Here is a 41,753-nt window from a genome sequence, read left to right as displayed (position 1 = left end):
TCTAGATTAAATATTATAGAACCAATAGTTAGGATCAGTAGCATTTAAATTATTGTAATTTAGTGGTTGCTCCGTTATATCGACTAATATATATCTATCATCAATCTTTAAATATGTTTGAATATATTTATCCAAGATACTTAAATCATCTTCTGTTTTAATAAGGTATACATTCTTGTTAAAGATGTTTAATACGTCATATAAATCATCCATAATGGCTTCAATGCTTGCTTTAGTAACCGCATTTTCTGTCTCGTAAGAAAAGAGATAAATTTTATTTGCCAAGAAAATGACCACCATAAATTATAAAGTTAAACAGTTTTTTCTTCTCTATTTACAGTTTCTCCTTGTATTAAATATTTCAATAATGGAGGAGCAAACAAAGTTGTTGCAATTATAACGACTACTATTGCAGTGAAGTATTCAGGTAACAAAAGGGATTCTTGCAAACCAGTAGCCGCAATGATTAGTGCTACTTCTCCTCGAGAAACCATCCCAGCTCCGATAATAAGAGAAGAACGATTTTTAAATCCAGTTAACTTTGCTCCAATAGCCCCACCTACAAGTTTTGTAAGGATAGCAACAATTACTAGGGCTACAATGAATCCAATTTGGCTTTCTATACCACTAAATGAAACATTTAAACCGATACTTACAAAGAAGACGGGGACAAATACAGCATATGCTATAGGCTCCACCTTACTCTCGACGGTGTGCTTATAGTTTGTTTGAGAAATAGCTATGCCAGCTGCGAATGCTCCAATAATTCCTGCCATTCCAAGAATATCCGCAAAATATGCAAAGGCGAAACAAATGACAAGGGCAATGGATACCACAGGTTCTGTAACTTTTAATTTAGAGAGTATTTTTAACATTTTGGGAACTAGGAAAGCTCCTGCAAGTAATACACCAATAAAAAAGATGACTTTTTTACCTATTAGAAGTCCAATCGATACTTCAACTCCAGTTCCAAGAAAACTAGTCATGACAGCTAAGAGCACGACAACCAGAACGTCGTCTACAACTGCAGCACCTAATATTGTGCTCCCCTCAGGGGAATTGAGTTTATTCATATCCTTTAACACTTGGACAGTAATACTTACAGATGTTGCACATAGTAGTATTCCGATAAACAGGGAGTATGTTGTATTTAATCTAAAGAGTTCTCCAATACCAAATCCTCCGATAAAAGGAAGGATGATGCCAATTATAGCAACCGCAAAAGCAGCTTTCCAATTTTTCTTAAGTTGGTCTAGATCTGTCTCCAAACCGGCTAAGAACATGAGCAATAAAACTCCAATTTCAGAGAAATAAAGAATAAAATCATTATTTTCTACCCACCCAAGGGCTGCAGGACCTAATATAATCCCGATTATTAGTTTTCCCAGTACAGATGGTTGTCCTAATCTGACGGAAAGATCACCTGCAATTTTTGTAGCAATTAATATTAATAACAGATATAAAATGAATTCCATTCTTAACCTCCTTTTTATATTGATTTACAGTTTAATACCCTTAAAACAGCCTGTCAATATGCTGTTTTAACAGCGATTAACACTGTTTTATTGACTGAAAAAAACGATTAATATAGCTACTCGTATTTGATGATAATCCCTTCTGAAGCTATTTATATGCCTATAAAGAGGGGGGGCGAATGAATTATCGTTGGGGAAAATTAGAAAAAATTTAGTTATAATAACTTTTTTAGTTTTAGAAGAAGGTGGTTTAGCTCCACTTTATAAGAGGGAAGAATATGCGATTCACTGTATATGATACTGCAGTTATATTTAGTCAATTCATCTCATTGTATTTTACATTCTGGATGTCACCATATGGTCTCATTATCTATATATCATCTTTTTTTATTCCTCAGAAAAAAAGATTACATTAAAATCAATATAAAAAAGCACCAAAAAGGTTTCGTTTTAGTGCTTTGGTGTTAGATTGTTTTCGAGATATTGATAATAGCTTTTTATCTAATTTATATAAAAAATTTGAATTGGAGGTTTAAATTAGTGAAAAAGATTAAAAAAGAATGGTTTTCAAATGTAAAAGGAGATATTTTAGCAGGTATTGTTGTTGCTTTAGCTTTAATTCCGGAAGCAATTGCATTTTCTATTATTGCTGGAGTAGATCCTATGGTAGGGCTATACGCTTCATTCTGTATAGCTGTCATTATTGCCTTTGTTGGAGGAAGACCAGGGATGATTTCAACCAATGGCTCTATTGATGGTTCCATTAGTAAAAAACATGGTTTAAATTATTTGCTGGCAGCTACCATCCTAACAGGTATTATACAAGTTTTATTTGGAGTATTTAAAATAGCAAAATTAATGAAGTTTATTCCAAGAGCTGTAATGATTGGATTTGTAAACTCTTTAGCAATTTTAATATTATTAGCTCAGGTGCCTCACTTTATTGGTATTTCATCAATGACCTATATTTTGTTGGTATAACTTTAGTAATTGTGTATGTATTACCTAGATTTATAAAATCTATTCCTGCACCGTTAATAGCTATTGTAGTTCTTAAATCAGTTGCTATCTATTCTAATTTTGATTTGAGGACAGTCGGAGATTTAGGGGACAATTACACAATCCCTACCAGCGTTTTTAATTCCTAATGTTCCATTTAATTTTGAAACGTTACAAATAATATTTCCTTACTTCATTGCGTTGGCAATTGAAGGTTTATTAGAACCATTGTTGATGTTATGACAGATACAGAAAGCAATAAGAACCGAGAAGCAAGAGGGCAAGGGATTGCAAATGTTGTTACTGGTTTCTTTGGTGGTATGGCTGGTTGCGCAATGATTGCTCAATCTGTTATAAACGTTAATTCAGGTGGAAAAGGACGACTATCCACATTAATAGCTAGTTTATTTTTCATGTTTTTAATTATTGTTCTTGGTGGTGTAGTTGTTCAAATTCCTATGGTTGTACTAGTGGGGATTATGATAATGGTCTCGATTGGAACTTTTGATTGGAATTCTTATTCATACTTAAAGAACGCACCTAAAACCGATGCAATTGTTATGTTAGTTACTGTTGCCATTGTTGTAGCGACACATGACCTTTCCATTGGAGTTATAGCCGGTGTAATTCTAAGTGCTATATTCTTTGTGGAAAAAATTTCAAAAATAAAGTTAACGAAACAAGAAACAATGGAAAATATTACTTTCTTTGTGGAAGGATTTTTAGATGGATTTGATGTTAGTGTTAAACATAAGAATATAATAATTGACTTCTCAAATGCACATATATGGGATGATTCAGCTGTTGGAGCTATCGATAAAGTTGTAATTAAATACCGGTAAAATAAGAATTTAAATGCTGCAAGTAAAAAATCGTGGACAAACTGGCTGTTTTTAATAACCCTAATGGTAAACTATTAGCCCATTAATATTATAATACGAGAAGTAGTATTTATCACAAAAGGAGGATACTTTTGAAAATAGTAAAATTAATTACACTGGTTTTATTGATCACAGTACTAAGTATTTATATCGTTTACTTGTTTGTTAGTGCTTATAAATATGAATTACATGATAAGAAATTTGAAGAATATACAGAGTAAATATGTTGCTGTTAGGAACAGAGTTAGGTTAATTGCTTATATGGAAGATAATTTATGATAAAGCGCTTCAAAGACTTTTTCGATAAAAACGTTTCAACAGGAGATGTAAATGAGTGTACATATATCCCACCTTTACTTGTTTTTAACATACCTATTCAATAAAGAATACGGAATACCTTTAAAATAAATCTTAATCTTATTCTAAGATGAAAAAGTTAATTTTGTGTAATGAAAAATGAATTCTTTGTGCACTACTTAAAGTGTGTAGCAAATGCGGTACTTAGTATTAATGCAAGCGCTGTTCCCTTGGCCATAAGAAAGAATATAAGAGTAATCTGTATTTATTTAAAAGGTTTTATAGGAAGAATTTAGCCCATCGTATGTCTGAGAAAATAACAATGAGAAATTGAGCTATGGGCAATTCAATTCCAAATGGGAGAAGAGATATTGGATTGATTATGGTACAAGTCTCATCAACTTTGATATATTGGTCGAAGATGGGCTAGTATCTTAATGAAAAAATTGATGGATGGAATGAACGTTGAAGGCAGATAATAGTAGTAACTTGTTTAGAATTTATGTAATAGATTAACCTGTAAATTCAAATATCCAAGTTAAATTTTTAAAGTAGTTAATTTAATAAACAGTACACCTGGAAAAAGCAGTGATTATCAAAAAGAAAAGAAGGTAGTGTTAAGTGTGTTTGATTATACAGTTCATACAAATAAAAGCGTAAATCATGCTATTAATAGGTTAGAGGCAAGCTTAAAAGAAGAAAAATTCGGTGTTTTGTGGATGTTTGATATTAAGGAAAAGCTTCAAGAGAAAGGGTTAGAATTTCAAAAAGAGTTTAAAGTTCTAGAAGTATGCAACCCAGATGAAGCACATAGGGTGCTGAACGAAAATGGAATGGCTGGATACTTTTTACCTTGTAAAATTGTTGTTTATGAAGATAATGGACAAACTAAAATAGGAATGCCTAGGCCAACAGCAATGATAAGCCTTCTAAATGATAATGACATGGAGTTATTTGCTAAAGATATAGAAGAACGCTTAATTAGATGTATTGATAAAAGTATCATGATAAATGGACTTACTTCTTAACGCCCTATATCCTTTTTACCGCTAAACTAATAGCGGTCTTTTTTATAAAATTTATTATTGACAATATACCTAATGGGGTATATTATAAAACTTGTCAGTGAAAATATTTCAACTACTGATACTTTATAAATGAAAATCCTGATATAAAATGAAAAATTAAAACACTAATTATAAGTGGCATCATTACATGATTATTTACTATAAAAAGAGGTGAACAAAAATGGATTATAATGAACAAATAAAAAATAGAGTAAAACGTATAGAAGGGCAGTTAAGAGGAATTTTGAAAATGATGGAAGAGAATAAAGATTGCAAGGAAGTAATTACACAATTATCTGCATCAAGAACTGGAATTGACCGAACAATAGGATTGATTGTTAGTTCAAATTTAATTGAATGTGTTCGGGAAGCTGATAAAAATGGTGAGAATACAGAGGAATTAGTAAAAGAAGCTGTAAACCTACTTGTAAAAAGCAGATAAGAAAGAGTTGACACCTTCTCTTTTTTTAATTATTATTATACCCATAGGGGTAATGGTATTAGGAAGGATGATTACTAGTGAAAATCGACAAATTGTTAGATGCAAAAGGATTAGCATGTCCGATGCCAATTGTAAAAACAAAGAAGGCAATGACTGAACTTGAAACTGGTCAAATATTAGAAATTCATACAACAGATAAAGGGGCAATAAATGATCTTTCAGCCTGGTCTAAAACAGTAGGTCACGAATTATTGAGTCAAAAAGAAGAAAATGGTGTATTGAAGTTTTGGATTAAAAAGGGATAATTTTTTGCCATTTATAATACCCATGCGGGTATGGGTTAAATTAATACTGGAGGTAACAATATGACTGAAAAGAAAAAAACAACCATTGTACTATTTAGTGGTGATTATGATAAAGCAATGGCTGCTTACATTATAGCTAATGGTGCTGCAGCTTATGATCATGAAGTAACTATTTTTCACACTTTTTGGGGTTTAAATGCTTTACGTAAGGACGAAGATATTGCAGTAAAAAAAGGGTTTATGGAAAGAATGTTTGGCAAGATGATGCCTAGAGGTGCTGATAAAATGGGGTTATCCAAAATGAACTTTGCTGGAATGGGTCCTAAGCTGATTAAGGATATTATGAAAAAGCATAACGCTATGCCTTTACCACAATTAATTGAAATGGCTCAAGAACAAGATGTAAAACTTGTAGCTTGTACCATGACAATGGATTTATTAGGACTAAAACAAGAAGAGTTATTAGGTAACATAGAATATGCAGGTGTTGCTGCTTATTTAGCGGATGCTGAGGATGGAAATGTTAATCTATTTATCTAACTAGATAAAAGTAAAAGTTCTCTTGATTAAAGGAGGTTTTAATATGACATATTTAAATTATCTTGTCCTTGCATTGGTACTATTTTTCATAATGAGAAGGTTTTTACCAATAAAGGGAATTAACAATATTACCACTAATCAATTAAAAAAAGAAATAAATAATAAGAACAAACAATTTGTGGATGTTCGAACAAATGGAGAGTTTAAAGGAAACCATATTAAAGGTTTTAAAAATATACCACTCCATCAACTAGCTCAACTAGCAGAAAAAGACCTTTCAAAGGAAAAAGAAGTTATCGTAATTTGTCAAAGTGGAATGAGAAGTCAACGAGCAAGTAAAGTCTTAAAAAGGTTAGGTTTTAAAAACGTAACTAACGTCAAAGGCGGCATGGGTGCTTGGTTTTAAAATAAACAGAAGGAGAAGAACTAACTAATGAAACAAATGACTGTAAAAGAAGTAGAGGCTCTAATAAACGAAGGAAAGAAATTAAATATTATTGATGTGCGAGAGGTGGATGAAGTTGCCACTGGGAAAATACCAAGTGCTATAAATATCCCATTAGGTTTAGTTGAGTTTCGCATGCATGAATTAGATAAGACTATTGATTATATCATCGTTTGCCGTTCTGGTGCAAGAAGTGGTCGTGCCACACAATTCCTTGAAGATTATGGATTTAATGTGATTAATATGACTGGTGGAATGCTTGCTTGGGAAGGAAAAGTAGAATAAATTTTTTTAAAACTAATAATACCCTAACAGGTATAAGTGATGGAGGCTGAAAAATGGAGAACTTAAAAGCAAATACAATTTTAGATGCAAAAGGTTTAGCATGTCCGATGCCAATTGTTAAAACAAAAAAAGAAATGAAAAACTTAGAGGCAGGGCAAGTATTGGAAGTTCAAGCGACGGATAAAGGCTCTAAAGCAGACATGAAAGCGTGGGCTGAAAGCACTGGACATCAATATCTAGGAACAATAGAAGAAGGGGAAGTGCTGAAGCATTATTTGCGTAAATCTTCTAATGAAGAATCGAATGAAAAAAAACACCCAAATATTATTAGCAATGAAGAACTAGAAAAGAAAATAGATGTGGATAAGAACATTGTAGTTATTGATGTTAGAGAAAATGCAGAATTTGCTTTTAACCATATTCCTAACGCTATCTCTATCCCATTGGGAGAATTGGAAAACAAAATGAATGTTTTAAACAAAAATGATGAAATTTATATAGTTTGTCGAACAGGAAATCGTAGCGATCTTGCTGCGCAAAAGTTAACTGAAAATGGATTTAATAATGTAATTAATGTTGAACAAGGTATGAGTCAATGGAGTGGGAAAACAAGTAGTATAAATGATTAAAAAATGGGGGAATTAACGATGAACAAAAAAGTAGCAATTATTGCAAGTAATGGTGGATTATTTGATGCTTATAAGGTTTTTAACATTGCAACTGCGGCAGCAGCAACTGATCAAGAAGTATCTGTTTTCTTTACTTTTGAAGGGTTGAATTTGATTCATAAGGAAGCATATAAGCACTTAATCATGCCTGAAGGTAAAGAACAGCTTGCTGAAGGATTTATTAAAGCGAATGTACCTTCCATTCCAGAATTAGTGTCTATGGCAAAAGAAATGGGAGTTAATTTTATAGGCTGTCAAATGACAATGGATGTTATGGGATTAGAAAAAGAAAATTTTGTCGATGGAATGGAAGTAGGCGGAGCAGTAACATTTTTGGAATTTGCAAAGGATGCAGATGTAACTTTAACTTTTTAAAATTATATATTTTTTTAAATAAATTAATACCATAGGGGGTATAAAGGTGGCTGTTTCTGTAATGACTTCAAAAGATGTGACGAAAAAAGTTTTTAATAAAGAAGAGTTGTTTATTCTTGATGTTCGTAATGAGAGTGATTTTAACGATTGGAAGATTGAAGGGGAAAACTTTGAATATTTAAATGTTCCTTATTTTGAATTACTTGATGGTGTGGATGAAATTATAGGTGAAATCTCCACTAAGAAAGAAGTACTAGTTGTTTGTGCAAAGGAAGGTTCATCTGTAATGGTAGCAGAAATGCTTTCTGATGTTGGATTAAATGTTTCCTATTTAAAGGGTGGAATGAAAAAGTGGAGTGAACATTTAGAACCGGTTAAAATAGGTGACTTGAATGATGGTGGCGAAATTTATCAATTTGTTCGAGTTGGTAAAGGCTGTCTATCTTACATGATGTTATCGGAAGGAGAAGCAGCAGTAATCGATTCAACGCGTATGACGGATATCTATCTTGATTTTGCAGTAAACAAAAATGTAAAAATTACACACGTATTTGATACGCACCTTCATGCTGACCATATTTCCGGAGGACGTACAATTGCAGAGAAAACTGGTGCTGACTATTGGTTACCACCTAAGGATGCAACGGAAGTGACTTTTGCTTACCAACCATTAGAAAACGGAAATGATGTAACCATTGGTAATACAACTATTAATATTACGGCTTTGTATTCACCTGGACATACGATTGGTTCTACTTCATTTATTGTGGATAATAAATACTTGCTGTCAGGTGATATTTTGTTCATTGATTCTATCGGAAGACCCGATTTGGCAGGTATGGCGGAAGACTGGGTCAGTGATTTAAGAGAGACTTTATATAAACGCTACAAAGAATTGTCAGAAGAACTAATTGTTCTACCAGCACACTTTATGATTATAGACGAGTTAAATGAGGATGGTAGTGTTGCAGAAAAACTTGGGAAATTGTTTACAAAAAATCATGGACTGAATATCGATGATGAAAATAAGTTTAGAAATTTAGTAACAGAAAACTTGCCGCCACAACCAAATGCATATCAAGAAATTCGTGAAACAAATATGGGGAAAATTAACCCGGAATTAGATAAACAACGAGAGATGGAAATTGGACCTAACCGTTGTGCCGTTCGTTAATTATAAAATAGGAGGAATAACAAATGGATTCAAATAAAGTATTAGATGCTAAAGGCTTAGCGTGCCCAATGCCGATTGTAAAGACAAAAAAAGCAATGGGAGATATTGACACAGGTGAAGTATTAGAAGTCCATACAACGGATAAAGGAGCGCTAAACGATTTAACAGCCTGGGCTAAATCGGGAGGACATGATTTATTAAAGCATGAAAACGAAAATGGAGTGTTAAAATTCTGGATTAAAAAGGGTTGAAAATAAAGGGGACCAATAAGGTTCCCTTTTTCTAAAGAGGTGTAACAAAATGGATATAACTTTTATAGCTACAATTTTTGTTATTGGATTTGTTGGTTCTTTTATTTCTGGGATGTTAGGAATTGGTGGTGCTATCATCAACTATCCCATGTTACTATATATACCAGTAATGTTAGGCGTAGGACATTTTACAGCACATGAAGTTTCAGGGATTACAGCCATTCAAGTGTTTTTTGCGACACTCGGAGGTGTTTTAGCCTATCGTAAGGATGGATTTCTAAATAAAAAATTGATTATTTACATGGGAGTAAGCATTTTAACTGGAAGCTTTATAGGGGGGCTCAGTTCTACTCATATGCCGGAGAATGGAATAAATATTGTTTATGGAATCTTAGCTCTTATTGCCGTTATTATGATGTTTATTCCTAAAAAAGGGGTTGATGATGTTCATTTTAATCAAGTAAGGTTTAACAAATGGCTTGCATCTTTGTTTGCGTTCATAGTGGGTATAGGTGCGGGTATTGTAGGTGCAGGAGGAGCATTCCTGTTAGTTCCTATTATGCTAGTAGTCCTAAAAATACCAACAAGAATGACGATTGCATCCTCCTTGGCCATTACATTGATTTCATCCATTGGAGCTGTTACTGGAAAAATCGCAACAGGAAATATACCTATACTACCTGCTTTTATTATGGTTGTGGCGAGCTTAATTGCTTCGCCTATAGGTGCCAACATGGGTAAAAAATTGAATACAAAAGTGTTACAAGGGGCAATGGGTCTATTAATTTTAGCAACAGCAGTGAAGACTTGGTTCTCTATCTTATAAACTTAATATTGCATAATATTAATGGATTCCATAAATATAATGATACCTGGAAATAGTATTTCAAAACTGCAGAAACCTGCAGTTTTTTCTATTCAATAGAGGGTACGAAGAGAAGTTAAGTTTTTAGATAGAACTTTATAAATGTACACCATACATGTGGTTTTTTAGAATTATATTTTAAAATGAAATCTTAGCTGGATTATCAACTACACAAATACCCATTCTTAAATAGACAACCTACCCTTAACGGTATCATGCATAAAATAAAAAAAATGGAGGTAAGTATATGTATCCTTCTGTAACAACTGGCCTAAATGGAGTAGTCTATCAAGGATATTCTCATGCACATCACGGTCCTTGGTGGCAACCTTTACATTGCTCTGGTCCTTCCTGTCACGTTCATTTTGGTCAAAAAATGTAAAACATATCACATCAACCCCCAGTTCAAACGTATTCTTTTCTGAAAGAAATAATAAAGAGTATCTAACAACAAACCAAAAGTTCCAATTCAACAAAAGGATGAATTGGAACGAACTCCGATTTTTTTTATTTTTTATTGGGTTAAAAATAAAATAAAAGGATATGTGATATAGGGGAATAAATGGATTATTTCTAAACCTGTAAAAATTCTCAGTTAAACTTTTCAAGATCCTAGCACTTTAAAACTTTATCAATAAGAAATAAATTATAACCATAATTATTAAAATAATCATAAAAGTGGAAACCATATTTACTTTAATATTTGAAGGATTGAACCTTTCCTCATAAATTTGAAGTTTATTTTTAGAATAATTTTTTGTTGCTAATAGAATGACTGCAATTCCAAGAATACATGCGAAAATACCTAAAATAACACTGAACATATCTATAATTAGATTTCTTCTAACACCAATTGTAAAATGCAAACTTGTTGTTAAAAAACCTATTCCAACAATTGAAACTACTGTTCTTATCCATGCCAAATATGTTCTTTCATTCGCTAAATGCTGTTGAGCATACTTTAGTTGATTATGTTTATTTATAAAGGGGTCTTGATCTTGCCTACCTTTTCGTTTGTTATTCATATAATCAACCTGAAGTTTGAATTTTTCTTCTTCGGTATAAAAATAAGATTATACTAATTCCAATTAATATTAAAGAAACCACTTGGGCAATGCGCAGGTTCGATGTCAACATTAAACTATCTGTTCGTAAACCTTCAACGTAAAATCTTCCAATTGAATACCACACAAGATAACTTAAAAATAACTCGCCATTCTTCAAATTCAACTTTCTAAGTACATAGAACAAAATAACAAATCCTAAAAGGTCCCAAGAAGATTCATATAGAAAGGTAGGTACATAATAATTTCCATCAATAAACATTTGATTAATAATAAAATTTGGAAGATAAATACTTTCTAAAAAGGCCCTTGTAGTTTCCCCACCGTGCGCCTCTTGATTCATAAAATTTCCCCATCGACCAATTGCTTGTCCAAGAATTAAACTTGGCGCAACAATATCAGTAAGTTTCCAAAAAGAAAGTTTTTTCGTTCTTGTGAATATGATTGCAGTTAAAACAGCACCAATTAACGCTCCATGTATGGCAATTCCACCTTGCCATATAGCAATAATTTGCGAAGGATTTTGAGAATAATAATCCCATTCAAATGCAATATAATAAATTCGCGCACAAATGATTGCAACTGGGGCGGCGATCATAATGAAATCAGTTATAATTTCTTTATCCCATCCTAAACGATTTGCTTCTCGTGTTGCTATCCATAAACCTAGAATAATACCACAGGCAATTATAATACCGTACCAATGAACGGAAATCGGTCCAAGTTCAAATGCAATTGGGTTTAATGTTTGTACATCGTTCATACTTAACACCTCCAAAAGTTATACTTTCCTTATCAATAATAACATAATTATTACCTATAAAAAAATGAACTTTCCCGTTCCTCAATAAATAAAGACACGTTCACTTTAAAAAATACTAGACACACAATTTCTGTAAAGAATAGACTCACATTTAGTAAAAGTTATTCCTTGTAAATCTAGAAGAAAAGTATCTAGGAGCTTCGCTTTCCCCATACACATTATTAATTTCTAAGACTCAGCAATAAAAAATCCAATTACCATTTTACAATCGATAGTCCTAGTGCATATCGACCGTATTTCCTACTTCTTGCTTAATCTATACTATAAAAGCGATTGAACACTTGTTTTTTAGTAACATGATTCAATATATAACTACAAATCTCTAAATATTAAAGAAGTACTCTTTGGTCACTTAAAAATCCCACAAAAGGTCAATAGGGAGTATCCATTAGTTGTAAATGATCTATTTGGTGGGGAGATATTAAAAACTAAAGTATTAGGATGTTGGCATTATTATAACCGCATAAATGGGTTTTGTTATGGCATTACATCGACTCAGTATAAAGCACCCTGCCATTAGTTAGTTATGCTGACTAGAAGAGAAGAAGTGTTATTCAATAAATAACTACCTAAAGAATGGAGTTCAAAAATTATTAAAAATTAGTAATTTATATTCTCTTCTCTTCAAACAAAAAAACTACCCAACTTAATATCAGGTAGCCAAATGAAATGAACAAATATACAATATATTCAATTTTGTGAATATGTGCTAGTTACTGTACAAACTTATATTTTTGAAAAATACGGGGTACGGAAGCGATTCGTAGGTTGAGGGGTCATTATGGAAATAACGGAGAATCAGATAAAACCTATTGCCAAGTATTCAGGATACTATTTATCCTCTGTTTAAAATTAATCTGACGGAGAAAGACTTGGAAGAAGTGTACACCCCAACAGTAAGTGTAATCAAATGGGCAGAGGTTAAGTCTAAAGGAACCTTATAGCAATTAGCATTACTCGTTTTAATCAAAACTGTACAGAAGCTTGGATTTTTTATCCAGATGATCAATGTTCCGGAAGCGATTGCTATGCATATTGCGAAAAAGGCACGCTTGCTTTGCCAGCCGTAGAAGAGTGGAAGACGTATATTGAAACGAGAACGGCCACGCCATTTTCTCTTTGTTCGAGATTATCTTCAGATTCGCCCGTTTGATCATCTGGCCCAACAAATGTCGGTTCATACAATGACCAATTTAACATTTAGCAAAGATGATCCGACCGACTTAATCAATGCTGCAATTGAGGAATTAATCTGTCAACGATACGAATTATCTGTCTATAATACTTAAAAAAATACAGCTAATGACGTTAGAAATAAATACTATCGTGCCATCTATCATCAGATAGACCATGCACTAAATGATGAATTAGACAGCGAAGTAGAACGATACATTATAAATGCCTTTTTTCTATGGATATAATTTAGGACCAACTCAAAAGGCCCGATTCATAGGAAGTTTAGATAGAAAACAAATAGCATGGATTAATCAGTGTCATGTAACAATTAAACTTAGACAAAGCCATTCAATATATTATCAATGCCTATAACCAATTCAATCTTCCAAAAATCGGGGGTGATGGAAGGAGAGCTTCAGCCGACAGTTGGCGGATTCAAATGGGATTTATATGAGCAAACCTTCTATCCGAAACCATATTCTTTATGGAGGATATTGTGGTATTGGCTATTATGACGTTTCCGATACCTATAGCTTTGTTCAGCAATTTTATTTCCTTGTGGAGTATGGGAAGGAATCCATATTTTAGACATTTTGATGAATGATAAAGCCGATATTCAACCCGAAATTCTCCTTCCGATACTCAGGGACATAGTACAACAGTCTTTGGGCTTTCTTCTTTACTAGGTATTCAGCTGTTGCCTAGGATTCGAAATTGGAAAGATTTAAAATTATTCCGTCCTTGTAAAGAAGAGATCTATGAGCATATTGATGAACTTTTTTAAGGAGAAATCGATTTGGATCTCATTGAGACTCATTATCCAGATATGATTAGAGTAGCTATGTCAATCCAGTCAGGTAAAATTACTCCATCTACCATTCTCAAGTAAACTAGGGACATACAGTAAAAAGAACAAGCTGTATCAGGCGTTTCATGAGCTTGGAAGAGTGATACGAACCATGTTTTTATTAAAATATATGGCTGACGATGAACTGAGAGGAACTATTCAAGCTGCTACCTATAAAAGTGAAGCCTTTAATGGGTTTAGCAAGTGGATCTTCTTTGGTGGTGAAGGGATTAATGCTGAAAATGGGCGCTAGACTACATGATTTTTTAAGGGCAATACTCGAAAATACAGGCTTATCAATACATGACCTAGTTTTGCCCTTTATTAAAAGGGAAGAATAGATTTGTATTAAAAAATCTATTCCATAATTCATTAATTGTCAAAAAAAAGAATGCTTGGGGTTTATATAGACCCCTAAGCGTTTTAACTTATAAAGATGCTTTTTTTAAGGCTAGGTTAAAGTTTTTGGTTGATTTCGTATAAAACAACAACTTTCGTCCCGTTTGTTCCAAAAGAATAGATTTCTACATTAATACGAATGCTGCCATATTAGTTACAATAAAAAAAAATGAGTTGCTAATCGCAACTCGGAATCTTCTTACGTCAGTTAAAGAAGGTATTATTTACCCACGGTAATAAAAAATTTTAGACCTGTAGGCTTTTATATGGTTCATCATACTCTTTAAAAATCAACCGAATTCGAGTCATATCATCAGGCAAAGGAGGTGATACAATATAGTCAAGTGACATATGTCCGCCAGAACCTAACCCTCCTTCATATCTGCATTCATATTCATTCTCTTTGTCCTCAACTGTATAAAACAAACAAGGAAACCTTCACGTATGCGAAGGTAAGCGGTTAATCAATCAGTTTTTCTTAGTTGCTTAGAAGCCACTACTCTAATAAGTATCATAGTAAATCGAACAAATAAAAAGGTTGCTGCAATGGAAAAGAAACTATGTAAGGAAGTCCAAGATTTTTTATATTTAATTAAATTTGTTTTCCTTTCAATCCAATGTTCAGCAACGGCAGATGGAAAACTAAATAAAAAGCATTTAATAAATATGTCTAATATATTTGAATTTTTAGTTGCTTGGTTGAAATAAATGCAGGTCACAGGAAAAAGAAGATAACTAAATAAAACACTAATATCAAAAGTTTTTAATGTTTTTACTGGGTATTTTAAATATCCCTTTTTCACTAAAAGATTATCTAAAATGGAGGCGATATAACTTTTTAATAAGAAAATAATTAGCCAATCTTTTAATGGCGGTTTTCGAAGTATGTTAAGAAAAGCCACTATAGATATAATAAAAAATGTTCGTAATAGGATTTTTTCCTGCTTCCTTTTCTTCATCCTTAATCCTCCTATATTTTTTATTAATTTAACCTAAATAGGAGAAGTTATTATGAGTTTATTTATGATTAACTAAATCAGTAATTTGTTGGTACCTTAACACTATTTAGATTCTACTTTCCAAGAGCGTAGAAAAAAATAGGCTGGAGGCAAACAATTGAAAAACCTAGTAATATAATATGCAGCATGTCCTTTTGTTGACATATCAAAAAAGATATTTACTTGAATGAAAAAAACAGGTTTATATTTAAATGAGAGTTATAAAACTTTTAAACAGCAACTTTTTCGGTTAAAAGGGGGCTTTTCTTTGAAATCCATATTTCCACCTATAATATTCAGTGTGTGAATACCTCCTTAGATTTCTATACATTAGTCTATATATAATGGGATTCTATACACTGTAAGAGATAGGACTAAATGATTTTCGCCTTATTTATGTAGCAAGGCCGTTTAATTTCATTGTAATCTTTCACAAAATATAAATAATCCTCCTTAGTAGGAAGATTATTATAAGAGTATGTAGTATGGAATTTTAACCAATCATAATTTTTTCTTCTGCGTATTTATAAGGTAATTTATTATGTTTTTTGGCTAATGCAAAGGCTATTGTCAATGGCCCAACTCGTCCAATGAACATTAGAAGGGAAATAACAATTTTGCCAACGGGACTTAAATCAGGGGTTATTCCTAATGACATGCCTACAGTTGCAAAAGCGGAAATTACTTCAAATAGGATTACATTTAATGGTGCATCTTCTGTAATGGTTAAAATAAACAAAATAAATGAAACGATACCTATAGAATATACTGTTATAGCGAAAGCCCTATATACTAAATCTTTGGGAATACGTCTTTCCATTATGTTTATATCATCATTTCCCCGAATTAAGTTCCAGACGGCAAGAAGAATGATAATAAATGTTGTCACTTTAATTCCTCCAGCAGTTCCACCTGAACCTCCACCAATAAACATTAAAATCATCGTAATAAACTGAGTGCTCAGTGTTAATTCAGGCATATTTAAACTGTTAAACCCAGCAGTTCTTGGGACTACTGCATGAAAATAAGCTCCTAAAAATTTATCTTTTAGAGATAGGGGACCCAATGTTCCAGGATTATTAAATTCTAATACAAATATAAGAATTGTAGGAAGAATGATAAGAAAGGCTGTGATCCATAAGACTAATTTTGAATGTAAGGAAAGCTTTCCTGAAAACCTTCTTTTCCAAATATCTAATATAACCGTGTAGCCCAGACCTCCAATGAGTAATAAAGAAGTTAGAATAAAAACTACAGTAAAGTCACCGGCATAGCCAGTGATACTACGATAATCTCCCATAATATCAAATCCTGCGTTATTAAAGGCCGAAATAGAGTGAAATATACCATAATAGATAGAAGTTGGGAAACCAAAATCAGCAGACCAACGAATTGCTAAGAACAAAGCACCAATTGCCTCGAATAGTAAGGTAAAAAGGAGGATGAATTTTACTAGTCGTACCATACCTTCCAGTGAAAGCTGATTTAAAGATTCTTGAATGATCAATCTTCCTTTTAATCCAATATTCTTACCAAGGAATATAGCGATGACAACTCCAATGGTCATGAATCCCAATCCACCAGTTTGGATTAAAAATAAAAGAACACATTGACCAAATACTGTAAAAGTCGTACCAGTATCAACTACAACTAATCCAGTAACACAAACGGCAGAAGTTGCTTCAAATATAGCATCAATAAAAGAAAGTTCATATCCATCATTTGTTGATATAGGCAACATGAGGAGAAATGCACCCACAAAGATAAGAGAAAGGAATCCAATGGATAATACTTGTGCAGGATTAAACTTCAAGAAACTCCCAATAATATTTATACCTTCCGGTTTAGTTATTTTCACAATTATCCTCCAATTATTAATTATCAGTATTCAAGTGAATTTTACACTTATTTTTTATTTACAACAAATAGATTTTTAATGATTTAACTAGATCTTGGAATCTTATTCTTTACTTTATGGATGTTAATATATCACAAAAAAATAATTGACTATATTATTTTTTTGCTTCTAAGTTTTAAATGAGTAGAACTGAACTGTAAATAGTCTTTTTTCTAAAAACGACTATTTACAGTATCTTTATGCAGTAGTATGATAAACAAGTTTCCTTGCAACAATACGTGTTGTTTTATTAGTTAAGGGGACTATAATAACTGAATAATAATTTAGAGGTGTAAAATGATTTCGCTAAAGAGATTATTAATTGGAAGACCATTAAAATCGAATGCATTAGGAGAGCAAAGAATCAACAAGAAAAAGGCATTGGCCATACTCTCATCCGATGCTTTATCTTCCGTGGCTTATGGACCGGAACAGATATTATTAGTATTAGTAACGTTAGGTACGGCAGCCTATTGGTATTCTTTGCCCATTGCTTTGGGCGTACTAGTTTTACTAACTGCTTTAATATTATCTTACCGTCAGATCATTTTTGCTTATCCACATGGTGGAGGCGCATACGTTGTATCAAAAAATAATCTAGGAACTAATGTCGGATTGGTTGCTGGTAGTTCTTTGTTAGTTGATTATATTTTAACTGTTGCTGTAAGTGTCTCTGCTGGAACAGATGCTATTACATCAGCTTTACTAAGTATCAGAGCAATTACATTCACCAATTGGTACTCCCATTCAAGGGGTAACTTTATTCTTGCTCCTTAGAGCATTTGCTTCTAGTAGCTCGGCATTAAACAGGTGTCGAGGCCATTTCAAATGCAATACCTAATTTTAAAGAACCGGCACCTAATAATGCTGCTAAAACGCTAATAGCGATGGGTGTGTTACTAGCCATTTTATTTACTGGAATTGTTTCTCTAGCCTATTTTTAAGGAGTTTCTCCACGTGAAGATGTAACAGTGGTCTCCCAAATTGCAGAAGAAATATTCGGTAGAAACGGAATGTATTATTTTGTTCAAGGTACAACGGCACTTATTCTTATTTTAGCAGCTAATACAGGGTATACGGCATTCCCGTTATTAGCAGTAAACTTAGCAAAAGATAAGTTTATTCCTAGAATGTTTACCATTAGAGGAGATCGTCTAGGTTATTCAAATGGTATTTTGTTTTTAGCTTTCTTTTCCATTATCCTGATTATTGTATTTGAAGGAAAAACAGAGTCACTCATTCCTTTATATGCGGTAGGAGTATTCATTCCGTTTACTTTATCCCAAACAGGGATGGTCCTTAAATGGTTGCGAGAAAAACCAGAAGGGTAGAAAGGGAAACTTATTATTAATGCATTGGGTGCTATTATTTGCTTCATAGTGACCATGATGTTCTTCCTTACAAAGTTCCCACAAGTATGGCCTGTATTGGTATTCGTTCCGGTTATTGTGTATGTGTTTTATAAGATAAAAAAACATTATGATTCTGTAGGAGAACAATTGCGAATTACTGACTTAGCTGAAGTGAAAGATATATCAGGCAATGTTATAGTTGTACCAGTTGCAGGTATTACTCGTGTTGTGAACAATTCTCTTGCCTATGCAAAATCGTTAAATCCTGATAAATTAATTGCTGTTTATGTGGCGTTTAGCCGTGAGGATGAGAAGAGATTTGAAGAGAAGTGGAATCAATGGCAACCGGATGTCCGTCTTGTTACCTTACATTCCCAATATCGAAGTATTATCCAGCCTTTAACTAAATTTATTGATACGGTGGAATATAAAGCAGGAGAGTCAGATTATCGAGTAACAGTAGTTATACCACAGTTTGTACTACGAAAAGGATGGCATAATATTTTGCATAACCAGTCTAGCTTGTTAATTAGGACCTTCCTTCTATATAAAAGAAATGTTATTGTTTCAACGGTACCTTACCATTTTAAAGAATAATCTATAAGAAAAAAGATACCTAAAAAGGGTATCTTTTTTTTAGGATAATAAATCCAATTATTCACAAACTAGTAGAAATACAACCTGAGGAGCAAAGGTATGAAATGGTTAAATTATTTATTCCTTATATTTTTAATTATTCTCTTGGCTGGATGTTGGGATAGGACAAGTTTAATATTGCCGCTGCCACTCGCCCTATCTATTCTCATATGAGATTGTTGGCCATAAGCGAAGAAGTTACGAAAAAGGGAATGTTGGGGTTTTTGGATTTTGTAGATCGAAACAGAGAAATAAGAGATGATTTTAGTATCGTTATTGTAAAAGGGAACAGTGCCGGTGATATTTTACAAGTAAATAATATGTATAAAAAAAGTGCTTCTCTGAAGCTATTTACCCAATTAACGACGATGCAAAAAGATTGGGGTGGAGCACCAGATATTAAATTAAATGATTATGTTCGGATATATAATTCTCAGGGCCAAACTCCCGTACTTGCAGCGGTTAAATTAGCTGGTGATCCGAAAAAAGGGGGAAATGTAGAAAATATGAAAAGTGAACAACCTGAGAGTCAAGTAATTGTTGACTCCTTGGCTGTTTTAAAAGCGGGGAAACTTGTTGGCTATGCCTCCTTGTATGAAATAAGGGATATGCTTTTTGTACAAAATAAAATTAAGAGTACAGTAATAACATCAATTTTTGGAAAAGGAAAGTTTGGTTATCGTATTACTGCTTCTAAAACAGAAGTTTCTGCGAAAGATTTAAATGGAGTACCTAACTTTCATATTAAAATAGAAACGGAAGGTACTTTAGAAGGTACTGATATTTATCACAATTTTAAAGACATTTTTGCGTTTGAGGGATTAGAAGATTCAATTAACAAAAAGATGGAAAAAGAAATAAAAGAATTTATTAATAAAACAAAAGAGGAATTTAATGCGGATATTTTTGGGTTAGGTGAGTTGCTTAGAGACCAGGATTATAAGCATTTTAAACAATATAAAGACAATTGGGATGATGGGTATGCTAAAGCACAAATACATATTAATTTTAATTCAGAAATCAAAAGAAGTGGATTAAGAAAAGATCCGGCAATTATGAAATGAGAGGGGAGATTTCCTTTTTTTTATAACCATCAGAGAAGCGAAAGTATATAAGTCTTCACAAAAACAATCCAGTAGTTGGACAATTCCCGTATCAATTATGGACAAAAGAAAATCTTATAATAGGTGAATTATCGCAAGCTCTTTTTAATCATAAATTTCTCTTAAGGTGTACATGACATGAACCAGTAACCTATTTTATATATTCCCATTATTAAATCATTAAAAAGTTTGAACCTTATTTATTTGGGGGATAAATTTTAAATATTTGCAACAAAATACATAAAATTCTTAGAAGCTCAGAGCTATTTTTGGCATTTATTTAGTATTAAATTGGAAGAAACAAGCTATACAGAAAGGAATGGGAAAAATGAGAAATAAAAAAGCATCCATAGGTCAATTTGTTCATTTTAAAAGGGCTAGCTATGATGTTTTAGGTTATGTAACAATTTTTTTGGAGAATAGTGTAATTGTAAAAATAGACAGTGATATTGCTGAAAAATTACATTATGAGACTAATTTAACATTGGTGAATAATAACAAATACAAGATTATAGACAAGAACGGAACAGTTGCTTAATTTATTTCTAATACATATTTTTTTATTCAAAGGTTGCAATTAGCAGCCTTTTTTATGTTATTGGAATGACAGTATTCTTGTAATAAATGAAGAAAAATAGGTTTTGGTAGAAACATGGCAGCATTCCTATAATAAGTATAGAGATCCATCTTGTGTCACAAACATGGCAGCATTCCTGTAATAACTGAAAATGCGATTTGAAAGAAAAAAGACCTCTTGATAAGATAAATGTGTCCTGAGCCAGCCAGCTAAAAAGGACAAAATATCTACTCGGAGGTCTCAGCTTCAAGCATTACCAGAAGAACTGGTGAGATATACAGAAGAGGAATTACTAGAATACCTAAGGCAAGCAGTGAAACGTAGTATAGGGATTAAGAAGATTCAAGCTTTAAAAGAAGCCGCCAATCGCTCGATTGGCATCCGTCAGGGTGCCATGATGGCTAAAATGGAATTAAGAACGTTAATCCAAAAGTATGAACTCATTCAAGCCAAGTTCGAAGAGCTTGACCAAACTCTGGATACACTACTTCAAGATATTCCAGGCGTTGATCAAATGTTAGAAATAACGGGAATTGGACGCGATACAGTGGCGGGTTTTTTCGCTGAAGTAGGTGATTTGAGTGAATACAATCATCCTCGTCAAATAACCAAACTGGCAGGGCTTAGCTTAAAAGAAAATACATCAGGAAAGCATAAAGGGAGAACCAGGATTACGAAACGTGGTCGAAAGAAATTAAGGGCACTACTGTTTCGGGCATCTATGATTCTAGTAGCCAAGAATAAAGCCTTTAAAGCCCTGCATCAATATTACACAACGAGACCTGATAATCCGTTGAAAAAGATGCAGTCTTTAATTGCTTTGTGTAATAAGCTCATCCGTATACTCTTCTCTATTGGTAAGAAACAGTTTGTGTTTAAAGAGGAGAAGATGTTGAAGGACATCCCCCATATGCATGCATTTATCCAAGAACCAATAGCAGCTTAATCACTAAAAAACTAACTATTAACAAATAGATTTGAACAGATGAACAGACAAAATCAGCATGGGATTAGTCGGCAACGGAACTAACGTAAGGACAAGATCCTGTAGGGCAGCATGACCAACATCCACCTTATGGAAAGGTTGAACGAAGGAATGTAGGAGCGTAGACTCTGTGAGACTTGGGAGGGTAGACCCCCGTAAGATATGTGGACATCCATTGGTGCGTACATACCTATTTATCCAACTTTTTGAAATGAACCGAAGGTTGGCTAGTTTCTTGCGCTCAGTTTCTTCGTAAACAGCTTGATTGTGCTCTTTTCTCTCTAACCAAATCTGTAAAGTTAAACAAGTTAGATAGCAATATGGAGAAAAGCTGCGTATTTAAGAGATAATTGTTTGTTTATTGAGGGAGTTTAGTTTAATAAGAAAAAACATTTGACATTATCAATTAATGACGTTAACATTTAATTTGAGGCGATGATATATGAAAACACAGGATAAAATTCAAATACGTGAATTGTTACAACAGTTGGTAAGGGACTTTGGACTTCTTCAAAAAGATGGTTCTGACTGTTGTGGAATTACAGTATCACAAAGTCACATTGTCTATGAGTTAAGTAAAAGTCCGAATATATCTCAACAGACATTGGCAGAAAAATTAATGATGGATACAGGACTTTTAAGTCGTCAAGTGAATAAATTGGTTGAGCTTCACTTCATCTCAAGAGTTCCAGATCCTAATGATAGAAGATATGTCCTTCTGTCACTAACAGATGAAGGGGAATCGAAGGCAGATGAAATTTCCAATCAAATGGTGGAGTATCTCGGTAATATTTTCGAACATATACAGGAAGATAAGCATCAACAGGTTTTGGAAAGTCTAAGTTTGCTATTGGTTGCAATGAATAAAAATAATGGATTAGGTAGTTGTGCCACCAAATAAGGTGGCTTTCATTAAATATTATATTTGATAAAGTCAATTAATGAACAAGTCAATTGAGGAGGTAGAAGAAGTGATTAGGAAAGTGGAGGAAAGGGACTTATTAGAAATATTAGAGATTTATAATCAAGGCATTGAAGATGGATTAGCCACATTCGAAGAAGATTTAAAAGATGAAAATTATATAAACAATTGGTTTAGTCTTCATAGTGGAAGACATTGCGCTTTTGTTGCAACAAATGAACGAGGAGAAATTATGGGTTGGGCTTCCATAAACCCATATAATACTAGGGCTGCTTATTATGGCGTAGGAGAACTATCCATATATATACATAGGGGATTTAGGGGACAAGGAATAGGACAGCAACTATTACATGTCTTAGAAGAAGAAGCAAAATCACAGGATTTCTACAAACTTGTGCTCTCTACATTTCCTATAAATACTTTAGGCCAAGGTTTATACCGAAAGCTAAACTATAGGGAGGTTGGATTATTTAAAAATCAAGGAAGATTAAGAGGCAAATTTGTAGATGTAATGATAATGGAAAAGCTGCTTTTTGATCAAAATTACTATTTGTTGAATACAAAGGAGAGTAATTAATATGTCTGAATTTAATATCTTATCATCTTGCTGTCAGCCATCTGATGAATCTCAAGTAAAAACGACTATCGATAAAGAACTACCTATTGCTATTGTTGGGGCAGGTCCCGTTGGTTTAGCTGCTGCAGCTCATTTGATTCAATATAAGCAAAAAGTTATTCTACTAGAAGCTGGAACCGAAGTGGGAGCAAACATTCTAACATGGAAACATATAAGGTTATTCTCACAGTGGAAATATAACATTGATAAAGCAGCATCTTCTTTATTAGAGAAATATAAATGGGAAAAGCCGAATTTAGAAGAAATACCTACCGGTAAAGAACTAGTAGAAAATTATTTAATCCCTTTATCAAAGATTCCAGAAATACAAGAAGTAATAGCCTTAAATACAAAAGTCATTTCTATAGCAAAAAAAAATATCGATAAATTGAAGACTGCTAACCGAGAGAATGTTCCATTTGTTATTTATACAGAGCATGAAGGCACTATCCAAGCTATTGAAGCAAGAGCTGTTATTGATGCTACTGGTACCTGGGGAAATCCTAACCCAGCAAACTCTAGTGGAGTTTGGTTAGAATCAGAAAAACACCTCAAGGAAAACATCGCTTATGGTTTACCTGATATCTTGGGAGAAAGTATAAGCCGTTACAAAAATAAGAAAGTAGCAGTTATAGGAAGTGGGCACTCTGCCATTAATGCTTTGTTAGAATTAGGGATATTAAAGGAAAAGAACCCTTCAACAGAAATTTTATGGGTTATTCGAAAAGAGCATGTAGAAGATGCATATGGTGGAGAAGAGAAGGATGCATTGAAAGCAAGAGGATTATTAGGGAGCAAAATCCATGAAATGGTCGATAAAGGGATAATACAAGTGTACACTTCCTTTAAAATAGAGCAACTAAAAAAGAATAATACCTCAACCATAACCATTATTGGCGAAATAAAAGGTGTAAAATCAGAGATTGAGCTAATTGATGAAGTAATAGTCAATACAGGGAATCGACCTAACTATTCTTTCTTGAGCGAATTACGTACAAAAGTAGATTTTGCAACGGAAAGTGTGGAGGAACTATCTCCTTTAATTGATCCTAATCTACACAGTTGTGGAACAGTTCGACCGCATGGAGAAAAGGTACTGAGACAACCGGAGAAGAACCTATATGTAGTTGGTTCTAAAAGCTATGGGAGGGCGCCAACCTTTTTAATGGCTACTGGATATGAACAGGTACGTTCGATTGCTGCATATATTGCAGGGGATATTGAAGCAGCAGAAAAAGTAGAGCTAGATTTACCTGAAACTGGGGTTTGCAGTGTGAATTTCTCAAATATTAAAAGTGATAGTAGTTGTGAAACGGATTCTTGTTGCTCATAAAATTAATAATGAGGGAGTATTATGGTTATAAATAATGGAGGTAATCTAAGTAAAGAGTACTTTAAAGCCTACTTGACACTTATAATGACCAGTATGGGAGGGTCAGTTGAAATGGCAAGAGAGAAGACCTTTACGAGGTTATTTAAGAATCAAGCAAAAACGCTTGGAAACATATCTTATAACAATTTCATCCAAGCTTATAATGAATTAGAGAAAGAATTAGCTAATTAATTAGCATTGATGCAAGGAAATAGGTGTTAAGGTAACTCCTATTTTCTTGCATACTATGGTACTCAACTATATGATAAAGTTAATTCAACGGAAATGGATGATTAATATGTCTTCAGAACAATTAGAAATTACAGCGAATATTTTAAAACTTTTAGGTGATAAGACAAGATTATCCATAATGGGAATGCTTATGATAAACGATTGCTGTGTATGTGAGTTTGTCGATGTTTTTCAAATGTCTCAACCAGCTATAAGTCAACATCTAAGAAAATTAAAGGATTCCGGTTTGGTTAAAGAACAAAGAAAAGGGCAATGGGTTATCTATTCTCTAGATCAACAAAATCAATACTTCTTTATGATAAAAGATATCTTAAAGTACGTACCGAGCCAAAAAGAAAAATTTATTTGGCTTGAAGAAAATGGATTGCGAATTTCATGTGATTAAATAAGTTAAGGGGTTAATGTTTAATGTGATTGACATTAACTTTTTTATAAATTAATATATAAGCATATAATTATATGCGCAAAGTACTTGTTTACTACATGAGTCAATAAAGGCTATTTTTTGACTTTATATAAGTAAATAATAATATGTTTATATAAATTATTATTAGTCTGTTAAGGGAGGTGGATAAAAATGATAAAAGAAGATAAATCTTTAAAGGTAATAGATGTAAAGGATACAGCCAATATTTTAAAACTCTTAGGAGACAAAACAAGATTATCCATGGTAAGTATGTTGGCTGAACAAGAATGCTGTGTCTGCGAATTTGTTGAAATTTTTCAGATGTCACAGCCATCTATTAGCCAGCACCTACGGAAAATGAGAGACCTTGGAATTGTTAAGGAACAAAGAAAAGGACAATGGGTGGTTTATTCTTTAAATACAACGAGTGAATACTACCTATTAGTAAGAGAATTATTAAAACATGTTCCTAGCCAACGAGAGAAGTTTGATTGGTTAGAGGAAAAAGGTTTAAGAATTACATGTTATTAATGGAGGTTAACAGCTTTGCTACAAACAATACTAGCAATAATTATCTTTTTATTAACTTTAACTTTAGTTATTTGGCAGCCGAAAAACCTATCAATCGGTTGGTCCGCATGCGGCGGTGCAATCTTAGCACTTCTTGTAGGCGTAGTTGATTTCAATGATGTAGTCGATGTAACAGGAATTGTTTGGAATGCTACATTGGCTTTCGTAGCAATCATAATCATTTCATTAATCTTAGATGAAATTGGTTTCTTTGAATGGGCAGCTCTACATATGGCAAGGGTTGCTGGTGGTAACGGTCTAAAGATGTTTGTTTATGTTTCTATATTAGGAGCAATTGTTGCTGCGTTATTTGCAAACGATGGGGCAGCCCTAATTTTAACGCCAATCGTTCTAGCGATGGTTAGAGCGTTGAAGTTAGAAGAGAAGATGGTTTTTCCCTTTATCATAGCAAGTGGTTTTATTGCTGATACTACATCTTTACCTTTAGTTGTGAGTAATTTGGTAAACATTGTTTCTGCTGATTTCTTTGATATCGGATTTGTAGAATATGCTTCCCGAATGATCGTACCGAATTTATTCTCTTTAGTGGCAAGTATCCTCGTGTTGTATTTATATTTCCGTAAGAGGATTCCAAAGGTTTATGATTTAAATCAATTAAAAGTACCACAAGATGCAATCAAAGACCTGAAAATGTTTCGTTTATCTTGGGTGATATTGGCTGTATTACTTACTGGCTATTTCGTAAGCGAATTTCTTTCTATTCCAGTCTCAATCATCGCTGGTGTAATCGCAATTATTTTCCTAGTTTTTGCAAGAAGAAGCTCTGCTGTATCTATTAAGAAAGTAATTAAAGGTGCTCCATGGGCAATTGTATTCTTCTCCATTGGAATGTATGTGGTTATTTATGGACTACGTAATGTTGGTTTGACAGACTTACTTTCAAATGTTATTCAAGCAACTGCAGACCAGGGGTTATTCGTTGCAACTATTGGAATGGGATTCATTGCGGCTATTATATCGTCCATTATGAATAATATGCCAACCGTACTTATTGATGCCTTAGCAATTGCAGATACAAATACTACTGGAATAATCAGAGAAGGGTTGATTTATGCCAATGTAATTGGTTCTGATTTAGGTCCTAAGATAACACCAATTGGTTCATTAGCTACTTTATTATGGCTTCATGTTCTGTCTCAGAAGGGTGTAAAAATATCATGGGGTACTTATTTCAAAACAGGTATCGTCCTAACTATTCCAACCCTATTAATTACTCTAATAGGTTTATATCTGTGGCTTTCCATCCTTTCATAATAAGAAATAAAGGGGAGTTAATAATGACAAAAGTACAAATATTTGATCCGGCAATGTGCTGTTCAACAGGCGTATGTGGGCCATCAGTTGATCCTGAACTAACAAGAATTGCATCAGCAATATTTCAGTTAGGTAAAAAGGGTTTCTCTATCGAAAGGTTTAATCTTGCTAACGACCCAGGGGCTTTTGTTGAGAATAACAAAGTAAATAAGTTGTTGCATGAAAAAGGAACAGATTGTTTACCGGTAGTTATATTAAATGGAGAAATAGTAAAGGAAGCCAGCTATCCTACTACTGAGGAATTAGCAAAATGGTATTCATTAGAAGAAACAGAATTAGTGGAAAAGAAACCTTTAACTCCATTACAGTTCATCCAAATAGATAACAAATAAGGAGGAAAACTGGCACATGGAAAAATTTAATCCACTTGCTCTCGAAGGTACCCCATTTTTATTTTTCACTGGAAAAGGTGGGGTAGGAAAAACTTCTACTGCATCTGCAACTGCGATAGCGTTAGCTGATGGGAATAAAAAAGTCCTTCTTGTAAGCACTGATCCGGCTTCCAATCTTCAAGACGTATTCGAAATGGAGTTATCCAATGAACCTACTGAAGTTAAAGGAGTGAAAGGTCTATCAATTTGTAACATAGATCCAGAACAGGCTGCAGTAAGTTATAAAAATAATGTTATTGGTCCTTATCGTGATAAGTTACCAGAAATAGTTATAGCCCAAATGGAAGAACAATTATCGGGTGCTTGCACAGTAGAAATAGCAGCCTTTGATGAATTTACGAACTTATTATCCAACCCACAAATTGTATCAAACTTTGACCATATTATTTTTGATACGGCGCCAACTGGTCATACCTTAAGGCTTTTGCAATTACCGACAGCTTGGACTGGATATTTAGATGAATCAACTCATGGTGCTTCGTGTCTTGGTCCACTTTCTGGATTGGATAGAAAAAAAGAAGTTTATGAAACCACAGTTCAAGTTTTATCTGACCCAGATCAAACCAAATTAATTCTTGTTTCTAGGCCAGAAAAGTTCTCGCTAAATGAGGCAGAGCGAGCTTCGAAAGAGTTAAAAGTAATAGGTATTAAAAATCAAGTGATTATTATAAATGGTATATTAAAAAGCTTTACAAAAGGTGATAGAATTTCTGAAGTTTTTCACCAACGCCAATCCCAGTCATTAAAGAATATGCCAATAGGATTGAATGGACTTTCCCAGTATTTCTTACCTTTTGTTCCATATTCATTAACAGGTATATCTAATTTCAGAAGATTATTTATTGATACAGAAGATATTAACAAAAATGAATCTACATCAATAAAGGGATTGAATTATAGTCCTATCGAGGAAATGGTTGAAGACCTTCATGAAAATAATAATAGAGTTATTTTTACCATGGGGAAAGGTGGAGTTGGTAAGACCACACTTGCTTCTATTATTTCAGTTGGATTAGCTGACAAAGGGAAGAGAGTTCATTTAACTACTACAGACCCTGCAGCTCATATTGGAAACATGTTTATGTTTGACGGAAACTTGCACGATAATTTAACAATTAGCCGTATTGATCCAGAGGTGGAAGTAGATAAGTATAGAAAAGAAGTTCTAGAAAAAGCCAAAAATGATATGGACCAAGATAGCCTTTCTTACCTTGAAGAAGACTTAAATTCACCATGTACGGAAGAAATAGCAGTATTTCGTGCCTTCGCTGAGGTAGTTAGCCGTTCTAATGAAGAAGTGGTTATTATTGATACAGCTCCGACAGGTCATACTCTGTTGTTATTAGATGCTGCTGAATCTTATCATAAAGAGATTAAAAAAGCGAATGGTGATGTACCATTAAGTGTCCAACAGCTATTACCAAGGTTACGTAACCGGAATGAAACAAGTGTGATTATTACTACACTAGCAGAGGCGACGCCAGTCTTAGAAGCTCAGAGGTTACAAGAAGATCTATTAAGAGCAGATATTAAAACAAGTTGGTGGGTAATTAATCAGAGTTTATATGCAACTGAGACAACAGATCCCATCTTAGAACAAAAAGCACAAGCCGAAAAAATTTGGATGAAAAAGATAAAAGAACTCAATGATAAAGTTGCTATTATTCCATGGGAACCAGAAGAAATTATTGGCTACAAGCAAATACAGAAACATTACTTTTCTGATGATGGAGGAAGATAATAATGAAAATTACGGAAGTTGCAGAAAATAAACTGTTAGAGATGATAAAAGAAAATGGAGCTCAAGGCATTCGGTTTTATTTTGCTGGTCAAGGATGCTGTGGACCACAATTAGGTGTTTCTTTAGACTCTCCAGAAACGACAGATAAAGTCTTAATGATTAATAAGATACAAGTTGCAATGGATGAGCGAGTTCAAGATATGACAGATAATGTTGTCCTTGATTTTTCAGAAGGTGGATTAGTTCTTTCTGGGCTACCAGAACAAAATTGCTAATTATATAGAAGTAATAATATGGTAATTCTAATTTGTATTTTGGAGGATATAATTCATGAAAGTTATTATTATAGGATCAGTAGCAGCAGGTACATCAGTAGCAGCGAAAGCAAGAAGAAACGATGAAAAAGCGGAAATCACACTCTATAATGCAGATTATGACATTTCATATTCTATATGCGGTATTCCTTATTTCCTAGGTGGAGAAGTAGAGGAACTGGAAACATTAACACCAAGAAGTGCAGCTTGGTTTAAGAAACGCTACAACGTAGATATTTTTACCCGTCATGAAGTAACTACGATTGATGCTGAGCAGAAAAAAGTTCAAGTTAAAAACTTAGATACAAATGAAATAAAAGAAGACACTTATGATGTATTGGTATTTGCAACAGGGGCTTCACCAATTACTCCTGACATTGCAGGAGTTGATAAAGAGAATGTTTTCCAAGTACGTACGATACAAAATACAGCAGCAATTGATCAATATATGAAGGCGAACCAACCAAAGAAAGCAACCATTATTGGAGCTGGCTATATAGGTTTAGAAATGGCTGAGCAGCTTACTCATAGAGGATTAGATGTAACAATCGTACAACGTAGTAATCACGTAATGGCACATATGGATAAAGATATCGTTTCACGTGTTGAAGATCATATAGTGAAAAAGGGAGTCAACCTAATTTTAAGTGATGAAGTAACTTCTATAAATGAGAAGAACGTACAAACAAAGTCAGGGAAAACTATTGAAACGGATATTGTCATATTAGCTACAGGTGTTCGCCCAAATACAATATTAGCTAAGGAAATAGGGGTTACTATTGGTGATACTGGAGCTATAGCAGTTAACAACAAAATGCAAACTAACCTTCCTAATGTGTATGCTGTTGGTGATGTGGCAGAAAGTTATTCTGTTATCACTGGGAAACCTATCTATCGTCCATTAGGAAGTACTGCTAACAAAATGGGAAGAATAGCTGGTGATGTAATTACTGGAGGTTCCTTGGAACACCGTGGTATTTTAGGAACTGGTATATTACGTGTATTCGATTTAGCAGTCGGGCAAACTGGTATGAATGAAGTAGAAGCATTAGAAGAAGGCTACGATATTGAAATACTTCATAATATAAAACCAGCTAGAGCAGAGTATCTTGGAGGAAAAGAGCTAGTTATTAAAGCAATTGCAGATAGAGAAACTGGCAGAATTTTAGGTGTACAAATAGTAGGTGAAGAAGGTGTAGATAAACGAATTGATGTCTTTGTAACAGCAATGACGTTTAAAGCAAAAGCAGAAGATTTATTCCACCTAGATCTTGCCTATGCACCTCCATTTAGCACAACAAAAGATCCAGTTATGTATACTGGAATGGCCTTGCAAAATGCTATTGAAAAGAAAAATAAGCTAATTACACCGAAAGAACTAACAGAAAGAATTGAAAAAGGAGAAACGATCCAGGTAATTGATACACGTGCAACAAAACAATATAATGTATCAAAAGTGGAAAGTGCCGTTAATATTCCTTTAGGCGAATTACGCGAGAAATCTAAAGAATTCGACCCTAATTTACCTACAGTAACTTACTGTAATAGTGGGGTAACTGGAAATGCTGCACAAAATGTACTACGTAACTTAGGGTTCAATGATATTTATAATCTTTCTGGTGGAAATAAAAATTACCAAAATTATATTAAAAATAAATGATGATATCAAAGACCTTTAGAAAAATCTAAAGGTCTTTATTTATATTGTGTTTTTAATAAGATGGGGAAGTTACATGGATACCCAACAAATAAATAAAAGGTAAATAACAATATATTAGTTGCAAATTACAAATTATTTTATATAATAATTTATAGAGGTGGATAATTTGGAAAATATTAGAGAACTATTTCAGATATTAACAAGACGGTTTGGAATGTTAAATAAAAATTGTTGCACTGCTGGAGGAATTGAAATCTCACTTATTCAAAGTCAAATACTTTATGAGATTGATATTCAACATAATCCTTCTATTCAGCAAATTGCAGATACTCTTGGAACAGACATTACGACATTTAGCCGCCAAATACAATCTTTAGTAAAAATGAATCTAGTTAAAAAAACACCTGATTCTGAAGACAGAAGGATAAGTATCCTTTCTCTAACCACAGAAGGGAAGTTTATTGCAACTACTATTAATCATCAAATAAGTTCCTATTTAGATGAGGTTTTTTCACATATGAATGAGTTTGAAAGGGAAACTGTTATCCGTTCACTTATATTGCTTAATGAGTCTATGGCCAAATCAAGTATGTGCTGCAGGGATATCATGGAATAATTCCACTGGATATATATTTGCAAATTACAAGTAATAAGAGGAGGCACTATGGGTAAAATTTATGATGCCATTGTAGTTGGTGGGGGGCAGGCTGGATTAGCTGCTGGATATTATTTAAAAAAGAATAAACTTCAATATTTAATTTTAGATTCAAGTAACCAAGCTAGGGGATCATGGCCAGATTATTATGACAGTCTCAAATTATTTTCACCTGCTTCTTTCGCATCACTGCCAGGATTGAAGTTTCCAAAACACGCAAATGAATATCCATCTAGATTTGAAGTAATAAAATACTTAGAAGACTATATTCAGTTTTTTCAATTTCCTATAGAAGGAAATCAGCAGGTTGTATCTGTTGAGAAAGAAGATGAGATTTTTACACTAATTACGGAAAAAGGTAATAGGTTTCAATCTAAAACAATTATTAATGCTACAGGTTCTTTCCGAAACCCATATATACCAGATATAAAGGGAATAGAGTTATTTAAAGGGCGTATATTTCACTCTTCTGAATACCGTAATCCAACCAGTTTTATTAATAAAAGAAATATCGTCGTAGGAAGCGGCAATTCTGCTGTTCAAATTGCAATTGAACTTTCCGAAATTAGTATCACATCTTTAGCTGTAAGAAATAAAGTTAAACTACTAAAACAAAAAGTTTTAGGGTTGGATCTTCACTATTGGATTAGAATTACAGGGTTTGATAATTTTCCATTTTGGAGATTTAGAAAAAGTGTTCCACAATCAAATTCAGTTATCGATTTGGGGAATTATAAGGAAAAAATTAAAGAAGGAAATCCAGATCAAAAGCGAATGTTTACTTCTTTTTATAGTGATGGAGTAGTTTGGGCAGATGGAAGTAAAGAGCCCGTGGACACAGTTATATTTGCAACCGGATATAAAAGTTATTTGCCTCATTTAGCTGATATTGGTGCAACTGATATAAATGGGAAACCAATTCATCAAGCTGGTGTCAGTACATCAGTGAAGGGATTATATTATGTGGGACTAGATGGGCAACGAACATTTGCTTCTGCAACTATAAGAGGAGTGGGACCTGATTCGAAGTTTGTAGTTCAAAAGCTATTACGCTTTTTAAAAAATTGAATCGATTTGTTATAGCAGCAAAAAGCTGCTGTTTTTTTGAAAGAATTGATAGTTGCTTTAATTTAATGAAGTGAGTGTTTAATTGTAATTCCTTATATTGCAAAGCAAAAAAGTTTTCTATTAAGGATGAAGAAGTATAAATGAATATATTGTGAATTTATTCACTTAAACTAACGGGGCGTTTGTTCCATAAGAGAGCTTTCTAAATGGTAAATATTTTGTCTCAATTGACAATACCTTTTAATAAGGCTTCAAGGGAATTAGCTTTATAATTGCGAATTAAAAAAGTTTGTGGAATACTAATAGTGTCCTATTCGAAGGACTGATTCCTAGGAGGTACATATATGAACAAAACAGAACTTGTTAATGCAGTAGCTAAAAGCTCCGAACTATCGAAAAAAGACTCAACTAGAGTTGTTGACTCCGTAATGGAAACAATCACAACGGCATTGAAAAATGGTGGAAAAGTAGAAATCTTAGGATTTGGTGCTTTCTCTGTTAGCGAACGTTCCGCTAGAAAGGGTCGTAACCCACAAACTGGTGAAGAAATAGAAATTGCAGCAAGTAAAGCACCTACTTTTAAAGCCGGAAAAAACTTGAAAGATGCTGTTAAATCATAAGAGCTATGTATGGCAGAGGTTTTAAACTCTGCCTATTTTTTTATATGTTGTTAGATTTTTTAAAACCAAGTGTTGGGTTGCGGCGGGTTCCAAGCACTAATTACTATGAATTCAAAAAGGGAATAAAATACTAAAAAAAGATTATTTGACGTTTAACAGACAAGAGAAGAACGGATTAGCAATGAATATATAAAAAATCAAGTCTGCGTTAAATAACTATTTAACGAACATTTACAATAGACAGTAGAATGTGTGTTTGGTATAATGGTAATATAGACCAAAAGGAAAAACCGAGGATGCTATCCTCGGTTTCCCAAAACGTTCGTTTTAACACTGGTTTATCAAATTTCATTAGGCGAAGCCTGTGATAAGCTCAATGCTGTTAATTAAAATTTAACATAAACAAATATTTTATGCAAGCTTTTAAAATGATACGGAGGAATTTTAACAAATGGAACATAATGTAACTGTATTCTTTGATGAAAGTGGAAAAATAGATAAACATGTCTCCCTAATGTGTGGACTTTCCTTACCTACTGACTTTTATACTACAGGAAAAATAAATGCATTAAATGAAAAATTAAAGACTGATCCTAATTATAAATTACATTTTACTGATTTAGGTTCCAATGATTATAAAAATCACGAAGAAGCAGTTAGTGTTATATCAAATTACTATCGTTCCGTTAGAATTAATATAGTTTCTTTTATAAAAATACAACACATAAATGAAGAAAAAAGACGTTATAAAAATATTGTAGATAAAATGATTTATAGTAAGATTCCAGAACGTGTTCTTTATGGTTTATTAAGAGATTATGGTAGTTTTTCTGACATTAAAGCAAGACTATATATTGAGGATAGTGGCCTTTATAGAGATTTTCAATTAGATAAAAATATAAAGGAACAATTAAATACACATTCAATTTACCGCAATTCTCATTTCTGGGTGGAAAAAGCAAAGTTAAAAGCGAAAAATGAAGAAATTGGTATTGAAATTGTAGATACAATACTTGGAATGGTCCGAAATATTATTGAAAATAGACCAGTTACTTTTAAAGATGGTTTTCCAAAGGATAAGAACTTATGGAGAAAAAAGAAGTTCATCATGAATATGATAAACAAATACCCTAATTTCTATCAGTTATTAGTAAATATTAAATACTTTGAGTTGACTGGCCATAGTTCATTGGAGCAAAAAAATATAGCTACATATCTAGATCTATTTACTTCTAAATTTGAATTAGAGTTAGCCGCCCAAAAATAAAAAAGAACAAGTGTTCGTTAAAATTATATTTAGTGCAGACTTAATTAAATTAGAAATAAGGAGGTTGATTAGTCTTGCCCATTGAATCCAGGCAAAGAATTATACATGATGAACGTTTAGAAACCATGCTCCCTCAAATGCCGGATTATGTACAAGAGTATATGCGGTCTAAACGAAGAGCAAAATATTCTCCCTCTTCTCTATTAGGATATGTACATGAATATTTAAAGTTTTTTAACTGGCTCCTTTCAGAGGGTGTGGCTGATTATAAAGATATAAAATCGATTCCCTATTCTGTTTTAGAGACACTTTCAAAAGAAACTGTTGAACTATATAGAGAGCACATAGAAAACGAAGATATTAGAACAGAAAAGGAAAAAACCAAGTCTCCCCCTGCCCCAGTTCGTCGCAGGAGCAAAGATGCAGTAGATCGCAATATAAACGCATTAAAATCCCTCTTCAGCTACTTAACCACAGAGACGGAAAATGAAGATGGAGAATGTTATTTTTATCGAAATGTCTTTAGTAAAATTAAGCAACGTAAAGAACAAGAAACTGCCAGTCGTCGAGCTGCTAAGATAAGTTCAAAGGTGATTAAATCGAATGAAATTAGTGACTTTATTCAATACTTGAAATTTGATTATGAAAAAGTCCTAGAAGCTACGAGTGCTAAGATGTACAAAGCTTACTTAAAGCAAAAAGAAAGAGATGTAGCAATGATCTCCCTTCTCTTAGGAAGCGGAATACGGGTATCAGAGCTTGCTAGTTTAACTCTACAAGATATTAATTTTCATACAAGAGAAATAGATATCATCCGTAAAGGTAATAAGGAAGATACGGTGCTTGTTCTACAAGCTGCACTTGAGGAGTTAAAAGCCTATCTGAGAGTCCGACAAGAAAGGTTTAACACAAAGGAATCAGATATTTATGTATTTGTGAGTAAATACAAAGGCATGGTGCAACCTCTCTCCGTTAGGTCTATACAGACCCTAGTTAGTAAATATACGAAGGAATTTTATGACCAGAATGAATTTAGTACCGGTAAAGGTTTAAGTCCTCATAAGATGAGGCATTCCTTTGCGAATGATTGGATTCTTCAAGGTGGAGATATTATTACACTTAGAGACCAATTGGGACACAGCAGCATTGAAACAACTTCAAAGTATACAAACCTCTCAAGGGATGAAGGTAAAAAGATTATTGAGAAGATGGAAGAAAATCGAAATAAATAACCTCTTCTCTCTTTCCAAGTATATTTTTAAACAGTAATTTAAAGATCGGAGAAATATAATGAGCCAAATATCATTCGATGAATTGTTCCAGGAAGAAAAAAAGCAGGAAAACACAATAAGCGATATTCCCTCTCCCCTACAAAATGATATTTTAGAGTTAATTCGTAAAGGGGAAACAAGTGCTTTATCCATATGTGAGCATCTTATTAAACTAGGAAAATACTCTAATGAACGATTTTCTACAAACAAACCGAAAGCCTATGGAAAGGTTTGCTTAGTCTTAGACAAAATGACCAGAAACGGTCTATTGGTTTTTGTTGAAGACATTGATAAAAAGGATAGAATCTACAAACTGAATAGTTAACATAGGAGGTAGTTTTGTTTTTATGTCAAATATATTCAAATTTATAGAGGTTACTATGAACGATGGAGAGAAAGGATTTCTTTTGAAAAACTCTTCGGATTTAAATTTAGTCAATCGTAATGAAGCATTAGGGTATATAGAAAAGTTAACGGCAGCCTATAACAACCCTTCTGTTGATCAGTTTATTGAGTCTCAAAATAAAAGGATTAATACTGAATTGGATATCGAGTTTACAATGGATCTACGTTTTTAGACTGGGTTTATAACGATGAAAAGAATCAATATATTATTAATCACCCATCATTTAAAATGAAGAAATTCAGGAAAAATCTTAAACAAAATTGGTCCTTTCACTGTGCTTCATGTAATAAAAAGGTTTCAAGTAGTACTGACGATGGTTACTATTTAGTCCGAGCAGCTTCACAAGATAGCATAACCGAAAAGGCCTGTTCTTCTGCATGCTGCTCCGTTATTTGGAGAGATCAAGTACGTGATTGGATTAATGAAAAAGGATACCAGGATCATGTAAAGATAAAAAGTGATCCTCTGGAAGCGGAGGAATAAGTAAGGGATTTAAAATTGATCCGAATTATGTAAACATAACTCCAGAACTGGCAGAACACTTTCGTCACGTCAATTTGGGAAAGTTATTACAAGTATAGCAATTGTAAAAGATTTAAGGCTTGTTTATGGTAATAACAACTTCTTAGAAGAAATGGATGAAATGGAAGAGGTATTGGTGACTGACGATTATCATACATATATTCTAAAAATTGAGGAAGTAGGACCCGTTCATTAATAGAAAAGAGGATTTTTTTATGCCAGTAAAACCGTTTAGTGTACAACGTTTTATACTTTATATAGCTTGTATTGGCTTCGGCGCAGTAGCTTTGTATGGTAATTCGATATACAATCCGACTTATAACAACAGCTTATTGATAGTTTTAGTCAGTTTTTATTTTTTCTTTTCCGCTGCAAACTCATTTACCACTCTAATAGGGATTAATAAAAAAGTGAATACTTTAGAAGAAAACATAAGAGATAATGAAATTAGAGAATTAATAAAAGAAGATGTACATAAGATGGTTCAAGACGTTAAACCGAAGCTTAGCAACACAGTATCAAATCAAGAAACAGAGGTAGAAAAATTTCATAAAGAATATATAAATGCTGAGTCATCTTGGAAAGAAAAATCTTTACGAGATCGTAGTCCATTTGAAAACTACCATAGTACTTTATATCAATTAAGAAAGAATAAAAAATATATTACCTTTATTAATATTTTCTTTAACCTGGTTTTAGGTTTTTCATTAATAAACTCATTAAATTCATTTATATATTTTATAGTAGTTGCGCTCTTCTCCATCTTTTATCTGCCGATATTGCTAAGAAGAAAAAGGTTACGAAAGGTTGAAACGACTTTATATCAAGAGATTACTCCGATCGAGTTAAAAGAATTTGATGACATGATAAACAAAGGATATTAATGAAAAGTCCAACTAAATAGTTGGGCTTTTCTTGATATTCTCTTAACCAAGTGGGCTCATTATTGTTATATGAGTATTTAATAATTAAAGGCTATGTTAAAGGTAAAGGTTGATTAAAATACAAAAGTAAAATGAGCTGGAGTATATATCTCCATGCTCATTTTACTTTTGTATCTTTTTTGCTAAAGCCCCCGTTTCTTTAAGTACATTTCTTCACAAACTTCGCTAATTATAAAAAAACGACTGCAAATATGGTCGGAACTTTTAATAACTTATTTTACAATTAACACTGGACATACTACCCTTTTTACAACCTTATGGCTTACACTTCCCAACACCATTTCTTGAAGTGAGTTTAATCCTCTACTGCCAATTATCACGATGTCATAACTTCCTTTATTAGCATACTCCACAATGGTTGGGCCTGGTTCTCCATGTAATAATTGTATCGAGAATTTTATTTTGTTAGACTCTAAAATTTCTTCAATAGGTATTAATCTTTTTTTTCTTGCTACCTCTAATTCCTCACCATTGTGAGCATGAAGGACTTCTGTTCTAGCTTTTGAAAAATCAACTACATAAACAATCTTTACCGTGCTTTCCTTACTAATAGATGCTATCTTAACTGCCTCTTTTGCTGCTCTTCTAGAATGTTCTGATCCATCAACTGCTAATAAAATATTGTTATACATGTTCAGTCACCTCGTATTATAATATTAATGGGCTGATAGTTTTCCATTAGGGTTATTAAAAACAGCTAGTTTATCTAAGATTTTTTTACTCGCCGCATTTAAATTCTTAATAGAGACATTATTATTATTTTCACGGTATTTAATTACAACTTTATCGATAGCTCCAACTGCTGAATCGTCCCATATATGTGCATTTGAAAAGTTAATTATTATATTCTTATGTTGAACACTAACATCAAATCCATCTAAAAATCCTTCCACAGATGCAAAGAATAGTTGTCCTTCCACAAAAAAAGTAATATTTTGCATTGTTTCTTGTTTCGTTAACTTTATTTTTGAAATTTTTGCCACAAAGAATATAGCACTTAGAATTACACCGGCTATAACTCCAATGGAAAGGTCATGTGTCGCTACAACAATGACAACAGTAACTAACATAACAATTGCATCGGTTCTAGGTGCGTTCTTTAAGTATGAAAAAGAATTCCAATCAAAAGTTCCAATCGAGACCATTATCATAATCCCCACTAGTACAGCCATAGGAATTAGAACAACTACACCACCAAGAACAATAATTAAAAACATTAAAAATAAACCAGCTATTAATGTGGATAGTCGCCCTCTTCCACCTGACTTAACGTTTATAACAGATTGACCAATCATAGCGCAACCAGCCATACCACCAAAGAAACCAGTAACAACATTTGCAATTCCTTGCCCTCTTGCTTCTCGGTTCTTATTGCTTTCTGTATCTGTCATATCATCTACAATGGAAGATGTTAACAAGGATTCTAATAAACCTACAATTGCCAAGGCAATGGAGTAAGGAAATATTATTTGTAACGTTTCAAAATTAAATGGAACATTAGGAATTAAAAACGCTGGTAGAGATTGTGTTATAGCCCCTAAATCCCCGACAGTCCTTAAATCAAAATTAGAATAGATAGCAACTGATGTAAGAACTACAATAGCTATTAACGGTGCAGGAATAGATTTTATAAATCTAGGTAAAACATACACAATTACTAAAGTAATACCTACAAAGATATAGGTCATTGATGAAATACCAATAAAGTGAGGCACCTGAGCTAAGAATATTAAAATTGCTAAGGAATTTACAAATCCTATCATTACAGCTCTTGGAATGAACTTCATTAATTTTGCAATTTTAAATACTCCAAACAAAACTTGAATAATACCTGTTAGGATGGTAGCTGCCAACAGATAATTTAAACCATGTTCTTTTACTAATGGAACCATCAATAGGGCCATTGCACCTGTAGCTGCTGAAATCATCCCTGGTCTTCCTCCAACAAAGGCAATAATGACAGCTATACAGAATGAAGCATATAGACCTACCATAGGGTCTACTCCAGCAATAATAGAAAATGCAATTGCTTCTGGAATTAAAGCTAAGGCAACAACAATTCCCGCTAAAATATCTCCTTTTACATTTGAAAACCATTCTTTTTTAATCTTTTCCACTAATTTAAACCTCCAATTCAATTTTTTTTATATAAATTAGATAAAAAGCTATTATCAATATCTCGAAAACAGTCTAACACCAAAAAGACCAAAAAGGAACCATTTTGGTCTTTTTTTAAAAGAGAATATATGTTAGTTTTAATGTAATCGTTTTTTTCGGGAGGAAAAAAATCATGTTATATGGATATATGAGACCTTACGAAGATGATAAAGAATGCAGAATACAGAGAGAAGAGTTGGCTAATTTCGACTGCGAAATTATATATTACGAATAACACTCGCTTCCCACAAATAAAGTAGAACGCAATAAAATGCTTCAAAAAATAAAGAAAAATGATAAAGTTATCACAACTAAGTTCTTTTCTATTGCAGATTCAACAAAAGATCTGGCTAACTTATTATTACAGATACAAAGAAAAGAAGCTTATATTCTATTTACCCAAGAGAATATCGATACAAGTAAAGATACTGGAAAATATCTAGAGAATTTTCTGAAAAGTGTAGTCTTTCTTCAAAGTGATATAATCAGTGAACATACTAAAAAGGGAATAATGGAAGCCAAAGCAAAAGGGACATTAACAGGTAGACCAAGAAAACCATCGTATATGGTAGAACGTGCTATAAACATGTACCATAGCAATAACTTTACAATTTCAGAAATAACTAAAGAAACTGGCATAAGTAAGTCCAGTTTATATAGATATTTAATGGAATAAAATAGAGATCGATAGTTGTTTTTATCAACTTTCGATCTCTAAATACATGAGAATTTATATATTTTCTAAAGGTCTTTCATTTATATAAATTTTATTTTTAATATCTTATTTTTTTCCACCGGAAAGAAATAAAAAGATACCATTATTGATACGTAAAGTGTCATATTAAAGTTAAAACTACATTTTATTATAGTTTGTTAATAAATGTACTTAATACAGATAGGTAAGAGTTTGAAGTTATCGCTCCCTTTTCCCCCTGTTCACACCGTACGTGAAACTTTCGAATCATACGGCGTTCCAACTAATCCAATCTATTCTTTCTATGTAATAAGCAGACGAGTGCTGTTTTCCAAAGTTAGATTATTTCATTTTGACATCTTAATCGTAGTTTATTTACTTTTTCTTTTTGCTTACTTGTAAGCTTTAGAGATTGTAAAAGAGCTTCTATTTTCGCTTTATCTTTTAGGTGTATCAATTGATGAATTGTTTTATGAATAACAACTAAGTTTGAATAACTATCATCCTTTGAAAGATGATAGGGGTTTATGTGATGACAATGCCATTCATGAATACCTAACCCTTCACCTAAAATTGCACATTTACCATATTGGGCAATAAACTTACTGATTCGATTGTCGTTATATTCAATGGATCTACTTGA

The 41,753-nt window shown here is 33.0% G+C and carries 46 protein-coding genes and 4 pseudogenes; 40 read left to right on the top strand and 10 right to left on the bottom strand.

The features are described from left to right. Positions 1-6 precede the first annotated feature (6 nt). Both NCCP28_RS22475 and NCCP28_RS22470 read right to left on the bottom strand, forming a co-directional pair. Positions 7-285 carry a hypothetical protein gene (locus NCCP28_RS22475; protein ID WP_182104540.1) on the bottom strand — a complete coding sequence of 93 codons (279 nt, stop codon included), beginning with the start codon at positions 283-285 and terminating at the stop codon, positions 7-9. Positions 286-311: 26 nt separating this feature from the next. Beyond that, complete coding sequence (locus tag NCCP28_RS22470; RefSeq protein WP_182104538.1) at positions 312-1,475, bottom strand: cation:proton antiporter; 1,164 nt, start codon at positions 1,473-1,475, stop codon at positions 312-314. 540 nt (positions 1,476-2,015) lie between these two features. Here NCCP28_RS22470 and NCCP28_RS22465 point away from each other — a divergent pair. The 12 genes and pseudogenes from NCCP28_RS22465 (at position 2,016) to NCCP28_RS22410 (ending at position 10,030) form a co-directional block, all read left to right on the top strand. Beyond that, positions 2,016-3,402, top strand: a pseudogene (locus NCCP28_RS22465) (SulP family inorganic anion transporter). An 873-nt stretch (positions 3,403-4,275) separates the two neighbouring features. Then, a complete protein-coding gene (locus NCCP28_RS22460) occupies positions 4,276-4,680 on the top strand; it encodes a DUF302 domain-containing protein (protein ID WP_182104536.1) in 405 nt (134 codons plus the stop codon). 220 nt (positions 4,681-4,900) lie between these two features. After that, positions 4,901-5,161, top strand: a complete 261-nt coding sequence (locus tag NCCP28_RS22455) for a metal-sensitive transcriptional regulator (protein ID WP_127742315.1) — start codon at positions 4,901-4,903, stop codon at positions 5,159-5,161. A gap of 77 nt (positions 5,162-5,238) precedes the next feature. Beyond that, positions 5,239-5,466 (top strand): sulfurtransferase TusA family protein, encoded by a 228-nt coding sequence (locus tag NCCP28_RS22450; RefSeq protein WP_127742317.1) that lies wholly within the window; start codon positions 5,239-5,241, stop codon positions 5,464-5,466. 60 nt (positions 5,467-5,526) lie between these two features. Then, positions 5,527-6,006 (top strand): DsrE/DsrF/DrsH-like family protein, encoded by a 480-nt coding sequence (locus tag NCCP28_RS22445; RefSeq protein ID WP_127742319.1) that lies wholly within the window; start codon positions 5,527-5,529, stop codon positions 6,004-6,006. A gap of 43 nt (positions 6,007-6,049) precedes the next feature. Further along, positions 6,050-6,412 (top strand): rhodanese-like domain-containing protein, encoded by a 363-nt coding sequence (locus NCCP28_RS22440; RefSeq protein WP_127742321.1) that lies wholly within the window; start codon positions 6,050-6,052, stop codon positions 6,410-6,412. 27 nt (positions 6,413-6,439) lie between these two features. After that, positions 6,440-6,736: a rhodanese-like domain-containing protein gene (locus NCCP28_RS22435; RefSeq protein WP_182104616.1), complete on the top strand. Its 297-nt coding sequence runs from the start codon at positions 6,440-6,442 to the stop codon at positions 6,734-6,736. 53 nt (positions 6,737-6,789) lie between these two features. Continuing rightward, positions 6,790-7,365, top strand: a complete 576-nt coding sequence (locus tag NCCP28_RS22430; protein ID WP_237944267.1) for a sulfurtransferase TusA family protein — start codon at positions 6,790-6,792, stop codon at positions 7,363-7,365. 18 nt (positions 7,366-7,383) lie between these two features. Continuing rightward, positions 7,384-7,779 (top strand): DsrE/DsrF/DrsH-like family protein, encoded by a 396-nt coding sequence (locus NCCP28_RS22425; RefSeq protein ID WP_233315226.1) that lies wholly within the window; start codon positions 7,384-7,386, stop codon positions 7,777-7,779. A gap of 46 nt (positions 7,780-7,825) precedes the next feature. Next, complete coding sequence (locus NCCP28_RS22420; RefSeq protein WP_220459919.1) at positions 7,826-8,953, top strand: MBL fold metallo-hydrolase; 1,128 nt, start codon at positions 7,826-7,828, stop codon at positions 8,951-8,953. Positions 8,954-8,976: 23 nt separating this feature from the next. Further along, positions 8,977-9,204: a sulfurtransferase TusA family protein gene (locus NCCP28_RS22415; protein WP_182103631.1), complete on the top strand. Its 228-nt coding sequence runs from the start codon at positions 8,977-8,979 to the stop codon at positions 9,202-9,204. A gap of 49 nt (positions 9,205-9,253) precedes the next feature. After that, positions 9,254-10,030, top strand: a complete 777-nt coding sequence (locus NCCP28_RS22410) for a sulfite exporter TauE/SafE family protein (RefSeq protein WP_182103630.1) — start codon at positions 9,254-9,256, stop codon at positions 10,028-10,030. A 659-nt stretch (positions 10,031-10,689) separates the two neighbouring features. Here the strand turns inward: NCCP28_RS22410 and NCCP28_RS22405 are convergent. Next, positions 10,690-11,094, bottom strand: coding sequence for a YidH family protein (locus tag NCCP28_RS22405; RefSeq protein WP_182103629.1), 405 nt, complete (start codon positions 11,092-11,094; stop codon positions 10,690-10,692). Between the two features lie 4 nt (positions 11,095-11,098). Further along, complete coding sequence (gene lgt, locus NCCP28_RS22400) at positions 11,099-11,896, bottom strand: prolipoprotein diacylglyceryl transferase (RefSeq protein ID WP_182103628.1); 798 nt, start codon at positions 11,894-11,896, stop codon at positions 11,099-11,101. A 364-nt stretch (positions 11,897-12,260) separates the two neighbouring features. Between lgt and NCCP28_RS24005 the strand changes: the two genes are divergently transcribed. The 4 genes and pseudogenes from NCCP28_RS24005 to NCCP28_RS23995 all read left to right on the top strand — a co-directional run bounded on the left by NCCP28_RS24005 (position 12,261) and on the right by NCCP28_RS23995 (position 14,232). Further along, entirely contained in the window at positions 12,261-12,476 is a 216-nt protein-coding gene (locus tag NCCP28_RS24005) for a YunG family protein (RefSeq protein ID WP_455749418.1), read from the top strand. A 568-nt stretch (positions 12,477-13,044) separates the two neighbouring features. After that, on the top strand, positions 13,045-13,245 hold the full coding sequence (locus tag NCCP28_RS22395; RefSeq protein ID WP_182103627.1) for a DUF4158 domain-containing protein: 201 nt from the start codon (positions 13,045-13,047) through the stop codon (positions 13,243-13,245). A gap of 575 nt (positions 13,246-13,820) precedes the next feature. Then, a pseudogene (locus NCCP28_RS24000) lies at positions 13,821-14,021 on the top strand (Tn3 family transposase). A gap of 58 nt (positions 14,022-14,079) precedes the next feature. Then, complete coding sequence (locus tag NCCP28_RS23995; protein ID WP_455749416.1) at positions 14,080-14,232, top strand: Tn3 family transposase; 153 nt, start codon at positions 14,080-14,082, stop codon at positions 14,230-14,232. A gap of 392 nt (positions 14,233-14,624) precedes the next feature. Here NCCP28_RS23995 and NCCP28_RS22385 read toward each other — a convergent pair whose 3' ends face one another. The 3 genes from NCCP28_RS22385 to NCCP28_RS22375 all read right to left on the bottom strand — a co-directional run bounded on the left by NCCP28_RS22385 (position 14,625) and on the right by NCCP28_RS22375 (position 17,234). After that, positions 14,625-14,804 carry a hypothetical protein gene (locus NCCP28_RS22385; RefSeq protein WP_182103625.1) on the bottom strand — a complete coding sequence of 60 codons (180 nt, stop codon included), beginning with the start codon at positions 14,802-14,804 and terminating at the stop codon, positions 14,625-14,627. A 38-nt stretch (positions 14,805-14,842) separates the two neighbouring features. Then, positions 14,843-15,337, bottom strand: a complete 495-nt coding sequence (locus tag NCCP28_RS22380) for a CBO0543 family protein (RefSeq protein ID WP_182103624.1) — start codon at positions 15,335-15,337, stop codon at positions 14,843-14,845. Between the two features lie 532 nt (positions 15,338-15,869). Continuing rightward, a complete protein-coding gene (locus NCCP28_RS22375; protein ID WP_237944442.1) occupies positions 15,870-17,234 on the bottom strand; it encodes a TrkH family potassium uptake protein in 1,365 nt (454 codons plus the stop codon). Between the two features lie 336 nt (positions 17,235-17,570). Here NCCP28_RS22375 and NCCP28_RS22370 point away from each other — a divergent pair. The 23 genes and pseudogenes from NCCP28_RS22370 to NCCP28_RS22260 all read left to right on the top strand — a co-directional run bounded on the left by NCCP28_RS22370 (position 17,571) and on the right by NCCP28_RS22260 (position 38,199). After that, positions 17,571-19,222 (top strand): annotated as a pseudogene (locus tag NCCP28_RS22370) (APC family permease). A gap of 176 nt (positions 19,223-19,398) precedes the next feature. Continuing rightward, positions 19,399-20,325 carry a Ger(x)C family spore germination protein gene (locus tag NCCP28_RS22365; protein WP_455749417.1) on the top strand — a complete coding sequence of 309 codons (927 nt, stop codon included), beginning with the start codon at positions 19,399-19,401 and terminating at the stop codon, positions 20,323-20,325. Between the two features lie 367 nt (positions 20,326-20,692). Beyond that, on the top strand, positions 20,693-20,902 hold the full coding sequence (locus NCCP28_RS22360; RefSeq protein WP_182103622.1) for a DUF2187 family protein: 210 nt from the start codon (positions 20,693-20,695) through the stop codon (positions 20,900-20,902). Between the two features lie 280 nt (positions 20,903-21,182). Beyond that, positions 21,183-21,887, top strand: a pseudogene (locus tag NCCP28_RS22355) (transposase); the annotation flags it as partial. A 481-nt stretch (positions 21,888-22,368) separates the two neighbouring features. After that, positions 22,369-22,827, top strand: a complete 459-nt coding sequence (locus NCCP28_RS22350) for a MarR family winged helix-turn-helix transcriptional regulator (protein ID WP_182103621.1) — start codon at positions 22,369-22,371, stop codon at positions 22,825-22,827. Positions 22,828-22,897: 70 nt separating this feature from the next. Continuing rightward, positions 22,898-23,425, top strand: a complete 528-nt coding sequence (locus NCCP28_RS22345; protein ID WP_237944443.1) for an arsinothricin resistance N-acetyltransferase ArsN1 family A — start codon at positions 22,898-22,900, stop codon at positions 23,423-23,425. Between the two features lies 1 nt (position 23,426). Then, positions 23,427-24,797, top strand: coding sequence for an NAD(P)-binding domain-containing protein (locus tag NCCP28_RS22340; protein ID WP_182103619.1), 1,371 nt, complete (start codon positions 23,427-23,429; stop codon positions 24,795-24,797). 21 nt (positions 24,798-24,818) lie between these two features. Next, positions 24,819-25,028 carry a hypothetical protein gene (locus NCCP28_RS22335; protein WP_127739786.1) on the top strand — a complete coding sequence of 70 codons (210 nt, stop codon included), beginning with the start codon at positions 24,819-24,821 and terminating at the stop codon, positions 25,026-25,028. Between the two features lie 106 nt (positions 25,029-25,134). Continuing rightward, entirely contained in the window at positions 25,135-25,473 is a 339-nt protein-coding gene (locus tag NCCP28_RS22330; RefSeq protein ID WP_182103618.1) for an ArsR/SmtB family transcription factor, read from the top strand. Between the two features lie 192 nt (positions 25,474-25,665). Further along, positions 25,666-26,025 (top strand): ArsR/SmtB family transcription factor, encoded by a 360-nt coding sequence (locus NCCP28_RS22325; protein ID WP_182103617.1) that lies wholly within the window; start codon positions 25,666-25,668, stop codon positions 26,023-26,025. Positions 26,026-26,040: 15 nt separating this feature from the next. Continuing rightward, the gene (locus tag NCCP28_RS22320; protein WP_182103616.1) at positions 26,041-27,339 is read left to right on the top strand and encodes an arsenic transporter; all 1,299 of its coding nucleotides are present in this window, start codon (positions 26,041-26,043) and stop codon (positions 27,337-27,339) included. Between the two features lie 23 nt (positions 27,340-27,362). Next, positions 27,363-27,731 carry an arsenite efflux transporter metallochaperone ArsD gene (arsD, locus tag NCCP28_RS22315; RefSeq protein ID WP_182103615.1) on the top strand — a complete coding sequence of 123 codons (369 nt, stop codon included), beginning with the start codon at positions 27,363-27,365 and terminating at the stop codon, positions 27,729-27,731. Positions 27,732-27,747: 16 nt separating this feature from the next. Further along, entirely contained in the window at positions 27,748-29,532 is a 1,785-nt protein-coding gene (gene arsA / locus NCCP28_RS22310) for an arsenical pump-driving ATPase (RefSeq protein ID WP_182103614.1), read from the top strand. Between the two features lie 2 nt (positions 29,533-29,534). Further along, complete coding sequence (locus NCCP28_RS22305) at positions 29,535-29,807, top strand: iron-sulfur cluster biosynthesis family protein (RefSeq protein ID WP_182103613.1); 273 nt, start codon at positions 29,535-29,537, stop codon at positions 29,805-29,807. Positions 29,808-29,862: 55 nt separating this feature from the next. Then, positions 29,863-31,506 carry an FAD-dependent oxidoreductase gene (locus tag NCCP28_RS22300; protein WP_182103612.1) on the top strand — a complete coding sequence of 548 codons (1,644 nt, stop codon included), beginning with the start codon at positions 29,863-29,865 and terminating at the stop codon, positions 31,504-31,506. A 166-nt stretch (positions 31,507-31,672) separates the two neighbouring features. After that, the gene (locus tag NCCP28_RS22295) at positions 31,673-32,122 is read left to right on the top strand and encodes a MarR family winged helix-turn-helix transcriptional regulator (protein ID WP_182103611.1); all 450 of its coding nucleotides are present in this window, start codon (positions 31,673-31,675) and stop codon (positions 32,120-32,122) included. 48 nt (positions 32,123-32,170) lie between these two features. Continuing rightward, positions 32,171-33,229, top strand: coding sequence for a flavin-containing monooxygenase (locus tag NCCP28_RS22290; RefSeq protein WP_182103610.1), 1,059 nt, complete (start codon positions 32,171-32,173; stop codon positions 33,227-33,229). A 344-nt stretch (positions 33,230-33,573) separates the two neighbouring features. After that, positions 33,574-33,849 carry an HU family DNA-binding protein gene (locus NCCP28_RS22285; RefSeq protein WP_182103609.1) on the top strand — a complete coding sequence of 92 codons (276 nt, stop codon included), beginning with the start codon at positions 33,574-33,576 and terminating at the stop codon, positions 33,847-33,849. A 451-nt stretch (positions 33,850-34,300) separates the two neighbouring features. Continuing rightward, positions 34,301-35,116: a DUF3800 domain-containing protein gene (locus NCCP28_RS22280; protein WP_127743100.1), complete on the top strand. Its 816-nt coding sequence runs from the start codon at positions 34,301-34,303 to the stop codon at positions 35,114-35,116. 74 nt (positions 35,117-35,190) lie between these two features. Then, positions 35,191-36,348 carry a tyrosine recombinase XerS gene (gene xerS, locus NCCP28_RS22275; protein ID WP_235856745.1) on the top strand — a complete coding sequence of 386 codons (1,158 nt, stop codon included), beginning with the start codon at positions 35,191-35,193 and terminating at the stop codon, positions 36,346-36,348. A 58-nt stretch (positions 36,349-36,406) separates the two neighbouring features. Next, positions 36,407-36,712 carry a DUF3895 domain-containing protein gene (locus NCCP28_RS22270; RefSeq protein ID WP_127743102.1) on the top strand — a complete coding sequence of 102 codons (306 nt, stop codon included), beginning with the start codon at positions 36,407-36,409 and terminating at the stop codon, positions 36,710-36,712. Between the two features lie 55 nt (positions 36,713-36,767). Then, on the top strand, positions 36,768-36,965 hold the full coding sequence (locus tag NCCP28_RS22265) for a hypothetical protein (protein WP_164849829.1): 198 nt from the start codon (positions 36,768-36,770) through the stop codon (positions 36,963-36,965). A 565-nt stretch (positions 36,966-37,530) separates the two neighbouring features. After that, positions 37,531-38,199 (top strand): hypothetical protein, encoded by a 669-nt coding sequence (locus tag NCCP28_RS22260; RefSeq protein WP_127743106.1) that lies wholly within the window; start codon positions 37,531-37,533, stop codon positions 38,197-38,199. Between the two features lie 272 nt (positions 38,200-38,471). Here NCCP28_RS22260 and NCCP28_RS22255 read toward each other — a convergent pair whose 3' ends face one another. Next, a complete protein-coding gene (locus tag NCCP28_RS22255) occupies positions 38,472-38,891 on the bottom strand; it encodes a universal stress protein (RefSeq protein ID WP_127742960.1) in 420 nt (139 codons plus the stop codon). Positions 38,892-38,915: 24 nt separating this feature from the next. After that, positions 38,916-40,376, bottom strand: a complete 1,461-nt coding sequence (locus tag NCCP28_RS22250) for a SulP family inorganic anion transporter (protein WP_235856742.1) — start codon at positions 40,374-40,376, stop codon at positions 38,916-38,918. 311 nt (positions 40,377-40,687) lie between these two features. Between NCCP28_RS22250 and NCCP28_RS22245 the strand changes: the two genes are divergently transcribed. After that, positions 40,688-41,092, top strand: a complete 405-nt coding sequence (locus NCCP28_RS22245; RefSeq protein ID WP_235856743.1) for a recombinase family protein — start codon at positions 40,688-40,690, stop codon at positions 41,090-41,092. A gap of 355 nt (positions 41,093-41,447) precedes the next feature. On the opposite strand, the gene NCCP28_RS22240 is transcribed toward NCCP28_RS22245, so the two are convergent. Further along, positions 41,448-41,753 (bottom strand): HNH endonuclease signature motif containing protein (locus tag NCCP28_RS22240; protein ID WP_248563396.1); only part of this gene is annotated, 306 nt, incomplete at its 5' end.

Origin of the sequence: Niallia sp. NCCP-28 (assembly GCF_023168165.1) — a bacterium.
In the GTDB taxonomy this organism is placed as follows: Bacteria; Bacillota; Bacilli; order Bacillales; family Cytobacillaceae; genus Niallia.
Note: the sequence above shows the minus strand (reverse complement) of the source record. Positions and strands in the feature narration are given on the sequence as shown.

Excerpts from the sequence above, each read along its gene's own strand:
- NCCP28_RS22470 (WP_182104538.1), bottom strand. The coding sequence starts at position 1,475 with ATGGAATTCATTTTATATCTGTTATTAATATTAATTGCTACAAAAATT.
- NCCP28_RS22455 (WP_127742315.1), top strand. The coding sequence starts at position 4,901 with ATGGATTATAATGAACAAATAAAAAATAGAGTAAAACGTATAGAAGGG.
- NCCP28_RS22445 (WP_127742319.1), top strand. The coding sequence starts at position 5,527 with ATGACTGAAAAGAAAAAAACAACCATTGTACTATTTAGTGGTGATTAT.
- NCCP28_RS22440 (WP_127742321.1), top strand. The coding sequence starts at position 6,050 with ATGACATATTTAAATTATCTTGTCCTTGCATTGGTACTATTTTTCATA.
- NCCP28_RS22435 (WP_182104616.1), top strand. The coding sequence starts at position 6,440 with ATGAAACAAATGACTGTAAAAGAAGTAGAGGCTCTAATAAACGAAGGA.
- NCCP28_RS22430 (WP_237944267.1), top strand. The coding sequence starts at position 6,790 with ATGGAGAACTTAAAAGCAAATACAATTTTAGATGCAAAAGGTTTAGCA.
- NCCP28_RS22425 (WP_233315226.1), top strand. The coding sequence starts at position 7,384 with ATGAACAAAAAAGTAGCAATTATTGCAAGTAATGGTGGATTATTTGAT.
- NCCP28_RS22415 (WP_182103631.1), top strand. The coding sequence starts at position 8,977 with ATGGATTCAAATAAAGTATTAGATGCTAAAGGCTTAGCGTGCCCAATG.
- NCCP28_RS22410 (WP_182103630.1), top strand. The coding sequence starts at position 9,254 with ATGGATATAACTTTTATAGCTACAATTTTTGTTATTGGATTTGTTGGT.
- NCCP28_RS22405 (WP_182103629.1), bottom strand. The coding sequence starts at position 11,094 with ATGAATAACAAACGAAAAGGTAGGCAAGATCAAGACCCCTTTATAAAT.
- lgt (WP_182103628.1), bottom strand. The coding sequence starts at position 11,896 with ATGAACGATGTACAAACATTAAACCCAATTGCATTTGAACTTGGACCG.
- NCCP28_RS22380 (WP_182103624.1), bottom strand. The coding sequence starts at position 15,337 with ATGAAGAAAAGGAAGCAGGAAAAAATCCTATTACGAACATTTTTTATT.
- NCCP28_RS22360 (WP_182103622.1), top strand. The coding sequence starts at position 20,693 with ATGAGAAATAAAAAAGCATCCATAGGTCAATTTGTTCATTTTAAAAGG.
- NCCP28_RS22350 (WP_182103621.1), top strand. The coding sequence starts at position 22,369 with ATGAAAACACAGGATAAAATTCAAATACGTGAATTGTTACAACAGTTG.
- NCCP28_RS22340 (WP_182103619.1), top strand. The coding sequence starts at position 23,427 with ATGTCTGAATTTAATATCTTATCATCTTGCTGTCAGCCATCTGATGAA.
- NCCP28_RS22335 (WP_127739786.1), top strand. The coding sequence starts at position 24,819 with ATGGTTATAAATAATGGAGGTAATCTAAGTAAAGAGTACTTTAAAGCC.
- NCCP28_RS22330 (WP_182103618.1), top strand. The coding sequence starts at position 25,135 with ATGTCTTCAGAACAATTAGAAATTACAGCGAATATTTTAAAACTTTTA.
- NCCP28_RS22325 (WP_182103617.1), top strand. The coding sequence starts at position 25,666 with ATGATAAAAGAAGATAAATCTTTAAAGGTAATAGATGTAAAGGATACA.
- arsD (WP_182103615.1), top strand. The coding sequence starts at position 27,363 with ATGACAAAAGTACAAATATTTGATCCGGCAATGTGCTGTTCAACAGGC.
- arsA (WP_182103614.1), top strand. The coding sequence starts at position 27,748 with ATGGAAAAATTTAATCCACTTGCTCTCGAAGGTACCCCATTTTTATTT.
- NCCP28_RS22305 (WP_182103613.1), top strand. The coding sequence starts at position 29,535 with ATGAAAATTACGGAAGTTGCAGAAAATAAACTGTTAGAGATGATAAAA.
- NCCP28_RS22300 (WP_182103612.1), top strand. The coding sequence starts at position 29,863 with ATGAAAGTTATTATTATAGGATCAGTAGCAGCAGGTACATCAGTAGCA.
- NCCP28_RS22290 (WP_182103610.1), top strand. The coding sequence starts at position 32,171 with ATGGGTAAAATTTATGATGCCATTGTAGTTGGTGGGGGGCAGGCTGGA.
- NCCP28_RS22285 (WP_182103609.1), top strand. The coding sequence starts at position 33,574 with ATGAACAAAACAGAACTTGTTAATGCAGTAGCTAAAAGCTCCGAACTA.
- NCCP28_RS22280 (WP_127743100.1), top strand. The coding sequence starts at position 34,301 with ATGGAACATAATGTAACTGTATTCTTTGATGAAAGTGGAAAAATAGAT.
- NCCP28_RS22270 (WP_127743102.1), top strand. The coding sequence starts at position 36,407 with ATGAGCCAAATATCATTCGATGAATTGTTCCAGGAAGAAAAAAAGCAG.
- NCCP28_RS22265 (WP_164849829.1), top strand. The coding sequence starts at position 36,768 with ATGAACGATGGAGAGAAAGGATTTCTTTTGAAAAACTCTTCGGATTTA.
- NCCP28_RS22260 (WP_127743106.1), top strand. The coding sequence starts at position 37,531 with ATGCCAGTAAAACCGTTTAGTGTACAACGTTTTATACTTTATATAGCT.
- NCCP28_RS22255 (WP_127742960.1), bottom strand. The coding sequence starts at position 38,891 with ATGTATAACAATATTTTATTAGCAGTTGATGGATCAGAACATTCTAGA.
- NCCP28_RS22245 (WP_235856743.1), top strand. The coding sequence starts at position 40,688 with ATGCTTCAAAAAATAAAGAAAAATGATAAAGTTATCACAACTAAGTTC.